This is a genomic window from Desulfoplanes sp. PS50, from assembly GCF_053851535.1.
This window is the reverse complement of record NZ_JBSPZA010000030.1, coordinates 1-52,611: the sequence shown is the minus strand read 5'-3', so window position 1 is coordinate 52,611 and position 52,611 is coordinate 1. Positions and strand designations below refer to the sequence as shown.

The window sequence follows — 52,611 nt, the reverse complement described above, 5'->3', positions numbered from 1 at the left end:
CCTAAGTGTTGCGAATAAACCGGTTTGGCCGTTGCGACACACGCGGGTCCCTTCCCCCGGTGCTCTTCACGGTGCTGCTAGATCTTCTTCAGGAGTTCTTCAGCAACAGAAGTTGGTACCTTTTCATAATGATCAAAGAGCATGGAATATGTGGCACGGCCCTGAGTCTTGGACCTGAGATCCGTGGCATATCCGAACATATTGCTCAATGGAATATAGGCACGAATGATCTGTGTCCCCATACGAGATTCCATATTGCTTACCTTGCCGCGACGTCCGTTCACATCGCCCATAACGTCTCCGAGGTAATCTTCGGGCGTAAGGATCTCAACGAACATGATCGGCTCCAGAATAACACCTCCGCCCTTCCTGCAGGCCTCCTTGATGGCCATGGAACCTGCGATGTAAAAAGCCTGTTCCGAGGAGTCCACATCATGGTAGGATCCGAAGACAAGACTGACCTTGACATCGACAACAGGAAATCCTGCGAGGACGCCGCTGGTCAATGCATTCCGGATACCCTTGTCAACAGCAGGGATATATTCCTTGGGAATGACACCACCGACAATCTTGTTCTCGAACTCGTACCCTGCACCTGGCTCCTGCGGCTCCACCTCGATGACGACGTGACCGTACTGGCCGCGTCCACCTGACTGCTTGGCGTATTTGAGATCTTCTTTGACCGCCTTGGTGATGGTTTCCCGGTAGGCAACCTGAGGCTGACCGACGTTGGCATCCACACCAAACTCGCGAGTGAGACGATCCACGATAATCTCAAGATGGAGTTCACCCATTCCGGCGATAAGGGTTTGACCGGTCTCTTCATTGGTCTTGACCCGAAACGAGGGATCTTCCTTGGTGAGCTTCTGAAGCGCCTGGCTCAGGGAATCGCGGTCGGACTTGGTTTTTGGTTCAATGGCTACTTCGATGACCGGATCGGGAAAATCGATGGACTCGAGCAGCACCGGACGCTCCTGTGCACACAAGGTCTCACCGGTCGCGGTATATTTCAATCCGACTGCAGCGACAATGTCCCCGGCAAAGGCTTCCTTGATCTCCTCACGCTTGTTTGCGTGCATCTTGAGAAGTCTACCGATGCGTTCCTTCTTCCCGGATGCGGCATTGAGCACGGTTGTGCCCGCAACAATATTTCCGGAATAAATCCGCAAAAAGGTCAGATGACCGATGAAAGGATCGGCCATAAGCTTGAAGGCCAGAGCCCCCAAGGGTTCATCGTCATCGCAGATACATTCGATCCGCTCTTCAGAATCGGGAGCATGACCGACCATGGCCGGGATGTCTACAGGCGAAGGAAGATAGGAAACAACGGCGTCAAGCAGGGGCTGAACCCCCTTATTCTTGAAAGCCGATCCACAGAGAACAGGACAGATGCTCAGGTTGACTGTCTCCTTGCGAACCGCTTCGGCAAGCTCTTCAGGACTGATCTCTTCACCTTCAAGGTAACGGTCGAGCAACGTTTCATCTTCCTCGGCCACGGCCTCGATAAGCGACTGCCGCCACTGATCCGCCTCAGCTTGCAAGGCCTCTGGGATGGGGCCAAATTCGTAGTTCTCTCCAATGGACTGCTCATCGAAAAACAAAGCCTTGCCGTGAACGAGGTCAATAACCCCCTCAAAGGCATCTTCACTTCCGATGGGAATCTGCAGGGGGACCGGTTTGGCCTTCAGACGAGAGGAAATCATGTCGACAACCCGGAAAAAATCGGCTCCCGATCGGTCCATTTTGTTGACAAAGGCAATACGGGGAACTTTGTATCGATCAGCCTGACGCCATACAGTCTCGGACTGAGGCTCGACCCCACCTACCGCGCAAAAAACAGCTACGGCCCCGTCAAGGACACGCAACGCGCGCTCGACTTCCACGGTAAAATCAACGTGCCCAGGCGTATCAATGATATTGATACGATGGTCTTTCCAGAAACAGGTAGTAGCAGCCGATGTAATCGTGATGCCACGCTCCTGTTCCTGCTCCATCCAATCCATGGTCGCCTGGCCATCATGAACCTCACCGATCTTATGCGATATACCCGTATAAAAAAGGATACGCTCAGTGGTTGTGGTCTTGCCCGCATCAATGTGGGCCATGATCCCAATATTTCTTTGCTTCTTGATAGGTACGACTCGTGCCACGCTAACTCCTAATTACCACCGGTAATGGGCAAAGGCCTTGTTGGCTTCGGCCATGCGATAAGTGTCGTCTTTTTTCTTGATCGCCCCACCCCGGTTATTGATGGCATCGTTGAATTCGGCAGCGAGCCGGGCAACCATGCCTTTTTCCCCTCTTGTTCGGGCGTATGTAACCAGCCAGCGGATCGCCAACGATTCCTGCCTGGCAGGGCGTACCTCCATGGGAACTTGATACGTCGCACCGCCGACGCGGCGAGACTTGACCTCCATCTGAGGCTTGACGCTCTCCAGAACCTTTTCAAAGACCTTGAGGGGCTCTTCATTGGTTTTCGTGGCGACATCCTCGATGGCGGTGTAAAAAATTTTCTCAGCTACACTCTTTTTTCCATCAACCATAAGCCGGTTGATAAACTTTGTGACAATGCGACTCCCGAATTTCGGATCAGGCAGTACTTCCCGTTTGGGAGCCGGTCCTTTTCTAGGCATTGCTTACTCCTTTTCCACTATTTAGGACGCTTAGTTCCGTACTTGGAGCGGCTTTGACGCCTGTCCTGAACCCCGGAAGTATCCAAGGTACCACGGATGATGTGAAACCGAACACCTGGAATATCCTTGACACGACCACCACGAATCATGACCACCGAATGCTCTTGCAGATTATGTCCTTCACCGGGAATATACGATGTGACTTCAATCCCATTGGTAAGCCGCACCCTTGCGACTTTGCGCAACGCGGAATTCGGTTTCTTCGGGGTAGTCGTATAGACTCGCACACAGACCCCGCGCTTTTGAGGACATCTCTCCAGGGCAGCGGTCTTCTTTGCCTTGACTTGTTTGGCCCGCACCTTGCGCACCAATTGATTTATCGTAGGCATACGACCTCCATATAGAATAACTTTTAGAAACGCCGTCAGTTATTGAAAGCGAATTGGCTTGTCAAGCCTTTGGTTTCATTCGCCCCACATTTCAGGCAACCTTAATCGATTTGGGACTCGTTGTTCCGTGATTGCTCCTGGAACACTTGCAGCTTGGAACCAGCCAGGGACCTTGCGGAACCATACATATTGTCCGTGTCGGCCAGAATCGGATCCCGAGCCAGCTCCTCAAGGAATTTGTCAGGACTTTCAGCCTGACCGGGCACGTCGATAGCATTTTCCACATAGGCTTTGTATCCCGTACCGGCAGACACAAGCCGTCCAACAATAACATTCTCCTTGAGCCCGAGCAGTGAATCCTCCTTGCCCTGGAGTGCAGCCTCGGTAAGCACCTTGGTCGTTTCCTGAAAGGAAGCCGCAGAAATGAACGACTCGGTAGAAAGCGACGCCTGGGTGATCCCGAGGACCAGAGGCTCTGCCGTTGCCGGCCGAAGTCCGTTGGCCACGCACTTGGAATTCTCATCGAAGAAGCGGCTCTTCTCGATATGCTCACCGATCAGAAATCCGGTGTCACCGGGATCGAGGATGTTAACCTTCTTGAGCATCTGCCGAACAATGATCTCGATATGCTTGTCGTTAATATAAACACCCTGGGAACGATAGACGTGCTGGACCTCTTCCACAAGATAGTTGGCCAGGAACTTCTCACCATGAACAGCCAGAAGATCGTGCAGATCCGGTATCCCTGCGGTCAACAATTCTCCGGCCTCGACGAAATCCCCTTCCTGTACGGTTATGTGACGGCCCTTGGGAATGAGGTATTCCCGGGTTTCTCCCACATCGGGAGTAATCACGATCCTGCGCTTACCCTTGGAATCAGCACCAAAAGAGGCTATGCCTTCAATATCCGAGATGATCCCCGGATCCTTGGGCTTGCGTACCTCAAAGAGCTCGGCAACCCTGGGAAGACCACCGACGATGTCCTTGGTCTTGGAGGTTTCACGCGGCTTACGGGCTATGAATTCACCGGCCTGAACCTCCTGCCCGTCCTGGACCATGAGCAGTGCACCCACAGGCAGCTGGAAAATAGCCTGGGATGAGCCTCCCGGACGGGTCAGAACATTTCCGTCGGCATCGCAGAGAGATACGGTGGGCCGCAGGTTGGTCGAACGGTACTCCATAATGCTGAGGGTCGTCCTGTTGGTTGTCAGATCCCTTTTTTCCTGCACGGTCCTTCCCTCGATCACATCGGCGAACTTTACGATCCCGTCCACGTCAGCAATAAAGGGTTCGTTAAACGGATCCCATTCAGCGAGCTTTGAACCCTTAGTGACCGTATCTCCCTGGTTGAAGAAAAGCGTCGCTCCGTTGGGAAGAGGATATCTTTCCCGCTCGAGCCCCTGATTATCGACGATCTTGAGCTGGCCGTTCTTACTGAGAACAAACATCTTCCCGTCGGCGTTCGTGACAACCCTGACACGAGAAAGCACAACCTGACCGTCATTCTGGGCCTTGTGTGAAGACTGCTCAATCTCACGGGAAGCCGTTCCGCCGATATGGAAGGTGCGCATGGTCAACTGGGTTCCGGGTTCCCCGATACTTTGAGCGGCAATGATCCCTACGGCCTCACCCACATTGATGAGATGCCCACGGGCAAGATCCCGGCCGTAACATTTGGCACATACACCGTGTACGCTGTTACAGGTCAATGCGGAACGAATCATGATGCTCGTTAGGTTGGAGGCATCAATCTTTTCCGCACAATCTTCGTCGATCATTGCGCCAACAGGAACGATGCACTCTCCGGTTTCGGGATTGACGACGTCGTGCATGGCTATTCTGCCGAGCACACGCTCGCCGAGTTTTTGACGAACCTCGCCTCCCTTGACCATAGCCGTGATCTCAAGCCCATCCACGGTCCCGCAGTCATCTTCACTGACAATGACATCCTGGGAAACGTCAACGAGACGACGGGTCAGATATCCGGAGTTGGCTGTCTTGAGTGCCGTATCCGCCAAGCCTTTCCGAGCTCCATGTGTGGAGGTGAAGAACTGCAGAACAGTCAACCCTTCCCGGAAATTAGCCGTGATGGGGGTCTCGATGATCTCACCCGAGGGTTTGGCCATGAGTCCGCGCATTCCGGCAAGCTGCCGCATCTGATCCTTGTTACCACGGGCCCCGGAAGTGGCCATCATGTAAATGGGGTTGAAGCTCTGATTCTCCTTCTTCTCCCCTGTCACAGGATGAACCAGGATTTCCGTGGAAAGTTTTTTCATCATCACCGTGGCAACTTCATTCGTGGTCTTGGTCCAGACATCAACGACCTTGTTGTATTTCTCCGTCTTGGTGATGATACCGTCATTATACTGCTGTTCGATCTGTTCGACCTCGGTCGTTGCGGATTCGAGCAACTCGGATTTTTCCTGAGGAATAGTCAGATCCTTGACTCCGACAGTCACTGCCGCCCGGGTCGAGTATTCGAAACCAAGGGCCTTGATCCGGTCGCAGACCAGAACCGTTGCCTTGGTTCCTGCATGTCTATAGGCCTCTCCCACCAGATTGGCGATGGACCGTTTGTCCATGATCTTGTTGACCAGATGAAACGGCACCCCTTTGGGAAGGATATCTCCGATGAGCACCCGGCCCGGGGTTGTTTCGACACGCTCACCGTCGATACGCACGGTGATCATGGCATGCAGTCCCAGACACCCTGCATCGTACGCTGCAATGACTTCCTGGGGTGACGAAAAGATCTTCCCCTCCCCGGGTTCAAAATACCTGGGGACTGTCAGATAATAGAGCCCAAGAACCATATCCTGGGTAGGCACAATGATTGGAGCTCCATTGGCCGGGGAAAGGATATTGTTCGTGGACATCATCAGCACACGGGCCTCGATCTGGGCCTCGACGGACAAGGGAACGTGGACCGCCATCTGGTCACCGTCGAAGTCGGCGTTAAAGGCCGTACAAACGAGGGGATGCAGACGGATGGCCTTCCCTTCGATCAGGATGGGTTCAAAAGCCTGAATCCCCAGCCGATGAAGGGTTGGAGCGCGGTTGAGAAGAATGGGGTATTCCTTGACCACGTTTTCCAGAATATCCCAGACCACGACCTCTTCCCGCTCGACCATTTTCTTGGCGCTCTTGATCGTGGATGCATAGCCACGGGCCTCGAGCTGGGAATAGATGAACGGCTTGAACAACTCCAGAGCCATCTTCTTGGGGAGACCACATTGATGCAATTTGAGATTGGGCCCCACGCAGATAACGGATCGACCGGAATAGTCGACGCGTTTCCCAAGAAGATTCTGCCTGAACCGTCCCTGCTTTCCCTTGATCATGTCGCTCAAGGACTTGAGGGGCCTTCCATTGGTCCCGGTGATGGCCCGGCCACGACGCCCGTTGTCAAAAAGGGCATCCACAGATTCCTGAAGCATCCGTTTTTCGTTACGGATAATGATATCCGGGGCTCCAAGTTCCAGAAGACGTTTCAGCCGGTTGTTCCGGTTGATCACCCGGCGGTAGAGATCGTTCAGGTCAGAGGTGGCGAACCGTCCCCCATCCAGAGGCACCAGCGGCCGGAGATCCGGGGGGATGATGGGAATGACCTCGAGAATCATCCATCCGGGCTTGTTATCGGATTCCAGAAATGCCTCAACGATATGCAGCCGCTTGGCCAGTTTCTTCTTCTTGGTCTGGGATCGGGTGGACCGGGATTCCTCGCGCAAAAACTCCTTGAGTTCGGCCAGATCGATCTCCTCGAGAAGCTCCTTGATCGCCTCGGCCCCCATGCCGACCTTGATAGCCGACTCTCCATAGTGCTCGACGATCTGGATATATTGATCCTCGGAAATGACCTGCATCTTCTGAAAACTGGTCTCCAGGGGATCCAGAATGATATAGGCGTCGAAATAGAGCACCTTTTCCAGATCGGCCATGGTCATGTCCAGGAGGGTGCCGATTTTGGAAGGCAGACTCTTGAGAAACCAGATGTGCGCTACAGGAGCGGCGAGTTCTATATGTCCCATCCTCTCCCGGCGAACTTTTGAAGCAATGACCTCGACACCGCATTTTTCACACACGATGCCGCGATGCTTCATTCGTTTATATTTGCCGCAATTACATTCATAATCCTTGACCGGACCGAAAATCTTCGCACAGAACAAACCGTCCCGCTCGGGTTTGAATGTCCGATAGTTAATGGTCTCCGGCTTCTTGACCTCCCCAAAGGACCACTCACGGATCTTTTCCGGAGAGGCAATCTGGATCTTGATCTTCTCAAGATCCTGTCCCTTGATGGTGGTTGCTGTATTTCCTCTCTGCGTGAACAGATCATCAAGACTCATATATTTTCTCCGCGGCGCTTACCAAAGAATTGCTGTAACATTGAAACCTGTTGGCCATGAACATGAGGGGATTTACCTGTGTCTTGCAGGACGAGTGCGTTCTTTAAGCCCCACGTCAAGACACAGCGACATCATCTCCTTGACCAACACGTTGAAGGATTCAGGCATGCCCGATTCAAGGAAGTTCTGCCCCTTGACGATCTTCTCATACATCTTGACACGTCCGGAAACATCATCGGATTTAACGGTCAAAAACTCCTGCAGAAGATGGGCGGCTCCATACGCCTCAATGGCCCAGACCTCCATTTCACCCAGCCGCTGGCCGCCGAATTGCGCCTTACCGCCGAGAGGCTGCTGGGTAACCAGCGAGTACGGGCCGGTTGACCGGGCATGAATCTTCTCGTCGACCAGATGATGGAGTTTGAGATAATACATATATCCGACAGTCACCCGGTGATCGAAGGGGTCACCGGTTCTTCCATCGAACAAGACGGATTTTCCGTCATCCGGGAGTCCTGCTCTCTTGAGCAGCCCCCATATTTCATCCTCATGCGCTCCGTCGAATACAGGAGTCTTCATGACAATTCCCTGGCGCAGCTTCCTGGCCGCGGCCACGAAATCATCGTCATCCATCCCGTCGATAAGCTCGCTGATCTGGGAAGACGCATAAATTTCCTTTATTTCCTTGCGTACAGGGGCCAGATCGGCTCCCTCTTCGATCATTGCGGCGACACGACGGCCGAGCTCCTTGGAGGCCCATCCGAGATGTGTCTCCATAATCTGCCCAATGTTCATTCGGGAAGGAACACCCAAGGGATTGAGTACGACATCCACTGGAGTGCCGTCGGTAAAAAAAGGCATGTCCTCTTCTGGAAGGATGTTGGAGACAACGCCTTTGTTGCCATGCCGCCCGGCCATTTTGTCACCGACCCGCAGTTTACGTTTGACCGCGACATAGACCTTGACCATCTTGATCACGCCCGGAGGCAGGTCATCCCCCTCGGCAACTTTTTCGCGCTTGAGTTCGTAAATGGCCTGGATAGCCTGTTTTTGATGTTCATACTGATCCAGGATATCCTGAACATTTTCGTTGACATCCTTGCTCTTGAAGAGCTTGGCAAGCTTTTTGACAGGAACCTGATCGATCATTTCCCGTGTCAGGGTTTGATTGGCCTCGACAAGAACCTCGCCCTTGCGTTTGCCCATCAAACTTCTCGCGATAATCTTGCCTTTGACACTTTCCCAGAGTTTCTCCGCCGTCGTGACAGTCAACGAGGTAATGTGCTGCTGTTCGCAGCGGTCTATACGGCTCAAGTCGAGATCTTCGATCTCCTTGGTCCTGGCATCCCTGTCTCCTGAACGTCGGTTGAACACCTTGACATCAAGAACGATCCCTTCAACTCCCGGGGGAACCTTGAGCGAGGTATTTTTGACATCCCTGGCCTTCTCACCGAAAATAGCCCGAAGAAGACGTTCTTCAGGTGTCAGCTGGGATTCACCCTTGGGAGTGATCTTTCCGACAAGAATATCATCCTGTCCCACGCGGGCTCCGATTCTGATGATTCCACTCTCATCGAGATTGCGAAGCATGTCTTCACCCACATTGGGGATGTCTCTGGTCACTTCCTCGGGTCCGAGTTTCGTGTCTCTGGCTACGAGATCAAATTCCTCGATGTGGATGGAGGTATAGACATCATCCTTGACCGTTCGTTCGGAGATGAGAATGGAATCTTCATAGTTGTACCCACACCAGGGCATGAACGCGACCAACAGGTTCTTACCCAAGGCGAGTTCCCCGTCCTGGATGCCGGCACCATCGGCGAGGATATCCCCCGTGCTGACACGCTGGCCAGGCAGCACGCGAGGTTTCTGACCAAAGCAACTGTTCTGGTTGGACTTGTGAAACTTCTGCAAAAGATAAAATGAGGTCCCGCCCGTCTCCGGATACAAGGTATCATAACACACAACAACACGTTCTGCATCCACAAACTGGACAACGCCTTCCCCCTCGGCCAAGAGGCAGGCGCCTGAATCCCGGGCAACCGGTCCTTCCATGCCCGTTCCAACCAAAGGCTTCTCGGCCCGGAGCAGGGGAACAGCCTGACGCTGCATATTACATCCCATAAGAGCACGGTTGGCATCATCATGCTCCAAAAAGGGAATCAGGGAAGCGGAAATCGAAACGATCTGGCTCGGTGAAATATCCATCAAGGTGACGTCGTTTTTGTCGACAATGGCAAACTCACCTTCAACGCGCGCCGAAATCTGGTCGTTAACAAAGTACCCATCGTCCCCGATGACCGCGTTGGCCTGGGCCACGATCTCTCCCTTTTCGCGGGAAGCATCGAAATAACGGACTTCCCCGGTCACCAGGCCGTCCTTGACCATTCGGTAGGGTGTCTCGATAAATCCGAAATCATTGACCTGGGCATAGGTTGTCAACGAGACAATCAACCCGATGTTTGGGCCTTCGGGTGTTTCAATAGGACAGATTCTTCCATAATGGCTGGGATGGACATCACGAACCTCGAACCCGGCCCGTTCTCTGGTAAGTCCACCAGGGCCCAAGGCTGAAAGTCGTCTCTTATGGGTCACCTCGGAGAGGGCATTGGTCTGATCCATAAACTGAGAAAGCTGTGAGGTCCCAAAAAATTCTTTGAGAACAGCGGTCACCGGCTTGGGATTGACCAGATCATGCGGCATGAGCGTGGCTACTTCCTGCAGGCTCATGCGCTCCTTGATGGCACGTTCCATGCGGACCAGACCGATGCGGTACTGATTTTCAACAAGTTCTCCGACCGGACGGACCCGCCGATTGCCTAGATGGTCGATATCATCGGCCGGACCATGGGAATCCTTGAGATAGAGCAAATGATCGACAGCCTTCAGGATGTCCTCGTTGCTCAGGGTTCTGGCGTCCAAGGGAAGATCGAGCTCAAGACGGGTGTTCAACTTGTATCTGCCCACAGGCGAAAGATCGTAATAGTCCCCGTTGCGGAACAGGTTCTCGAAGAAGGAGGCGGAAACCTCTGCTGTGGGTGGAGAACTCGGCCGCAAACGCTTGTAGATATCAACCTGAGCGCTCTCCATGTCCGTGGTCTTGTCCAAGGCGAGGGTGTCGCGGATGGACGAGGAGACTTCTGGACCGGAGGCAAACAAGGACTGCAGAGATTCGATACCCAGCTGGGAAAGCTGTTCGAGCAGATCGAGGGAAAGCGGGTCACCCGGTGAAGCAATGACTTCGCCGGTTTCCGGATGGATGATTTCGTGGGCCACAAACTCCGTGGCCAGATCCACGGGATTCATCTCGATCGTCTCTATACCCGCCTTGATCATCCGCTTCCACGCGCCCTTGGTGATCAGACTACCGGCAGCAACCAGCTGCTTGCCATCTTCACGGGTAATGGTGGTAACTGCGGTATCCTTGCGGTAAAACTCCGGTTTGACCTCACGATACACGTGACCAGCACCATCAAAATACAGGGTGTGAAAGGAATAATAGCGCTTGAGAATTTCGGCGGTACTCAGGCCCATGGCCTTGAGAAGAATAGTCACAGGCATTTTTCTGCGTCGATCGATACGAACATACAAGATGTCCTTGTGATCGAAATCGAAATCAAGCCATGATCCACGCATGGGGATGATGCGGGAACTATACAGAACCTTGCCGCTCGCATGGGTTTTCCCGGAATCATGTTCAAAAATGATACCTGGTGAGCGTTGCAGCTGATTGACGATTACCCGCTCGGTACCGTTGACCACAAAGGTCCCCTTAACGGTCATCAGGGGGATGGTTCCGAAGTATATGTCCTGTTCCTTGATATCATGAATAGTACGATTCTGGGTCTCCTCATCAACATCAAAGACGACCAATCGGACCTTGATACGCACCGGGGCTTCATAAGAAAGCCCCTTGGAAATACATTCCTCTACAGTAAACTTAGGCTCACCGATGTCATAGCTCACATATTCCAAAGTTGCTGTCTTGTTAAAATCATGAATTGGAAATACAGAGCGATATACACCTTCCAGCCCAATGTCTTCTCTGCTTGATGAAGGAACATCTGACTGTAAAAATTTTTTAAACGAATCGACTTGAAGTGTTAAAAGGTGAGGGATATCTACAACATCTCTAGTTGATCCAAATTTTTTTACAAATTGATTCATTTTCTCCCCTCAGGTAAAGAGCTCAAAGAGACATCACAGCTTTGAAAAGGCGTACAAAAATATTAACTAAACGAGAAATATGAAATAGAAAAATCAAGATATATATATAAAGTTCATATGCAAGAAGCGTACAAACAGTTTTGTTCAGGCAGGATATTATTAAAAATATATATAAAGATAGGATGAAATTCTATTCAAGGAAATGAAATTAAACGAAGAGATTACTACAGGACAAAGTGAAGATCTTACAGTAAACTTTGGAGCTTTTGGCATAAACATAATAAGGAGCACAGGACAATTAATGTCCCATGCTCCTTATGAATAAGCTTACAATATCGAACTACTTGAGTTCGACAACAGCGCCAGCACCTTCAAGCTGTGTCTTGGCGTCGTCTGCCTGTTCCTTGGTCACGGCTTCCTTGATCACGGAAGGAATTTCATCAACCTTGGCTTTGGCTTCCTTGAGACCCAGGTTGGTAAGAGCACGGACAACCTTGATGACGGCGATCTTGTTCCCACCAACTTCCTTGAGAACAACGTCGAACTCGGTCTTCTCTTCCTCGGCAGCGGCTTCGCCACCAGCAGGGGCTGCGGCGACTGCTGCTACAGGTGCAGCAGCGCTGACACCAAACTTTTCTTCAAGTTCCTTGATGAACTCGGCGAGTTCGAGGACAGTCATATTGGATATAAATTCAACAACCTGATCTTTGGTTATATCTGCCATTGTTTCCTCCTAAATAGAAATGAATGTACTGTGGCTCTTTGTTTGAGGGTTATTGTTCTTTCTGATCCTTGATCGCGGTAAGCGCATACAGCATATTGCGAACAAGATTGGCAAAAAGACAGACAAAATTCTGAGGAACAGCGTTCATGGTACCCAAGGCCTTGGCGAGCAATTCTTCCTTGCCTGGAAGGGTTGCCAGCTCTGCAAGGGCCTTGTCGTCAAGAAAATTTCCCTCGAGTGCGCCGAATTTGACAGAGAACTTGTCGTTCTTTTTGGCGAACTGTGTGAGAATCTTGGCGGCAACAACAGGATCGTCATAGCCAAAAGCAATAGCACAACAATCCTTGAATTCATCCTTGAGGGCGTCGCAGGGACCATCTGTGAAAGCGATCCGAGCCAGGGTGTTCTTGACAACCTGGTATTCGACACCGCTGTCGCGCAAGGACTTGCGCAATGGAGTGACCTGCTCTACCTTGAGTCCCTTGAAATCTGTAACAACTGCAATACTAGCCTTGTCTGCCTTTGCCTTCAGATCATCAATGATCTTCGCTTTATCAGCCCGGTTCACGTTGAAAATCCTCCGGTTAGACAAAAGAGCCAAATAGTCTCAGCAGGATATTAAGAGCGAAGCTCGCCTGCAGTCTTTGACTCTTCATTTCAAATGGATCGATCTGGTTGGTACACTACTCAGCCTTGATCGAGCTTGGTTCTATTTTGACCCCAGGGCCCATGGTCGTCGAGATGGCAATCGCTTTGACATATGTACCCTTGGACGAGGAAGGTTTGAGCTTCCCGACCATGGACATGAGCGAAGCAAAATTATCAAGAAGCTTCTGGGCTCCAAAGGAGGCCTTACCAATGGGAGCGTGGACGATTCCGGCCTTGTCGACCTTGAAGGAAACCTTACCGGCCTTGAGTTCGGTCACGGCCTGAACGATATCAAAGGTAACGGTTCCTGTCTTGGCATTGGGCATAAGTCCACGCGGACCGAGAATCTTACCGATCTTGCCGACATGAGCCATCATGTCCGGAGTGGCTACGGCCTTGTCAAATTCAAGCCAGCCGCCCTGAATCTTTTCAACCAACTCCTCGGCACCTACGGCATCGGCTCCTGCGTCAAGAGCAGCCTGCTCATTTTCTCCCTTGCAAAAAACAATGACCCGTACTTCCTTGCCCAGTCCATGAGGGAGAGTCACCGCACCACGAACCATCTGGTCCGCGTATTTTGGATTCACTCCCAGATTGACAGCAACATCAACAGTCTGGTCAAATTTCGCATAGGAAGCCTGCAACGCAAGGTCCATCGCATCCTTGGCGGGATATTTCCTAGCCCGATCTATATTATTACTTACCTCGCGGTAATTTTTTCCATGCTTAGGCATAGTCTTTGGTCCCTCGCTGCTAGTTTTGTATCTCCAGTCCCATACTGCGGGCTGTGCCTGCAATGGTATTGACTGCAGCGTCGATATCACTGGCGGTCAAGTCAGGCATCTTGATCTTGGCTATCTCCTCGAGTTGAGCTCTGGTAACTTTGCCAACTTTATTCTTGTTGGGTTCCCCAGAACCTTTGTCGAGTTTAGCAGTCTTGAGCAGCAAGACCGAAGCAGGAGGAGTCTTGGTGATGAATGTAAAAGAACGATCCTGAAAAACAGTGATCACGACAGGAGTAATCATCCCCTTGTCTTCCTGGGTCTTGGCATTGAAGGCCTTACAAAACTCCATGATGTTGACACCATGCTGACCCAATGCAGGCCCGACTGGGGGAGAAGGATTCGCTGCTCCCGCAGGAATCTGTAGCTTTATTTTCGCCAGTACTTTCTTGGCCATTCTATATCATCCTCTCTGGCAAGCACTTTTCGGCATCATCCTTTGTCGACCTGAACAAAATCCAGTTCAACAGGGGTTTGACGTCCGAAAATCGACACCGAAACCTTGAGCTTGCCCTTATCGTAGTTAACTTCTTCGACTACGGCATTGAAATTGGAAAATGGCCCGTCTATAACCCGAACCTCATCGCCCTTTTCAAAATAAAATTTTGGCCGAGGCTGTTGTTTTCTACTCTCTATAGTCGAGAGAATCTTCTCGGCATCCCGATCAGACAAAGGAGTTGGTCTGCTTTTGCCTCCGATGAAACCGGTAACCTTGGGGATGGACTGGATCAAATGCCACGACTCATCATTGAAAACCATTTTGACCAAGGCGTATCCAGGATAAAACTTGCGGGTCGAGGTCCGTTTTTGCCCCTTGACGAGTTCCACGACCTTTTCCGTAGGGACGATGACATCATGAATCAGACCTTCGGTCTGACCTGTCCGCATCATCTCCTTGATCGTCTGCTCGACCCTGTGCTCAAAACCAGAATAGGTATGAATGATATACCATCTGGCATTTGGGGATTCGACCGTTGTTTCTCGCTGTTCATCCATACAATAATAACTCCCTGACGTCATGTGGGGATCTCAAAAGGAGATCACCCTACGACAGGATCGCCTCGATAATCTTGGAAAGTCCGAGATCCATGATACCCAAAAAGAGGGAAATGACCACCACCAATATCGCAACTGCGCCGGTGGTTGACATGGTTTCCTTCTTATCCGGCCAGACAACCTTCTTGAGCTCCTTTTTCGATAACTCGAAAAAGACTTTCAGGTTGTTGATCCTGTCTCCAAGACCCTGATTTTCAGCAGGCTTGTTTGCCAATTTCTGCTTTTTTTTTGCCATAATCATAAAAGTGGCAGGCCAGGAGGGATTCGAACCCCCAGCCCTCGGATTTGGAGTCCGATGCTCTGCCGTTAGAGCTACTGGCCTGCACTGGGTATGAAAAACGCTCCCAAGAACTTATTTACTCTCTTTGTGCGGAGTATGTTTTTTACAAAAGGGACAATACTTGCTCAACTCGAGCTTCCCTGTTGTATTTTTTTTGTTCTTCTGGGTAGCGTAATTTCTTCGTTTACACTCGCCGCAAGCGAGCAGTATATTGATCCGCATGATTCACCTTACTCTATGATTTCGGATACAACGCCCGCGCCAACGGTTCTTCCACCTTCACGAATAGCAAAGCGCAGTCCCTTTTCCATGGCGATGGGAGCGATCAATTCAACTTCAAAGGTGGTATTGTCACCAGGCATGATCATTTCCACGCCTTCGGGAAGAGTAACGACACCGGTGATGTCAGTTGTCCGGAAATAAAACTGAGGACGATACCCTGCGAAGAAAGGAGTGTGACGACCACCCTCTTCCTTGTTCAGGACGTACACCTCACCCTTGAATTTCTTGTGCGGGGTGATGGACTTGGGTGCGGCAAGAACCTGACCGCGATCGACTTCGTCTCTCTTGACGCCGCGGAGAAGAACACCCACATTGTCACCGGCCTCACCGCGATCAAGAATCTTGCGGAACATTTCTACACCGGTACATACCGTCTTGACGGTATCCTTGATGCCTACGATCTCGACCTCGTCACTGACGTTGATCACGCCTCGTTCCACACGACCGGTAACAACAGTACCACGGCCGGAAATGGAAAAAACATCTTCAATGGGCATGAGAAAAGGCTTGTCGACATCGCGCTCTGGCTCCGGAATGTACGCGTCACAGGCATCCAAAAGTTCGAAGATACACTTGGCGTCGTCACTTTCGGGATCGTCGCTTTCCAGTGCCTTGAGAGCACTGCCCTTGATAACCGGAATATCGTCGCCGGGAAAACCATACTTGTCCAGAAGTTCGCGAACTTCCATTTCAACAAGCTCCAGGAGCTCTTCATCATCAACCAGATCGCACTTGTTCAAAAAGACGACCAGAGAAGGAACACCAACCTGACGGGCGAGCAGGATGTGCTCACGGGTCTGGGGCATGGGACCATCGGTGGCGGCGACAACGATGATACCACCATCCATCTGGGCGGCACCGGTGATCATGTTCTTGATGTAGTCGGCGTGACCGGGACAGTCCACGTGCGCATAGTGGCGATTGGCGGTCTCGTACTCGACATGGGCCGTGGCAATGGTGATGCCGCGTTCCTTTTCTTCAGGCGCCTTGTCGATCTCGTCAAAGGCCACAAATTTTCCGCTTTCAGCATTTTTCAGGCTGACCATCTTGGTGATGGCTGCGGTCAATGTGGTTTTCCCATGGTCAATGTGGCCGACAGTACCGATATTGACATGCGGTTTCGTTCTTACAAATTTTGCTTTAGCCATTACGAACCCCCTTTCAAAAATTTAGCGTGGCGTTTTTCCAACAGTTTGAATTTGCCGGGAGAGGGTTTGACTGGAGCCCACGACCGGACTTGAACCGGTGACCTCTTCCTTACCAAGGAAGTGCTCTACCTGCTGAGCTACGTGGGCACGGGAGGACGGGTGGAATGGAGCGGGAAACGGGACTCGAACCCGCAACCCCCAGCTTGGAAGGCTGATGCTCTAGCCAATTGAGCTATTCCCGCTCGATCCTGTTCCGTAGTCAAACAACAAGCTTCCCTGTCTCCTACAAAACATTCGGGTGAATGGTGGAGGGGGGAGGATTTGAACCTCCGAAGGCGTCCGCCGACAGATTTACAGTCTGTTCCCTTTGACCACTCGGGAACCCCTCCGACTCTGGAGCTGGCGATGGGACTTGAACCCGCAACCTGCTGATTACAAATCAGCTGCTCTACCAATTGAGCTACGCCAGCCAAAGAAGAGACGTCACTATAGACTTTCCTGGTCGATTGCAAGTTTTTTTTTGTTTTTTTTTCATCGCGTGCCACCCCTCCCAACCGGGATCACTGGATGCACGGCGTGATGTCTCCATAAAAAAAAATCCGCGCCCGGGAGCGCGGATCGAAATCATCTTGTCAGGTCGGGAGCGGTTGAGACATCAGGCCGGAACAGGCTGCAGGGTCGATGCGGACTCCCTGTGCTCCAAAGCATCAGCACCTTGGCTACCAAGGTGCATCATCTCAAGATAGTAGTCTTTGTGAGTCGAAAGATAGCGCAAAAAAGCATTGTTATGTTCATGGCCCGAACAGTGAACATGAAAATCACCATGCAGGGGATGTTCGAGAAGGTGCATATCACCGATAAAGTCAAGAACCTTGTGCCGAACCAGTTCATTCTTGAACCGCAACCCATCGGGATTGATCACCCCATATTCATCCAGGACAACGGCATTCTCAAGGGAACCACCAAGAGCTAGTCCGTTTTTCTGGAGCATCTCGACATCCTTCATGAACCCAAAGGTTCTTGCCTTGGAGACTTCACGCATGAACGCTTCAGGGGAGAGATCCAGGACAAAGGTCTGCTCGCCTACAAGGGGATGATCGAAATCTATTGTATAGGTCACCCTGAATCCATCGTAGGGGGCAGCTTCGATTTTTTTGCCGTCTTTTTCAAAACTCAAACTACGCGTGAGGCGGTAGACGCGTTTATCGGCCGCCTGTTTTCGGATTCCAGCGGACCGGAGCAAAAAAACGAAACTTGCGGCACTTCCATCCATGATCGGGATTTCATCGCCGTGAACCTCGATAACAATATTATCAATGCCCAGACCGCCGATAGCGGCCATGAGATGTTCGACCGTTGCGATCGTTCGATCACCAACGCCGAGCGTCGTGGCCAATCCGGTGGAGACGACCCGTTCAGGACGCGGATGCAATGTTTTCCTGCCGCTGCCTCCCATATGCTGAAAAACAACCCCTGTATCCTGATCTGCAGGGCGCATGACAAGCCGCAGCTTCTTGCCGCTATGCAATCCAATGCCTGAACACTCTACTGTTTTTTTGATCGTTCGCTGTCGCATGGAAATCAGCTATACACAAACTGTGCCAACAACACAAACAAGTGTATAATGCTAAAATATTTGGATATAAAATTCTGCGTTTCACCAAAGTATGACTTTTTGGTCACAATTCACGTGGCTTTGGAACAACACAACGCCCTGAAGTCGCAGCTGGAATGACAACCAATCATGTGAACCGTATGTGGGTGCATAAGAGGATCGTGAATCAACCGCCTCCTGGCGGTAATACCGTCAGGGCACATTTGTTCTCATGCAGGTACCTGAAATATGATGGCTGGCTCACCCCGGAACAAGGTGAGCCAGCCATGAGAGCGAATCGACCCTGGCAATACCGTTAGCAGGACTTGAATTTTTTTCTGGAATGGTCCACTAGCCCTAAACGGTAACGGACACTCGGCATGGCGCAAACACGATCTGCCCATTTGTCAGCCTCATCCATCAACGACCAGGTATCTACATGAAATATCTTCCCGCACACCCCCATACGGTCCATCCCCGTTTCGACCTGCAATCCTACATGTTTCTGGCACAGACCCAGGCGCTTTCTCCGCAACGGATCCTGGCCATGACCCAATTGTGGGAAAAGTGGTATCCCCTGCTCAATGTCTACACCTTTGGAGAAAAAAAAGGATACCTTCTTGTTTTCCTTGACCATGCAATCGAGTTGGAGATGGAGGAGCTGTGGAAAAAATCCCAGGAGCAGGCATTCCTTGACGAGGCGCTAGCCCAGACAATGATCATGAGTACCCTACGGCTGTTCATCCCGGAGCTGAGCACCACCAAGTGCGCCCCCCTGCCCGAGCCGAACAAGATGCTCAAACGATCCCTGGCCAAACTCGACATCACGCTGACCAACCAGGGCACCTTTGGATACAAATACGCCACCCTGACTTACTACCCGTCGAAATCCGGATGCGACAAGTGCTTCCTGCGCGCAACCTGTCCCAAAAAGCTCGGCCTCGGATCCCAGCACGTCTACACAATGCCCGGTGCATCGCCGATCTAAGCCCCGGCACGACACCACATCCACACGCTTTTAATCCCTCCAGACCGAACCTGGCCGGCTCTCGCCACCTCACCCGCCGGCCGGGTTGGCAAACCATTCTCTCACGACCCAAAGACCTTGCAACACGCTCAACCAAAGGCCCTTGCCATAAGATGATTCGACAACCCTCCAAGGTCCCTGACCGTGTATCCAAAAACCTCCTGCCAGACAGTATCCGACTCCATGCAGAAATACAGCTGTCTGTCCATGCCCTTGGCTCGCAGCAAGGATACTATATGCTGAAATTGTTCGACACGCAGGGACCTGAGCAATCGCTGCTTCCCATCTATTCCGGAAATAAACTCGTCGTAGATAAACGTGCTCTTGGGGAAGTCCTTCTCAATGACGGTTTTCAGCTCCGGCATGCACCGAAAGGACCCCAGACTCATATAGGCGATATCTTCCGGTCGGACATAGTCAAAAATCATGTCGATGATTTCGGCATATCCCTGTTTCCAACCCGAGAATCTGATAATCGGATCAAAATGCAGACAGACACGAAACCCGTTCTGCACGCAGGTTCGCGCAGCCTGAAGCCGCTCTTCAAGGGTAGCACTCTGCCCCAGCTCTTCATGCGAGGCGATATACGGAGCATTCAACGACCAGGCGGGCAGAACCCGATCGGTTCGTGAAACCGCGTCCATCCACGACAGATCAACCACCTTGGACTTGAGTTCGAGACAGACGTTGTCATAGTCCTTCAAAAAGGCGACCAGATCACGACTGTATCCGGTCAAGGGTTCAAGAACCAGTGAGTCGGTATACTCACCTGTCCCGACCCTGAATCGTTTTGAGCGGTCGCGGCCAAAGGCCATGTCCAGTTCCTGCCACAAGGCATCCTGATTGGCCCAGACCTTGAGAACCTGATCCTGAAAATAGGCCTGAAGGATGCAGTACGAACATTTAAGGGGACAATTTTCACCAATATGAACAATCCTGTAGCCACAACACCTGTAGTACCTTGTTCCGGGGCAAAATCGCAGAAACGTGCCTTTATACTCCTTGAGGTACAGGGAATCGCCCTGCCCCACGACAGTGTCGAGGGGTTCATCGGGGGCGAGCACCTTCCACGGGACACCGGGCAGGGCCTCACGGACACGACGGGCCATAGGGGTATGAGTGACCGACTCATCCACATAAACCTGGCTGATGGAGCTCAGGTACGCAGGGAGCGTCTGGGTGTTGGTGGTCTTCTCTGCAAACACGTTCATTCCCCCTTCCGCATGGAATCGAGACTGCCCCATACTCTATCCCGGGCAATATCCGCCAATTCGTGGACCCGAGCATCAAATTCCTGGGGCGAGGAAACCTTGGTCGCAAACTCCACACTGCGGGTTTCGAATTGATCGGGTTGGACAAGACGCCACCCGGAGCCGGCCACAACGTCCTGGGAGCGTCTACGAAATTCCCTTTCCTGATGGCACAGCCGTGGATAGCGGGCCGCCCGCAGGATATCGAGAATGCGGGTCATGGTATCCTTGGGCGAGAGGTCAAGGTCGCAAATGGCCTTGAAATCAAGCTCATGCATCAGTGTTGCAGGCGAACACCCTCGCAATCGGCTCACCTCCCATATCCAGGTCACCAAATGCACAGCATTGTTTCTGGACCAGGACATGTCTCTAAAATATTCCTGAAAATCGTGCAGGTCTTCTGGGGCGAATCGTGTCAATAGGTTCGCAAGGACCAGAGGCACATGCCCCTTGATCAAGCATTCATCCCAGGAAGGGGGCAGATCCAACCAATTGACGAGAAGATTCCATTGCCTGGAATGACGAGAGAGCCCCAGAAGCCGGGCAATAGATGTCAGGTCCTGGGTGCAGGTGGAGAAGTACCGCAAAGCCCTGATCAGGGCACCGTCATCAAGCTGTTCGTTGCTGTTGCTTTCCAGATAGATGATCCCCCGTTGCAAGGGGGAATCTTCGCTGCAAAGCAGAGTCAGTACGGGCTGCCCCAGTTTTCCCAAAGCCTTGACCCGTCTCTGCCCGGCAAGCAGACAGAGGCGATCTCCCTCATGAGTGGCCAGAACCGGGACAAGCTGACCAAACATTTCAAGCGAATGAAGAAGGCGATCATCAAAGGTTCTCGACCAGAAAAGACTGGGAGATTCCATATCGAAACGGTCGGCATGTATTTTCATGACCGGGGATGATGCAAGTGGCATACATATTGTCCTTGTTATCGTGGATGAACGGGTCAGACCCGAGCTTTTTTCCGCCTTGACAAGCTTGTTTGCATCTACCTAATAGAGCTCGAATAATAAGAGGTTTAGAGGTATGAGCATTGAAGAGATCCGCATGCTCGTTGTTGATGCCAGCATATGTCAATACAAAGGATGCGAACCTGATCAAAATTCCATTTTTTATCAAGTGCGTTTTTCAGGCATAGGATAGGGATTGGCCGACCAGGAACCATCCTCTGTTTTTCTAACATAATCGCAGCATAAGGACAGGGAGACTTTGATGGTAGAGAAACTCAAAAAACAAAGGACCTACGCCCTTGCCGGACATAGCGGCACGGGCAAGACCTCGGTGGCTGAAATGATCCTGCTCAACACAGGAAAAATCAACAGACTCGGCAAAATTGAAGAAGGAACCACGAGTCTGGATTATGAGGCCGAAGAGATCAAAAGATGCGGCAGCATCCAACCAGCGGTGGCTTCCTATTCCTGGAACAAAAACGATCATTTTCTCCTCGACACCCCCGGAGACAACAATTTTATAGGTGATCTTCCCTACCAGCTCATGGCTGTTGACGGCACGGTCTTTGTTATCGATGCCATCGACGGAGTCAAACCTCTGACCAAAAAATTGTGGCTTGAAGTTGGCAAGGCCGAACTTCCAGCCATTGTTTTTATCAATAAAATCGATCGTGAACGAGCTAATTTCGATCAGGCATTTGACGGACTCTCCACGATACTCGGGATCAAACCGGTTCTGCTGTACATGCCCATCGGAGCTGAAGCGGATTTCCAGGGACTGATAGATGTCCTGAATGAAAAGGCGTTCTTCTTTCAGGAGGATGGATCACTCAAGGAAGGAGATATCCCTGCGGACATGCAGGACACCATCGGCACCATCAGGGAGACAACCATCGAGAACATCGCTGAGAGCGATGAAGAGCTGATGGAAAAATACCTCGAAGAAGGATCGCTTACCGGAGAAGAGATTCTTTCCGGTCTTCGCACGGGAACCCTTTCCCGAGAAATCGTTCCCGTTTGCGCCGGTTCTGCCTTGACCAACCGGGGCTGCACACAACTTCTTGACGCCATCCAGGAATTTTTGCCTTCTCCTTTGGAGCATCCCGAATGGAAAGGGGAGAACGAGCAGACACGACCCAGTGATCCCAATGCTCCGTTTGCCGGTTTTGTCTTCAAGACCATTGCCGACCCGTTTGCCGGACAACTCAATATCGTTCGAGTCCTTTCGGGCACAGCCACCGCGGACATGACCGTTATCAACGCCACCCGAGAGAGTAAGGAAAAATTCGGTCAGATTCTCCTTTTGGAAGGCAAAAAACAGACACCGTGCAAAGTAGAGCTTGGCCCAGGAGCAATCTTTGCCCTGGCCAAACTCAAGAACACCGGCACAGGTGACTGTTTGTGCGACGAAAAAAATCCTTTTTTGCTCTCCCTGCCCAAACTTCCCCCGACCATCATCTCCTACGCTTTGAGCGCTGTGGAAAAAGGAGACGAAGACAAGGTCTTTGCGGCTGTTCAGCGTCTGCTGGACGAAGACATTGTCCTTTCCCTTTCCCGCAACGAGGAAACCGGTGACATGCTTCTTTCCGGTATGGGGCAGCTGCACATCGAATTGTCCGTGGAGAAGATCAAGCGACGCTACAAGGTCGACATCCTCCTCAAAACGCCCAAAATTCCCTACAGGGAAACCATCAAGGGGTCTGCAGAAGTCCAGGGGCGCCATAAAAAGCAATCGGGTGGAAGGGGTCAATTCGGTGACTGCTGGATCAAGATGGAATCCAACCCGAGAGGCCAGGGCTATGAATTTGTCAACGCCATTGTCGGTGGCGTGATTCCCAAACAATATATTCCCGCTGTGGACAAGGGCATCCAAGAGGCCTCCACGCGGGGTGTTCTGGCGGGATATCCTCTGATCGATTTCAAGGTCACCCTGTATGACGGTTCCTATCATGCAGTGGACTCTTCGGAAATGGCCTTCAAGGTTGCCGGTTCTTTGGCTTTCAAAAAGGCTGCCGAAAAATGCAAGCCCGTTCTTCTCGAACCGATCATGCACACGTCAGTGTTCGTCCCTGACGAATACATGGGTGATGTCATCGGGGATCTTTCCGGCCGCCGGGGCAAGGTTCTGGGTTCCGACTCAAACAGCGGCATAACCGAAATCCAGGCCCATGTCCCTCTTTCCGAGGTTCTCAAATATGCGCCGGATCTTCGTTCCATGACCGGAGGCCAGGGAACCTTCACCATGGAGTTTGACCATTACGAGGAATGCCCTTCCCAGGTCACGGAAAAAGTGATCGAAGAAAGCAAAAAAGAAGACTGATAACGACACAAAGGGGCCGTTGTACAACGGCCCCTTTGTGTTTCATCCTTGTACTTTGCCAGCCTTTTGGCTATCTTGTTTTATTCTTTTGACGTATCTCACGCATCATATAGCAAAGGCTGTTCATGCTCCGATCCATTTTCGCCTACACATCGATCACCCTCTACATCGTTATCGGTGGCACGGTGCTCATCCTTTTCGCCTATATCGATCCTTCCGGCAGAGCAGCATACCGGATTGCCGCCGCCTGGGCCCGCTTTTGCGTACGCGTCTGCGGAATCACCATTGAAAGCGACATAAAGGAACTCGATCCTTCCAAACGATACATTTTTGTTGCCAACCACCAAAGCCAGGTCGATATTCCTATCCTGATGGCCCTTTTCGCTCGATTCAGAATATCCTTTCTGGCCAAGCATACCCTTTTTTCCATCCCCGTACTCGGTAAGGTCATGGGCAGCCTGGGATGCATACCCATCGACCGGTCCAATCCGCGTAAGGCGCTCAAGACCTTGAGCCGGGCCATGAACAAAGGAGAAGCCACGCACTCCTTTCTCGTCTTTCCCGAAGGAACCCGCAACACGCGACTGGGAGCCTTCAAGCCCGGTGCGATCATCATGGCCCTCAAGAGCGGACTGCCCATTGTTCCCGTGGTCATTGACGGATCAGGACAGATTCTTCCCAAGGCATCATGGCGGATCACCCCGGGCAGAGTCAGGGTATCGGGACTTACGCCCATCGAATTTCAAGGGAGCTCTGCCCTTAAACAGAGAGAAGCACTGACACAGGATCTATGGAACCTTATAAACAACAAACTTTTGGAGTCATCCAATGAATGAACCGCGAGTTACCCTGACTCCCCTCGGCGGCCTGGGCGAAATTGGAATGAATTGCATGGCATTGGAAACACCGGAATCCCTGGTGCTGATCGATTGCGGACTCATGTTCCCTGATGACTATCTCCTGGGTGTTGACGTGGTCATCCCCTGCCTTGATTTCATTATCGAGCGCCAGGACAAACTCAAGGGTATTATTCTGACCCACGGCCATGAAGATCATATCGGAGCCCTGCCCTGGCTCATGAAACAGGTCCAGGCCCCCTTGTTCAGCTCGGAATTCACCCTGGCCCTGATCCACAGAAAACTCGATGAACACGGCCTTGCCGACACTCTCGACCTGCGACCTGTCAAGGGCCGGGACAGCGTCACTCTGGGCGAATTCACCTTTCATTTTTTCAGGGTCTGCCATTCGATCATTGAAGGCTTCGGCCTGGGCATCGAAACCCCGGTTGGCAGATTCGTGCATACGGGTGATTTCAAAATCGATCGCAATCCTCTTGACGGACATGCCACGGATATGGAGGGCATCGAGGCGTTTTCACGTGACGGGATCAAGCTCCTCTTTTCAGACTCCACCAATGTGGAGCGCGAGGGATATGCCCTGACGGAACGGGAGATCAAGGCATCTTTAGGTGATATCTTCAAGACATCCCAGGGCAGGATTCTGGTCACCCTGTTTTCCAGTCATATCCAGCGAATCCAGGAGATTTTCGATCTGGCCAGGGAGCATGGCCGCAAAGTGGCTATCAGCGGCAAATCCATCGCCTCGAATTCCGAAATTGCCCGCGACCTCGGCTATCTGAATTTTTCCAAGGACAATTCCTGCGAACTCGAAGATCTCCCTGGTCTCAAGGATTCCGAGGTCGTACTCATTCTCACGGGCTCACAGGGCGAACCCCTTTCGGCATTGAGTCGACTTTCCAGAGGGGAACACCGTCAGCTCAATGTGCACAAGGGAGATACAGTTCTTTTGTCCTCCCGGTTCATCCCCGGAAACACCAAGGCGATCACCAAGGTTATCAACGATCTCTACCGATTGGGTGCCGAAGTTCTCTATAAAAGGGTCCAGGAGATCCACGCATCGGGTCATGCCCACAAGGAAGAGTTGCGGATCATGCTTCAGACTGTGGCCCCAAAATTTTTCATCCCGGTACACGGGGAATACCGTCATCTTCTCAAGCACGCCGCCCTGGCCCAGGACTGCGGGGTGGCTCCGGAACGGGCCCTCATTCTCGAGGACGGCCATCCCGTAACCTTTTTCCAGAACTCCATCCGCCTGGAAGAGGCCATCAGAGTCGAATCGCTGATGGTGGACGGCAAGGGCGTGGGGGATGTTGGCCAGACAGTCATCAAGGAACGCCAGATCCTCGGGGGCGAAGGGCTGGTCATTGTCGTTTTGGTTGTTGATCCCGGAAGGCGGGGAATCATCCTTGGCCCGCAGATTCTTTCCAAAGGATTTATTTTCGAGCAGCATCTGTCCCATATTCTGGAAGATGCCAAGGAAATCGTCCTGGATGTGTATGAAAATATCGACCCCAGAGACACCAAAAAACTCAAGGAGCGTATCCGGTCCTCCCTCAGACGATTCTTCAAGAAACTTCTGGGCCGTGATCCCGTTGTCGTTCCCCTGGTCATCGACATCTCCAGAAATGAAAAATAAATCGCAGCAATGATTTATTCTTACCCATTGACATTGTTGATTTTTGTCTCATTTTTCAAAAAGCTTGCGCTCGGTAATATTTTTATATAATTGTCACCGACTCAAAATTCGCACGTCCGGCAAAAGCCTGGGTGCCCCATGGTGGGGTGAGGACTTTTGCAACCGGACGGAGGAACAACCCAGGAGGAACAAAATGGCATACGTAAGCATGAAACAGATGCTGGAAACCGGCGTCCATTTCGGACACCAGACCAAGCGATGGAATCCCAAGATGCGCCCGTATATTTTCGGAGCACGCAAGGGTATCCACATCATGGATCTCCAGCAGACAGTCAAGCTCTTCAGAACCGCCCACGACTTCATTTCCAATCTGGTCGCCAACGGGGAAAAAATCATCTTCGTCGGCACCAAGCGGCAGGCTCAGGACGTCGTCAAGGCCGAGGCCGAACGGTCCGGCATGTACTTTGTCACCAATAGATGGCTGGGCGGTACACTGACCAATTTTCAAACCATCAAGCGCAGCATCGAACGGATGAAGAATCTCGAAGCCATGTTCGAGGACGGAAGCATCAACCGCTTCCTGAAAAAGGAAGTCGTCCGCATGCAGCGTGAATTGAACAAGCTGGAGCAGAATCTCGGCGGGATCAAGGATATGGACAAGCTTCCTGCTGCAGCATTCATCATCGATCCCAAACGCGAAGATATCGCTGTCAAGGAATGCCGCACCCTGGGCATCCCCATCGTCGCCGTTGTCGACTCCAACTGTGATCCCGATGTGATCGATTATCTCATTCCAGGAAATGATGATGCCATCAGGGCCATCAAGCTGTTTGCATCCGCCATTGCTGATGCCTGCCTCGAGGGGCAGGAACACTATGCCGCGAATATGGACAAGGATGCCGAGGTCGAACTGGCCAAGGCCGCTCAGGAAGAGGCGGCCCAGGAAGCTGACAAGGAGGATAAATAGCCATGAGTATCACCGCCCAGCAGGTCAAAGAACTGCGCGATAAAACCGGTGTCGGAATGATGGACTGCAAAAAGGCATTGGTGGAATGCGACGGCAACGAAGAGGCCGCTGTCGCCTATCTCCGGGAAAGAGGTCTTGCCAAAGCCCAGAAAAAAGCCGGTAGAGCCACTTCCGAAGGATGGATCGGGTACGCTGCTGCAGATGATCTTTCCGCCGCTACATTGGTTGAGCTCAAATGCGAAACTGATTTCGTGGCCAAAAACGAAAAATTCCAGGAAACCCTGGGCAGCATTGCACAGACCTTGAATGCCGAACAGGTCGTGACCCCCTCTCCCATTCAGCTCAACGATGATCAGATCGCTCCCTTTACCGAAGGCGTCAACGAATTGATCACCGTTCTTGGTGAGAATACCCAGCTCGGTCGTTTCTGCAAGATGCAGGTCGAAGGTTCCGGCATGGTCGGTCACTACATCCACGCCAACGGCAAGATCGGTGTCCTTGTAGCTATCGAGACAGGTACCAGTGAAAGTGCCGCCAAGGAAGATATCAAGATCCTGGCCAAGGATATCGCCATGCAGGTGGCAGCGGTCAATCCCACATGCTGCACACCGGACCAACTGCCCCAGGACATCGTTGCCCAGGAAAAGGAAATCTACCTCAATCAGGCCAAGGAAGAAGGCAAGCCCGAGAATATTGCCGAAAAGATCGTCATTGGCCGTTTGAACAAATACTATAAAGAAGTCTGTTTGTTGGAGCAGCCGTTCATCAAGGATGACTCCAAAGCCATCAAGGATCTGGTCAAGGAAACGGCCAAGACCCTGGGTGACACGGTCAAGGTTGCCGGTTTCTGCCGGATGGCCCTTGGCGAAGAGTAACAACGCATTGAGCACAAAAAAGGGAGCTTCGGCTCCCTTTTTTGTGCTGTCTTTTTTTTTGCCTCTTGGACAGCTTTCCTGTAAACACCCTTGAACACGTTCGCGTAAGGAGACCACATGTCGACATTCCACTACCCCCGTGTGCTTCTGAAACTCAGTGGCGAGGCCCTGGCCGGTGAACGCCGTTTTGGAATCGATCCTGAGATTGTTCACTCCATAAGCCGGGAACTCGCCGAGATCGCCTCTATGGGAGTTCAGATGGCCATAGTCATCGGTGGCGGAAATATCTTCAGGGGAATATCCTCGTCGGCAAAGGGAATGGACCGGTCGTCGGCCGATTACATGGGTATGCTGGCAACCGTGATGAACGCGTTGGCGTTACAGGATGGCCTGGAAAAAGAGGATATTCCCACCCGAGTCCTGTCGGCCATCACCATGCAAGAGGTTGCCGAACCCTATATCCGTCGACGCGCCATCAGACATCTGGAAAAGGGAAGGGTGGTCATCTGCGCGGCAGGCACAGGCATTCCCTATTTTACGACGGACACTGCCGCAGTCATTCGGGCCCTGGAACTGAAAACCAATGCCATCTTCAAGGCTACCCGGGTCAATGGGGTGTACGACAGTGATCCGGAAAAGGATGCAAACGCCACCATGTACAAGACCCTCAGCTATATCGAGGTGCTGCAGAAGAAACTCAAGGTCATGGATTCTGCAGCCATTTCTCTGTGCATGGACAACCGGCTGCCCATTGAAGTTTTCAATCTTTTTTGCGAGGGCAACATTAAACGAGTCGTTATGGGTGAAACCGTTGGAACACGAGTGCAAGGAGAATAGTATGGAAGCTCTGTACGAAGAATGCAAAACCCGCATGCAAAAAGCATTGGACAATCTGGCGCGGGAGTTTGGAAGGTTGCGCACAGGAAGAGCATCCACCTCCCTGGTGGAGAATATCAAGGTCGATTATTATGGTACGCTCACGCCTATCAATCAGCTTGCATCCATTTCCATTCCCGACAGCCGGACCATCGCCATACAGCCATGGGATCGCAACGGGTTCAGCAGTGTGGAAAAGGCCATTCTCAAATCCGATCTCGGTCTCAATCCCGTCAATGACGGCTCGACCATTCGCATAGCTATTCCCGCCCTCACGGAAGAGCGGCGTAAAGATCTGGTCAAAATGGCCAAAAAATATACCGAAGAGGCCCGGGTTGCCATGCGAAACGTCCGCAGGGAGATGAACGACCTCCTGAAAAATCAAAAAAACGACAAGGAAATCAACGAGGACGAAATGCATCGGGGACAGGATGAAGTGCAGAAAATCACCGATGATTTCGTCAAGTTGGCAGACGATCTCCTGGAAACCAAGGAAAAAGAGATAATGGAGATCTAAACTGGATACCTCACGTTTACCCGAACATGTAGCCATTATCATGGACGGCAACGGACGGTGGGCGAAACAGCAAGGTCTGGATCGAAGCGCCGGCCATCGAGCCGGCGCGAACACAGCGCACGACATCGTCACAGAAGCCCGGACCATCGGCATCCGTCACCTGACCCTGTACACATTTTCCAGGGAAAACTGGTCACGCCCCAAGCAAGAAGTCGGCTTTCTCTTCGACCTCCTTGCAGACTATCTGACCAAAAACACCCCAAGCCTTCTCGATCAGTCGATCCGCCTCACGATTCTGGGGGATATTGGCGATCTTCCCTTGATGGCCCGGCAGATTGTCAAGAGAACCTGCGAAAAAACCAGGAATTGCAGGGAGATGATTCTCAATCTCGCCCTGAATTACTCGGGCCGGGAAGAAATCCTGCGCGCGACCCGCGCACTGATCGCTTCGAACACCCCGATTGAAAAAATTACCGAGTCCTGTTTCAAGGATCATTTGTACACGGCCGGTCAGCCAGATCCTGATCTGATCATCAGAACGAGTGGGGAATTACGCCTGAGTAATTATCTTCTCTTCCAGGCTGCCTACAGCGAACTCTATTTCACGGATATTCTCTGGCCCGATTTCAAACCACAGCATTTTCGCCACGCCTTGGAAGAATTTGCCAACCGAAACCGTCGATTCGGGGCTACTGGCGAGGGAGATCACAGGACATGACCCTCTCCTCCCATCAACAACGCATTGCCACTGCGCTTGTTCTCGTCCCATTCATTGTCTGGATTGTCTTTCAAAGCGACATCATCATGGCCACCGGTCTCTTCGTAGTCAGCGGATTAGGGCTTTTTGAATATTGCTCGATGTTCTGGCACAACCGTCAAAAGAACGCGTATTTCATTCAGGGACTGCTTTTCACCGGGATGGTGAGTATCGCCTTCACTCCCACACTTGTCCGATTTGCCCCTCTGGCAGTGGCCGGAATCTTTCTCATCCTTTCGGGATCCTTTTTACGATCCTATGATAAAAACCCTTCACAGGCATCCTTTGCAGACCTGTCCCTGTTACTGGCCGGAATTGTTTACCTGCCTGTCATGCTCCAATTCTTCCGTTTTCTTGCTCCTGTTGAAATCATGCTTGTCCTGGTATGCACCTTTGCCACTGACACCGGAGGATTCTACAGTGGACGACTGTGGGGTAGTGCCAAAATTTGGCCGACGATAAGCCCCAAGAAGACATGGGCCGGGAGTTTCGGGGGAATGGGATTGACCACCCTCTGCTGCCTGCTTATAGGAATCGTTTGGGGAACATCGCCCTGGTGGAGCTTCATTTTCCTGGGCCTCCTGCTCAATGTTGCAGCCCAATTCGGTGATTTCTTCGAATCCGCCCTCAAACGCTCGTCCGGCGTCAAGGATTCAGGGCATATCCTGCCCGGCCACGGAGGCATCATGGATCGCATCGATAGTCTCTTGTTCGCCCTGCCCGTCTACATGCTGACCCGAGAAGCAATCACCTTTTTCTGATTCCTTTCCAGGCATTCACTTCACTGCCCGTTTCCGAGGCAGCGTAACCGTATCGAGTCACTATGGCCTATATCTCATCCCTCTCTCTTCCTGCCCATCTCGTTTCAGGACCACGCAAGGTAACCATCCTGGGCAGCACAGGATCCATAGGAACCAACGCCATCACGGTCATTGAACGTCATCCCGAGCGCTTTCAGGTCACTGGCCTTGCCGGGGCCAGAAATGCGTCGCTTCTGGCCAAACAGGCCCTCCTCATGTTCCGTCCGCCCGTGCTCGGGGTTCTCACCACAGAGGTGGCCGAGGAGCTCAACGCATTACTCCCTAAGGATTATTCCCCTGATATCGTCGTGGGGCAGCAGGGGTATGTGGCCATGGCCCAGGATCCGAATGCGGACATGATTCTGTCCGCTCAGGTCGGAGCCGCTGGCCTGGCAGCCACCCTCGCGGCCGCCGAGTCCGGCAAGGTGCTCTGCCTGGCAAACAAGGAATCTCTTGTTCTCGGAGGCCACCTGATCAGAACGGCCTGCCTGAAAAATGGAGGCGTCATCCTTCCGGTTGATTCGGAACACAATGCCATCTTTCAGGCCCTTGCCGGTCATGAACCCACACAAACACGTCGCATCCTGCTCACGGCCTCAGGCGGACCCTTCAGGACCAGGTCTGCGGATTTTTTGCACAAAGTCACTCCCGAACAGGCCCTGGATCACCCCAACTGGTCCATGGGCGCCAAGATCAGCATTGATTCGGCCACACTGATGAACAAGGGCCTGGAGGTCATCGAGGCCTTCCATCTTTTCGGAACCGGACTCGAAACCATCGAAGTCGTTGTCCATCCCCAGAGCATCATCCACTCAATGGTCGAGTATAAGGATGGCTCCATCCTGGCCCATCTGGGGGTTCCGGACATGAAAATACCCATCGGGTATTGTCTGACCTATCCCGAGCGGGTCAAGCACGACCTCGAGCCTCTGGATTTTGCCTCCATAGGAACCCTTGATTTTGAAAAACCCCGCCGGGACATGTTCCCCTGTCTCGATCTCGCCTTTCAGTCTTTGACAGCGGGTCCAAGCTATCCCGTGGTTCTCAACGCAGCCAATGAAGTAGCGGTCCAGGCATTTTTGGACCGCCGGATACCCTTCTTGGGCATTCCAGCATTGGTGGAAGCTGCTCTTGATCAGCACAAACCCCAATCCGTTGAATCGATGGACGAAATCCTTGACCTGGATACGGCGACCAGGGCCTTTGCCCAGATCTGTATCACCACCACCTCCGGTTTTTCCGGTTAAACCCTTCATTCATCCAACACCGGAACCATTCATATGATCCTGAGTACCTTAGCCATTATTCTTGTCCTTGGGGCCCTGATCTTCTTCCACGAACTCGGCCACTTTTTGACAGCCCGGTCCATGGATATCGGGGTCAAGGCCTTTTCCCTGGGATTTGGTCCCAGGCTATGGAAAAGAACCTGGGGGCAGACCGAGTATCGACTTTCTGCCATCCCTCTGGGTGGATATGTCCAATTAGTCGGAGAAAACCGGGATGACGAGGTGCCGGAAGGCTTCGCTCCTGAACAAAGTTTTGCCCAGCGTCCCCCCTGGCAGCGCATGCTCGTGGTCGCAGCCGGTCCTGTCTTTAATTTTCTCTTGGCCTGGTTCATCTACTGGGGCATTTTCCTGGCCCAGGGACAGACCGAGTTGCTTCCCCGTATCGGCGAAGTCCAGGATGAGAGTCCTGCCCAGACTGCCGGAATCAGGGCCGGAGACGTGGTCACTGCCGTGAACGGTATCCCCACGACCTATTGGCAGGATCTTTCCGAGGCCATTCGTACGAGTGAGGGGGCAACCCTTCTGCTTTCAATTGATCGCGACAATGAGCTGCTTTCACTCCGGGTCACCCCGCATCTTCAGGAACGAAAAAATATCTTTGGAGAAACCAAACAGGTTCCCATGGTCGGGATCATTGCCGAGGGTGAGACAACGACCATCGATCTTTCCCTTTTCGAGGCTGCTCTCGCCGGAGCGACCCAGACCTGGGCCTTGTCCAAACTGACCTTTCAGGGAATCGTCAAACTGATCGAACGGGTCGTTCCCCTGGACAACATCGGCGGTCCGATCATGATCGCCCAGATGGTCGGCCAGCAGGCCCATGAAGGAGTGGTCAACCTTTTGGCCATTACCGCCTTGATCAGCATCAATCTGGGCTTACTCAATCTTTTGCCCATTCCGGTTCTGGATGGAGGGCACATTCTTTTTTGCGCCATCGAATGGATCCGCAAGCGCCCCCTGGATGAAAAACTGCAAAATATCACTACCCGCCTGGGGCTCGCCTTTCTTCTGGCCTTGATGGGCCTTGCCATTTTCAACGACATCTGGCGCTCTTTTAATTGACATGCAAACCCAACCCATTCTGGCCATAAACGGTACCGAAGAACTTCTTCAGGTTGTCATCGGTGACGAAACAGGTGTGTTGTTCCACTCGGGAATCAAAGGCCCGGGCAGAACCATGAGATTTCTCCTTGTGCTGATCGACGAAGGACTCACCCGATTGAACATGACACTGAACGATTGCCGGGGGATCGCCTGTACGCGGGGTCCGGGGAGCTTTACCGGGATACGTGTGGTCCTGGCGACCATGGAAGGTCTGTCCCAGGCATCGGGTATCCCCTTGGCCGGTCTCGACTATCTGCCGCTTCTGGCCCAGGACCTCATGGCCCAGTGGCACGATGAAGCCTGGATCATGACCTATGCCCGCAAGAACCAGGTGTACATGCAGGGTTTCTCCATGCCCGACACAAACCCTCTGGGCCCTCCCAGGGTTTGTCATCACGACTGCGCAGCTGAAATACTGTGCGCAAGACCAGGAGAGGTACTGGTTGGCGGAAGCGGAATCACCAAAAACCACAGTTTTTTTAGCTCCAGGCTTTCCTCCTCCACCGTCAAGGTGACCAAACGCGGCATGTTGTGTCCCGAAGCACTTCTTCAGGCAGCGCTGAAAGCCGGCTTTGCCCACGCCCCCGTGCACCCGCTTTACATCAGGGCCTCAGACGCTGAAGACAATTTGGCGGCCATTGCCAAAAAACGGGGCATCTCACTTGAAGAAGCCCTGGAGCGCATTCCTTCTCCAGAATAGATGTCTCTGCTGCTCCTTTTGTATTCCGATCATCTTGTAACACCCCCGCTCTTCCTGCCCATCTATCTGAAATGTTTTCATTCATCATTTCTGATGCATGTCATACAAATCCGACACCCCTCTGCCAAGACGTCCTGATTCTTCCCCACGTCTCGCCTCCCTTGAGGTAATTTTTGTCATACAGGCAAATCCATCTTTTTTTCGTTTTCCCCTAAAGTTTATCCCCTGACAGACGATTAAGTAAGTACAACAAAAAATATCAAGGCAAGGATGCCGCTAACCCTTCAAGGAGGAAACTATGGCCCTTTACATCAATCACAACAGCATGGCTAACACCACGATGCGGAACCTGGGAAATGCGTACAACGCCCTGGGAACATCCACCAACCGTCTTTCGTCCGGTCTGCGTATCAACTCCGCTGCCGACGATGCCGCAGGTCTGGCCATTCGAGAACTCATGCGCTCGGACATCTCCACCCTGAACCAGGGAGTTCGAAACGCCAACGATGCCATCTCCATGATCCAGACGGCTGACGGCGCCCTCGGGGTTATCGATGAAAAGCTCATCCGCATGAAGGAACTCGCCGAGCAGGCCGCCACCGGTACCTATACCTCTTCCCAGCGTGCCATCATCAACTCGGAATACCAGGCCATGGCCTCGGAGATCACCCGAATCGCCAACGCTACCGACTTCAACGGGATCTATCTGCTTAACGGCAACCTTTCCGCTGACACCGATATTTCGGCGGGCACGGGTGCGTTGCGGGTCCATTTTGGAACAGGTAACGATTCCGCCGAAGATTATTACAGCATCAAGATCGGGACGGCCACGGCGTCTGCCCTGGGACTTGGCAGTGGAGCCGCTACGGGCGCTGCCGGACGGACCATCTCCACCCAGGACGCGGCTGCCAAGGCTTTGGAAGCCCTGAACGCAGCCATTACCTCCAAGGATAACATCCGGGCGAACCTCGGTTCTCTGCAGAACCGGCTCAGCGCCACGGTTGCCAACCTGACCATCCAGGCCGAAAATGTCCAGGCAGCCGAATCCCGCGTCTCGGATGTGGACGTTGCCTCTGAAATGACCGAGTTCACCAGGCAGCAGATCAAGACCCAGTCGGCAGTGGCCATGCTCTCTCAGGCCAACTCCCTGCCCAGAATGGCTCTGCAGCTCATCCAGGGTTAATCCACTACGCAACAATGAGCCTAAGGAGGCCGGGCCTAAACGGCCGGGCCTCCTTTTTTATTTGAAACGGCCTGGATCTTGCTTTTAAGTCAGTACATTTTCAGGACGAAATGGAGTTCCTTGAGTAGTCTGCTCTGCCCAGGCAAATCCAAACAGTAAGGGCTGAATCGTAGCAATTGCAGATGTGCATTCTAACGGCTCGAACTATATAATCTATCTAAACTTTTTGCTTCTGAGTCTATTTAAAACTCACTTGAATAATTGCCTGCTTTATTGATCAACGATCAGCCCCTGTCATTGCCTTACTCACCAATCCGGGGTAAACATGGTTGCAGACGAAAACTCAGGATGAGGTTCGTTCCGGGCACCTTCGTGGTGGTTGCAACCTGCGCACATGGCACTTTTGTGCATCCCAATGATACATTTCACAACAAGCGAGCTCGCAAACCCCTTCTTCGCTCCGACATTTTTTTGGCACCCATTGAACCAAGGACTACGTCATGGCCGATGATTATACCAATCTGATCAGTTCATCCTACTCATCGGGATCGATCCATTTTACCGGACTTGGCTCAGGCACGGATTTCGACTCCATGATCACCCAGCTCATGGAGGTGGAAACCAAATCCCTGAGCAATATGGCCGATAATTACAAGGCCTGGGAGACCAAGATCTCGGCTGTCCAGGAGCTCAATACCACAGCCCTTTCCCTGAACACGACCCTGGCGGGCATGGACACTCCGACAGAATTCATGGTCAAAAGCTCGACATCGTCGGATCCAGCATCGCTCACGGCAACGGCCGGGGTGGATGCGGAATCGGGTTCCCATGCCATTGAGATCAACCAGCTTGCCCAGAACAACATCCTCATGAGTGCGCAGGGATTTGCTTCGGAAAGTGCCAGTGTCAACGAGACCGGATCTGACGAAACCTTCGAGTACACATACAACGGGAAAACGATCTCCCAAACGATTTCGTCGGGCACATCCCTCAATGCCCTGGTCAAGATGATCAACGACGATCCCGACAATCCGGGCATCAAGGCAGCCATCATCAATGACGGCACGACCGATGGCTATCATCTCCAACTTCGGGGCATGGATCAGGGAGCGGACTACGGTGTGGCGGTATCCACGACCACGACATTGACATCCCTGACCGGCGGATTCGACGAGACTCAGGTGGCTCAGAATGCCCGGATCAAGGTGGATGGATGGCCGCTCGATGGTACATATATCGAACGCAGCTCCAATGCCATCGATGACGTGATCACCGGACTGACCCTGAACCTGAAGCAGACAACCGGTTCCGGAGAAACGATTACCGTATCCACCGACACGGACACTACGGCCATCAAGGAAAAAATCACGGGATTTGTCGATCAGGTCAATGAGGTCCTGGCCAAAATCCAGTCTCTGACAAAAATCGACACAAGCGACAATTCCAGCTCTCTGTTCACAGGCAGCTATACCATCGAGTCCATGGCAAGCAACATCAAGAGCGTGTTGACGTCGAGAGGAATCGGTTTTGATCCCAACGATGATCCCATCAGTACCCTGGTGGGAAATCAGATTTTCGGCAGTGATGCCCTGTCCATAGGGCTGACCACCGACACCACCGAGGGTTCGGCGACATTTGGTCTTCTTGTACTGGACGAGGCATCCCTGGACAAGGCGTTGGAAGAAGACCCCGAGGCGGTCATGGAAATCTTCAGTGCGAATCAGATTCCTGAAGTGAATACCTCGGCCTTCAGCTACCTGTCTTCCATTTCCGGGACAACCCAGTCCGGAATCTATGACATTTCCTATACGGTCACCGGTGGGGAGATTACCTCGGCAACCATTGACGGAACCACCTATGATTACGCAGGGGGTTCCTCGGGTAAATCCGAAAACACCCTGACCTCATTGAAGGGGCCGTCCAAAGGTCTGGCCATCACCGTCAACGACCTGACAGACGGAACCCATGAAGGCACGCTGCGGATCAAGGAAGGCAAGACATCCGAGCTTTCCACTCTGCTCGACCAGATCACCAATTCTTCGTCAGGTTCCCTGTCCATCCTTGAGGACAGTTATCAGGAAACCATTGAAAGCCTTGAAGACAAAATGACCAAGGAGCAGGAACGTCTCCAGGAATACGAACGGGACCTGCGCGACCGATTCGCACGTCTCGAGTCGACCCTTGGCTACTACAGCAATATTCAGGAAATGCTCACCACGCAGCTCAAGCAACTGAGCTCGTCTGATTAAGGAGTAACTTATGCACCACAATGCAGCACAGGCCTATCTCAAGACCCAGGTTACCACGACCTCGCAGGAAGAATTGGTCATCATGCTCTATGATGCAGCCATCAAGTTTCTGAACCGGGCCAAAATCAAAATCAAAGAACAGGACATGGCCCAAAAGGGAATCCTTATCTCCAAGTCCCTCGATATCATAGCGGAATTGGATAGTTCCCTGAACGCCAAACAGGGAGGCGAACTGGCCAAGAATCTCCACACCATGTATGCGTATTGCAATGCACGATTACTCAAGGCCAATATCAAGCTCGATATAGAGCTCATTGATGAGGTCATTCACATTCTTTCTGAATTCCGCACGGCATTCGCCGAAATCCTTCCGGGTTTCAAGCCCGGTCAGCAATCTGCCCCGTCCAGTCAGGCCATGGCGTACTGATCCGCATCACCCCATCCCTGTCCGACACGGCATGCACTGCATGCCGTGTCGGACAGGGGCCCGCTGAATTACCTCTTTTCAATCTCCCTTTCTATGATTATGGTCAGGAAGTCGACATCGACCATTATTTATCAAGGCACAGATGAAATGTATAAAACAGTTCCTCTCGCTTGACTCCTGATGATCCATTCGATCAACAAGCGAACCACGACTGTACGAGGTAACCCATGAAGATTGTTTGTCCGGCATGCTCTTTTTCCCGCGAAGTGCCTGAAGAAAAAATCCCCCCAAAGACCAAGATAGCCACCTGCCCCAAATGTGGACACCGTTTCCAGTTCAGAAACATTCCCGAGCTAAATGACCCGGTGGATACGACAACTCCGTCGGACCATTCCGCGGATTCCCGCCAGGAAGACATATGGGATTCCCTTTCGGCCATGAATTCTTCCAAAGAGGCCGCCCCCCTGCCTGGATCCACTGAAGAACACAATCAGCGCGAACAATCGGCGCCAAACGAACAGGGCCCCCAAGGGGCCCCCTGGGAACACCTGGATGAGGTTGGTTTCTTCCCGGGATTCATAGAAACCCTCAAGCAGGTCATGCTCCATCCGATCCGTTTTTTTCGGGATACGGCTTTTACACCGGGGATCGGGAAGACCCTTGTCTTTTACCTGCTCATCGCCGAGGTTCAGGCCCTGGCCCAATTTTTCTGGCAGATGACAGGGGTGATCCCCATGATGGGAGAAAGTGCCGGAGAGGCGGCCCTGGGACTGGGCATGATAGGGATGGGTTCGGCGCTTATCCTGATTTTTTATCCCATCCTGCTGACAATGATGCTTTTCTTTGTCGTCGGTCTCAATCACCTCTGTCTGCATATCTTTCGAGCCGCCAGCCAGGGTTTTGTCGGCACATTCAAGGCGGTCACCTATGGGAGCGCCCCCATGGTTCTGGCCGTGTTTCCCCTTGTCGGCCCCCTTGTCGGAGCGCTTTGGACCATGGTCACCACCTTTTTCGGATACAAATACATCCACAAGACAACTACGACCAAAGTTGTCCTGGCCATGCTCCTTCCGGTCATGGTCATGGCACTTCTGATCCTGGCCGTGCTTATTGTCGGATCAATGTCCACAGGCACAACAGGCTAGTATTTCCGTCGCGACTGTCGACATACGGTTTGAGCGAGGAATCCATGCTCAACTATCTCCGAAACAAATGGGCTCAACTATCGGCCCTTCGGGCCAAAAGACGGGAAATCGCCCCTGAATCCTTTACCGTGCTCACAACGGAAATCCTTGAGCTCGCCCAACTGGTAGAAAAAATTCGCCCCGGAGATCACGACCTCGGGGTCAAGCTCTCCAGATTGGAACAGGAGATCAAACACCTCCAGGTTCTTGTGGAGAAACGATCGTTTAAAAAACTCTCTTGTGAAAAACGGATGGAGCTCAAAAAAAATTTGATCTTTTCGCGACAACAACTTCTGGAGGCTATGGGTGCTGCATCGCCACCCACAGAAAGAATTCAGTGAAACAAAAAAACGTTAACCACTGAAAAAATTTATTTTTTTATTTTTTCCTCAAAGGGTTTCAATTTGACGCACGCCCTATTAGAAGACTATGCATTCTTTTTTTCTCAAACCACATTACAAAGCGGGCCACACGTCGGGTAACAGACATCTTGGCCTCGATAACATCATCCCCAGCGTTTTAACCACGAGGCATTCATGATCGGTATATCAAAACTTTATTGCGAAAACATCGAACCCTCCGACGCATTGCGCTACGGACGGGATTCCAAACAACTTCCCTCAAATCTGCTCCAATTCTCCAAAGACAAGAAGCCCGTTGTGGTCTGGAACATGACCCAGCGATGCAATCTCAAATGCGAGCATTGTTACGCCCAGGCCATCGATCCAAACGGCGCAGACCCTATTGATACGACTCAGGCCAAGGTGATCATTGACGATCTGGCGCAATTCGGCTCTCCGGTCATCCTGTTTTCAGGGGGAGAACCGACCATCCGTAAAGATCTTCCCGAGCTTGCCAACTACGCGGTTTCCAAGGGCATGCGGGCTGTCATCTCCACCAACGGCACCCTGATCACCAAGAGGATGGCCAAGGAACTCAAAGATGTCGGACTTTCCTATGTGGGCATTTCTTTGGACGGCGGCGAGGATGTGCATGACAGATTTCGGGGCGTCCCCGGAGCCTACAAGAAGGCCTTGCAGGGTGTCGAGAACTGCCAGGCCGAAGGACTCAAGGTCGGCCTGCGGTTCACCATCTTCGGCAAGAACGCCCAGGAAGTGCCCAAGGTTTTCCAGGTTCTCAAGGAGATGGAGGTTCCCCGCCTCTGCCTCTATCATCTGGTCTATTCGGGCCGCGGTTCAGCCATGATCGAAGAGGATCAGAATCACGAACAGACCCGGGCCACCGTGCATCAGATCATGGACCTGACCAGGGATCTTTTCGAGGCCGGCCATCCCAAGGAAGTCCTGACCGTTGACAACCATGCTGACGGTCCCCTGGTTTATCTGCGCCTGCTCAAGGAGAATCCCAAGCGAGCCGCAGAGGTTCTGGAACTGTTGCAGTTCAACGAAGGCAACAACTCCGGACGGGGGATCGGATGTATCTCCTGGGACGGCCGTGTCCATGCCGATCAGTTCTGGCGCAACCACACCTTTGGCAACGTTCTGGAACGTCCCTTTTCCGAGGTCTGGACCGATCCGAACATTGAATTGCTGCACAAACTCAAAGACAAAAAAAACCATGTCACCGGGCGATGCAGCAAGTGCAGGTACCTGCCCATCTGCGGGGGCAATTTTCGGGCCCGTGCCGAGGCCTTTTACGGCGATGTCTGGGCACCCGATCCGGCCTGCTACCTCACGGATGAAGAAATAGGACTGTAAATTTTTCGGTCACCTACCCAAAGGATATCTCTCATGAACCCTCCATTCTATAGGGGTCGACGTCTCCGCCGGACACAGGCCCTTCGGGACCTGATCCGGGAGACCGAAATCAGACCCCAGGACCTCATCCAACCGTATTTTGTTGTTGAAACCGAGGATACCGCCTTTTCCCAGCCTATCGCATCCATGCCGGGACAATACCAGTACAGCCTGCACCGATTGGAAGAACGCGTGGCTCAGGCCGTGGACTGCGGACTGCGTGCCCTGATTCTTTTCGGTATCCCTGCAGAAAAGGATCCCATGGGCAGCCAGGCCTATGCGGACACAGGCATTGTCCAGGAAGCGGTACGAAGGCTCAAAACTAGGTTTCCCGATCTTGTGGTCATCACCGACGTGTGCATGTGTGAGTTCACCTCCCACGGCCATTGCGGGATCCTCAAGGACCAGTATGTCCAAAACGACATCACCCTGGACTATCTGACCCTAACCGCCCTGTCGCATGCCCGAGCCGGTGCGGACATGGTTGCGCCGTCAGACATGATGGACGGACGGATTCAGGCCATCCGACAGGCTCTTGACGATGCTGCCTACCAGGAACTCCCCATCATGTCCTATGCCGTGAAATCCGCCTCTGCCTTTTACGGACCCTTCCGGGAGGCTGCGGAATCCGCTCCGGCATTTGGCGACCGCAAGTCCTACCAGATGGACCCGGCCAATCTTCGTCAGGCCATGTGCGAGGCCCAGGCGGACATCGAGGAAGGGGCAGACATCATCATGGTCAAACCGGCCCTGCCCTATCTGGATGTTCTCCGCCGGATACGGGATGGTTTCGATGTCCCCACGGCCGCCTATCAGGTCAGTGGCGAGTACAGCATGATCAAGGCCGGGGCCCAGATGGGGTGGATCGACGAACAAAAGATCGTCATGGAAACCCTTACGTCCATCAAACGTGCCGGAGCCGACCTGATCCTGACCTACTTCACCGAGGACGTTCTCAATTGGCTTAAATAGCTCGATTATCGACCGTCACCGTGATCCTTGCGTCAAACATCGGTCTATTCACCTTTTTTACCCAGAAAATTCATGCATCCATCACACCACGCCCCCCATGACGCCGAAACCCCTCCCCTGCGCCTCATTGCCTGGGAGATCACCCGATCCTGCAATCTTGCCTGCCAGCATTGTCGGGCCGAGGCCCATGAAGAGCCCTATCCCGGCGAGCTTACTACCGACGAGGCCAAGGCCCTGATCGACACCTTTCCGGAAACCGGCAACCCGGTCATCATTTTCACCGGGGGAGAGCCTTTGATGCGCAAGGACATCTTTGAGCTCATCCCCTATGCCAGGTCCAAGGGACTCCGCTGTGTCATGGGCACCAATGGGACACGTATCGATGCGACCATGGCTGCCAAGATCAAGGAATCCGGGATTCAACGGTGCAGCATTTCCATTGATGGCCCGGATGCCGCATCCCACGACGATTTCCGCGGGGTTCCAGGGGCCTTTGATGCCTCTCTTGCAGGGATCGAAGAGCTCAAGAAGGCTGGTGTGGAATTTCAGATCAACACCACGGTTACCAAACACAATATGCCCTTCTTCAAGGAGGTCTTTCATCTGGCCGAAGACATCGGGGCCGCTGCCTGGCATATCTTTCTCCTTGTGCCCACGGGCAGGGGCGACGAAATCAGAAATGAGATAATCAACGCGGAAGAATACGAGGAAGTCCTCAATTGGTTCTATGATTTCCGCAAGACCACAGCCATGCATCTCAAGGCCACCTGTGCCCCCCATTATTACCGGATCATGCGTCAACGGGCCAGGGAAGAAGGGATCAAGGTCAATATGGATAACTTCGGACTGGACGCCATGACCCGGGGCTGTCTGGGCGGAACCGGGTTTTGTTTTATCTCCCACACCGGTCAGGTCCAGCCGTGTGGATTTCTTGAACTTGATTGCGGTCAGATCAAAACGGCCCGGTTCCCCGAGATCTGGGCACAGTCCCCCCAGTTTGTGGCCCTTAGGGATCAATCCCAATATGAAGGAAAATGCGGCGTCTGCGAGTATCACAAGGTTTGCGGTGGCTGTCGGGCCAGGGCCCATACCATGAAGGGCAATTATCTTGATGAAGAACCTTTGTGCACCTATGTTCCTCAAGCTCTTCGCACAGCAGATCAATAGGAGAATGCCCTTGGACACCACAGACAAAGCCATTCTCGGCATCATTCAGTCGAATTTCCCGATATCCAGCCATCCGTACGCCGACATCGGCACCCAGGTTGGACTTGATGAAAACGAGGTACTCGCCCGAGTGCAGGCACTTGAAGAGCAGGGGGTCATCCGGAGGATCGGTGCCAATTTCCAGTCCAAACGACTGGGCTGGCACTCCACCCTGTGTGCGGCCAAGGTTCCTGAAACAGCCATGGACACCTTCGTTGAAAAAGTGAATGCCCATCCTGGGGTGACCCATCACTATCTGCGCGATCATGACCTGAATCTCTGGTTTACCATGATTGGTCCCTCCAGGGACGAGGTCGCCCGGACCCTTGCCGCGATTACCGAGCAAACAGGCATTCCGATTTTGAACCTGCCTGCGGAAAAACTGTTTAAAATCAAGGTCGATTTTGCCATGACCGATGAGAACAAATCATGACCCACACCACGCCCATTCTCTCTCCGTCACTGCTGTCCTCGGATTTCGGCAATCTTCAAGGCGAGCTCGCGCTTCTTGAAGAGGCCGGTCTCAAATGGGTCCATTGGGATGTCATGGACGGTCTTTTCGTCCCCAATATCACCTTTGGCCCGCCGGTCATCAAGGCACTGAGGAGCACGTCCAAACTGTTTTTCGACGTTCATTTGATGATCGAACGTCCCGAGCGATATATCGATGCATTTGTCGATGCCGGAGCAGATCTTATCTGTGTTCACGCAGAGGCCACGGTTCACCTGGAACGGACCGTGAGCGAAATACGCAGGTTGGGATGCCAATGCGGAGTCGCTCTCAACCCGGCCACTCCCCTTGATGCAGTATCCTACCTTCTTCCTCAGCTTGACATGGTCCTTGTCATGTCGGTGAATCCGGGGTTTGGAGGACAATCGTTCATCCCGTTTTCACGGACCAAAATCAGGGAATTGTCCGCCATGATCAAGCAGTCCGGCGCAGAGACCCTCATCCAGGTCGATGGCGGAGTGAATCTCGACAACGCCGGGGACCTGATCGCTCTGGGTGCGGACATTCTGGTTTCCGGTTCAGCCTTTTTCAACCATCCTCCGTATGCAAAGCGGCATGCAGACTACATCCAGGCCATGACCGGCAAGGGTTGATCGCATACGATCACTCTTGGTGCTCTCCTGTAGGCAATACGATGATTGCATCTGCCCGGTCTTGACGTTTCCTCACCAATCTGTCGACCTGCGATTCATCCGGGCAAACCTCCTTTTTCTCTCCCCTTACCCCCAGGAATATACCCATGACACGCCATGAGCACGACTGCATCGGAGATATCGATGTCCCTGACGACGTCCTATACGGCGCCCAAACTCACCGAGCCCTTCAGAATTTTCGCATCTCCCGCATTCCCATTTCTCACTACCCCATGCTCATCCGTGCCCTGGCCTTTATCAAAAAAGCAGCAGCCCAGACCAATCACGAGCTCGGACTTCTGGAAACAGAGCCCATGCAAGGGATTGTCAGTGCGTGCGATGAAATTCTTGCCGGAAAGCATCTGCAACACTTCGTGGTCGATGCCATCCAGGGGGGGGCGGGTACCTCCACAAACATGAACGCCAACGAGGTCATTGCCAACCGAGGACTTGAGATCGTGGGCAGATGCAAGGGTGAATATGCATGCATCCATCCCAATACCCATGTGAACATGTCCCAGTCGACCAACGACGTCTATCCTACGGCCATCCGCATAGCCCTCATCTTCAAGATCAGGGATCTGATGAAGTCCATGAAATACCTCAAAACCGCCTTCAATGCCAAGGCAGAGGTATTTTCCGAAATCATCAAGATGGGTCGAACCCAGCTTCAGGATGCGGTTCCCATGACGCTGGGACAGGAATTCGCCTCTTATGCCACCATGATTGGTGAGGATATCCACCGGCTCGACGAGGCCCAATCCCTGGTCAGAGAGGTCAATCTCGGAGGGACGGCCATTGGTACCGGTTTGAACGCCCACCCCGCCTACGCACGGAAAGCTGTCGAACGATTGACCGTGATGACCGGACTGCCCCTGATCGTTGCCCCCAACCTGGTCGAGGCCACCCAGGACACCGGTGCCTATGTCCAGCTTTCCGGCGTTCTCAAGCGCGTTGCCGTCAAGCTCTCCAAGATATGTAACGATTTGAGGCTGCTCTCTTCCGGTCCGCGATGTGGTTTCAATGAAATCAATCTGCCCCGAATGGCTCCGGGATCCTCTATCATGCCCGGCAAGGTCAATCCGATCATCCCGGAAGTGGTCAATCAGATCGCCTTTCAGGTCATTGGAAGTGATGTCACCATAAGCATGGCCTGTGAAGCGGGGCAGCTCGAGCTCAATGTCATGGAACCGGTTGTTGCCTTCAACCTTTTCAACTCCCTGGACATGCTTCGACGCGGGTGCATGACCCTGGCCGATAAATGTATTCGGGGCATCACTGCGAACCAGGATGTCTGTCGATCCATGGTTGAAAAAAGCATCGGTGTCGTCACGGCCCTCAATCCCTACATCGGGTATGAAAAGTCCACGGAAATCGCGCATGAGGCAATGCTGACCCACAAAACCGTCTACGACATCGTTCTGGAAAAAGGATACCTGACCAAGACCCAACTCGACGACATCCTCTCTCCTGCAAACATGATCGCTCCCCGGTATGTCCCCCATGATTGTGCCTGATGATACAAACCACGGTTTGTCCCTGCAGAACATGCCTGATACATCCAACCCCTGTCCCGGTACATTCGAATTATGCCCCTTATCAGCCTTAAGTCTGTTTCACTTTCCTATAGCAGTCACCCGCTTTTCAACGCCATCGATCTCGTTGTCCATTCAAGTGATCGTATCGGTCTGCTTGGCCGGAACGGGGTTGGCAAGTCGACATTGATGCAAATCCTTCAGGGTGAGCTGCCGCCGGATCAAGGTGACATCTTTCGCCAAAAGGGGATTGCGATCGCCTATCTGCCCCAGGACGTTCCCCAGGATATCACAGGAAGCACCTTCGAGGTTGTTGCCAGGGGACTCCAGGAGACGGGCGAAGCTCTGGCCGAGTACATGCATCTGACTTCCACCATGAACAGGCTCGAGCCATCAGATGCTTCTCTGCGCAGATTGACCCTTCTTCAAGAACGCATCGATGCCGGTGATGGCTGGATCCTGGATCAAAAAATCAGACTGATTCTCTCCAAACTCAAACTCGATCCAAACGCTCCTTTCGAATCGCTTTCAGGCGGTCTCAAGCGTCAGGTGCTTCTCGCCCTGGCCCTGGTCAGCGAGCCCGATCTCCTGCTTCTTGACGAACCCACCAACCACCTCGATCTCGAGAGCATCGCCTGGCTCGAAGAGTTTCTGGCCTCCTATCCCCATGCCCTGTTGTTCATCACCCATGACCGCTACCTGCTTTCCAACGTAGCCAACCGGATCATCGAACTCGACCGAGGCAATCTCTACGACTGGTCCTGCGACTATCCCACCTTTCTCCGACGCAAAGAAGAACTCCTTCACAGCGAGACAAAGGACTGGGAACGGTTTGACAAGAAACTGGCCCAGGAGGAACAATGGATACGTCAAGGGATCAAGGCACGACGAACCCGAAACGAAGGCAGGGTTCGAGCCCTCAAGGAATTGCGGGCCCAACGGGCCAACCGTCGAGAACGCCTTGGTACGGTCAATATGGTTGCCCAGGAATCAGAAAAATCCGGCAAACTCGTTGCCCAGGTGGAAGATCTCTGCTTCAGCCATGATGATTCGCCCCTTATCGATAATTTCTCGACCATCATTACCCGTGGCGACAAAATAGGCATTCTCGGACCCAACGGATCCGGCAAGACAACACTTTTGAAACTGCTTCTCGGTACATTGCAACCCTCATCCGGAAAGGTACGTCTCGGGACACGCCTGGACATTCTCTATTCAGACCAATTACGCCTCGGCATTAACGACAACCTGACCGTACGTGACAATGTTTCCGAGGGAAACGACGTGGTCACCATCAATGGCCAGACCAAACACGTCATCGGATATCTCAAGGATTTCCTGTTCACCCCGGAACGGGCCAATACCCAGGCGTCACTGCTTTCCGGCGGTGAACGAAACAGGCTTCTTCTGGCCAAATTGTTCACCAAACCCTCCAATGTCCTGGTCCTTGACGAACCGACCAACGACCTGGACATGGAAACCCTGGAACTGCTGGAATCCCTTCTGGTCAGCTATGCGGGCACCGTACTCATTGTCAGTCACGACAGGTCCTTCTTGAACAATGTCGCCACGTCCCTGATCGTTTTTGAAGGACAGGGACGGCTTCAGGAGTATGTGGGCGGCTATGATGACTGGCTGACCCAGACAGCATCCCGGCGTGAGCAACCCGCTTCGCACCAACCTGTCAAAAAGTCCCAGCCCAAACCGGTACGCACCCAAACGTCTCGGCCCAGGTTGAGTTTCAAACAGAAGCACGAACTCGCTGAACTCCCGAGTGCGATACATACCCTTGAGGAAGACAAGGCGGCCATTGAAACCCTTCTCGCCAATCCTGATCCCCAAAAAGGAATTGACCCAGCTCAGTATGCCGAACTGGGTAAAAAGCTGGCAGCCACCGACGAAGAGCTCCAAGTGTTATATGAACGATGGCTCGAACTCTCTGCCATTGAAGACGATTGAGATCTCTTTTTACAGGCTGTCACCTTTTTTGATCCACAATCGCTGCTCATGGTTGCCCTGCTTGTCCATATTTCAAACAGCAAGCTGGAAGAGCTTCTATCTGCTTAGGCACGGCAAAAAATAAACAAAATCACAATCTCCGCCACAAGCCATTCGCACAAAAAAAGCCTGGAGGTAATCCCCCAGGCTTTTTTTGTGTGCGTTAGACGCAAGACGAAATCGGTCTACCAGTCTTCATCATCAAAGCTGGAACCACCGAAATCAAACGAGTCTTCATCAACTTTCTGTTCGGCAGGGGCTGCAGCACCTGGACCAGCGGCAACGCCGGCAACGACCACACCGTTTTTCTTGACCTCGTCCACTTCCTTGAGAAGCTCTTCGAGTTTTTTGGTGTACTCTTCGATGCGCTTTTCAGAGGTGATGAACAGCTCTTCGGCCTGACCCTTTTTCTCATCTTCATAGGCCTTGATCTGTTTCTGCAAGTCAGCGATTTTACTATCCTTGGATTCGAGATCACCCTGCAGTTCTTCAATGGTGGCATCCTTGGAAGCGATGGTCGATCTGTACTCGGCAAGCTGTTCGAAAATGCCCGAGGCCTCTGCAGCGGCCAATGCAGGCAGAGGGGTCACGGAAACGTTCTCGCCCAGAGCGGCCAGGCCGGAAGCGCTCAGGTTGGTCAGTTCGGGGTGCTGCTCGTAGATCCATGCCTTGGTCAAGGCAATGGCAAATGGTTCGAATTCGGAATCAACATCCTTTCCGGTCATATAGTTGAGCATATCGTGCAGGGATTCCTTGTTGGCTTCCTTGCCCTCACCTTTAAGACAAGCGACGAATGTATTTATGGGAAAAATTTTGCGTGCTTCAGACATGGTCTCCTCCTTTATGATTAGACGATAAAAACGTTATCTTTTTTGACGAGTTCTTCATCGATGGGCAACCGACCGACATAACGGGCATAAATCAGAGCTGCTGTTCTGTACACCAGATGCCCGAGCTTGGACCAGGGCAGATAGGCGATCATCATGAACACAGCCACGAGGTGAAAATAATAGGTGAAGTAGCACAGAAACGCGGGAGCTCCTGCCAACCTGAGGACCTCGGCTCCGATACCGGTCAGGGTAATAGCCCAGATAACGCCGAGGAGATACCAGTCATAGTAGGACGAATTGGATGTCTTGGGATCAAGATTCATCCGACGACGAGTGAGCAGGGTCAGACCGATCACCAGGAGAATCGCCCCCACGTTGGCCAGCACTTTGACCGGGCTCCACAGGGGCATGGGCGTATGACCGATAGGAGCGATAAAGTGGATCAGCTTCCCGCCCCAATGTCCGGCGGCAACAATACTGGTGACAATGGCACAGCAGACAAATCCATAAAACAGGGTCAGATGCCCCTTGAACTTGTCCTCGTCAGCTGGCTCATCACCACATTTCTTCCATTTGGCATGATTGAGAATCTCGTTCTTGACCACATCAATGATCGCCTGAGTGATGGTCGGCTTCTTGTAACCGATCACAAAGGTCTTCTTGACGGTCTTGTTCCACCCCTGCACCAGGTTCGTGATCCCCACGGCAAAGGTGATAATCACCATTAAGGCGGTCAGGCCAAAGAGCGGATCAATGGTAAAATCGCCGGGAAACAGCGCACCATAAACGACCTTGCCGTCGACCAGGGGAAAGAAGGTCCCGAGCTGGGCGGCGCGGATCAGCCAGATGATACCGAAGATCAAGGCAGGGAAGGCAAGCAGAAGGGGCAAATAGATCCCCTTGCTCATCCAGCGGCCAATAGCAGCCGGCTTGACCAGGGTACGGTAGGTCATATTCCTGAGAGCGGCCAGAATATCGCCCGGCTTGGCTCCACGGGGACACTGTTCGGAACAGGTTCCACACTGGTGGCAGAGCCAGATATCGATATCGTTGACCAGCAGATCCTTCATTCCCCACTGGGCCCAAATCATCTCTTTTCGGGGGTAGGGATTGTCGGCCGGAGAAAGAGGACAGACAACGCTACATGTTGCGCACTGGTAGCATTTTTTGACGTCCTCTCCGCCCACGTCCTGCAGATCCTTAACAAACTGCAGATCGGGCTGTACCTTTAACGCATTGGACATAGTAGCATTCCTCCTAGTATCCCTTGAATGGGTTGGGTCCAAGCTTGAGCATCCTTTCCACAAAATTATCGATCATTTCGGGAATTCTATCATATTCATCGATGGCAACCTGGGCCTGCTCCACACGTTCGGGTTCGATACCAAGGCTTTTAAGTGTCTCGGAAACGTTATCCATACGCCGGTTACACAATTCCGAGCCCTTCATGAAATGACACTGGTAGTTCTCACCGTATTTGCAGCCCAACAGGAGACACCCGTCATTCCCCTTGGACATGGCATCGGCAATCCAGATGGTGTTCACGGAACCGAGACAGCGAACAGGAATGACACGGATATACGGGCTCCACTTCTTGCCGCGCATGGCAGCCATATCCATGGCCGGATAGGCATCGTTTTCACAGGCGAGAACGATGAAGCGGGGTCCGCCCTCTTCGATTTTGTCAGGCACCTTGATCTGCTTGATCATGGAACCGATCTGGTCGATGTTGTAATCATCGAAAGAGATGACACGCTCGGGACATGCACCCATGCAGGTACCGCAGCGACGACACCTGGCAACATTGGGCATGGGATTGCCCTTGGCATCCTCATCCAACGCCCCAAAAGGACATTCTTCAGTACACCGTTTACACTGGGTACAACGGAGCATGTTGAATTTGGGATAGCTCATGTCACCGGAACGGGGATGAACGGCCATGCCGCGGTTGGATGATTCGAGACATTGGATGGCCTTGAGAGCGGCACCCGATGCATCGACTTCGGCCGTAGCCAGGGTCATGGGCTGACGCACACAACCGGCTGTATAGATCCCTGTTCGTCGTGTTTCATAGGGGAAACAGATGTAGTTGGAATCAGAGTACCCATCAAAGAGATCCAGATCCGGAAACGCCTGGCCCTGCCTGTACTGCAGCTTGATAACCGAATCCATGGCCGTTGTGGGGACCATGGCGGTCGGCAGGACGACCATATCGGCCCGGATTTCGATCTTTTCGCCCAGAATGGTATCCTTGATCAGGACAATGACAGAGCCATCTCCGGGATCAGTGACACTGGTAACCGTTCCCTTGGCAAGCATGATTCCGGGATCGTTCTGTGCGGCCTTGTAATAAAGCTCGTTGATCCCAGGTACCATCATGTTCTCGTAAAACACATAGGAGACCGCGGTCGGGGCGAATTCACGGACATAATTGGCCTGTTTAAGGGCTGTCAGCGAGGTGATCTCCGAGGAATAGGGCAGATGCTTGCAGGTTTCGTTTTTGATGAAGTTGCGTCCCTCGGGGCTGACTTCCTCTTCGTCTTCTCCTGCCTCCAGAGCGGCGAGCCGAGCCTGCCTGGCAGCCTCTTCGTCGGCCTCAAAGGGTTCAAGCTTGTCACCAAAACCGAGCAGAAAAACAACACTCTCAGGGGTCTTGCCACTTGCCGGACAGACAATCTTCCCTTGCTTGGCCATCTCCTCGAATTCCATGGAGGTGATGATATTCTTGGAGGCCTTGTATCCAAAGGGTTCAAGATATTTCGTGTCCTGGGGGAGCCATCCGGTAGCGGTGACTACCGAACCAACAGGAATTTCCTGTTCGTCTTTCCCCGTCTTGAGGGTCGCGGTATACTGACCGGGCATTCCCGCCAATTTAGTCAGAGTTGTTCCGGTAAGGACCGTGATCTTGGCGTTTTCCTCGACAGCCGCAATCTTGGCATCGACGGAGGTTGCTTCGGAAGCGGTGTAGGGAAAACTCATGGGAATGGTTTTATACATCTTCTTGGCATACCCACCGAGTTCGCTCTGTTTTTCAACCAGAACGACATCGTAACCTGATGAAGCGATGTCAAGGGCCGCGGTCAGACCGGTCCACCCGCCACCGAGAACAAGCACCTTCTTGGTAATCTCGAGGTTTTGGGCTTCAGGAATGCCGGCCTTCTGAAGGTTCACCACCCCCATGTTCACATAGTCGCTGGCCACGACCATCAACTCTTCAGGCACATCACCGCCAGGGACAAGTGTCTTGCCGGTAGGGTCTTCATAGGACAACACGCATTGTTCACGCAGATTGACGCGGTTGACCAGAATCGATGGGCCAAAATTGAAAAAATCCCCATCTACGCGAGGCGATGTTCCGCATGCGCAGACTGCATCAATAAGGCCTTCGTCGATATCTGATTGAATCAGCGCCTTGCCTTCGTTACCAACCAAGTGCGGGACAACCTTCACCACAGGGCAAAGATTTCCCCACGCAGCGCGAACGCCTTCGGCCAGAGCCTCTAGATCAAGGTACTGCCCGATGCTTGCGCCATCAAAATATACACCGATTTTCTCGGCCATCTGACTACCTCCCTCTCACCGTCTGAATGGCTTTCATGGCCGCAGCTGTACCGGACTGTGCCGATTTCATGACATCCAGGGGACGTCCGGCGCATCCTGCGACAAAAATGCCTTTTTCTACATCACTGACCAGAAATCCTTCATCATTCTGGGGAAGATCCAGTGGGAGCGACTGACCTGCTACGCTGGGTTGCATGCCCGTAGCAAGAACTACGAGGTCAAAACCTTCGGTAGATTTGCTCCCGGCAACAGCGTCTTCAACCGTCAGCCAGACCTTGCCAGCATCTTCCTTGACCTCGGCAACCTTACCCTTGACCGCGTGGACCCTTTCGTGTGCAAGGACCTTTCTGGAAAAATTCTCGTAACGTCCAGGTGTCCGTAGGTCGATGTAAAAAATGCTGATTTCGGCATCGGGGTACTGCTCGAGAACGTATTCGGCCTGCTTGAGAGAGGCCATACAACAAATATAGGAACAATAGGAAAGATGATTTTCATCCCGCGAACCAGCGCACTGGACAAACGCGATCCTGTTGGGCCGTGTCTGGTCGGAAGGACGAAGAATCTTTCCATTGGTCGGTCCGCTGGGCGAGGCAAG

At 52.6% G+C, this 52,611-nt stretch carries 44 protein-coding genes, 5 tRNA genes and 1 pseudogene; 25 read left to right on the top strand and 25 right to left on the bottom strand.

Annotation, left to right across the window (positions count from 1 at the left end):
• Nucleotides 1-77: 77 nt before the first annotated feature.
• From fusA (ACTVJH_RS12850) to lpxC, 19 genes are all read right to left on the bottom strand, one after another.
• Complete coding sequence (fusA, locus tag ACTVJH_RS12850) at nucleotides 78-2,150, bottom strand: elongation factor G (protein WP_455991392.1); 2,073 nt, start codon at nucleotides 2,148-2,150, stop codon at nucleotides 78-80.
• Between the two features lie 12 nt (nucleotides 2,151-2,162).
• Complete coding sequence (gene rpsG, locus ACTVJH_RS12845; protein WP_455991390.1) at nucleotides 2,163-2,633, bottom strand: 30S ribosomal protein S7; 471 nt, start codon at nucleotides 2,631-2,633, stop codon at nucleotides 2,163-2,165.
• Nucleotides 2,634-2,650: 17 nt separating this feature from the next.
• Entirely contained in the window at nucleotides 2,651-3,022 is a 372-nt protein-coding gene (gene rpsL, locus ACTVJH_RS12840) for a 30S ribosomal protein S12 (protein ID WP_455991388.1), read from the bottom strand.
• A gap of 101 nt (nucleotides 3,023-3,123) precedes the next feature.
• Nucleotides 3,124-7,368, bottom strand: coding sequence for a DNA-directed RNA polymerase subunit beta' (rpoC, locus tag ACTVJH_RS12835; protein WP_455991386.1), 4,245 nt, complete (start codon nucleotides 7,366-7,368; stop codon nucleotides 3,124-3,126).
• 72 nt (nucleotides 7,369-7,440) lie between these two features.
• Nucleotides 7,441-11,535 carry a DNA-directed RNA polymerase subunit beta gene (gene rpoB / locus ACTVJH_RS12830; RefSeq protein WP_455991384.1) on the bottom strand — a complete coding sequence of 1,365 codons (4,095 nt, stop codon included), beginning with the start codon at nucleotides 11,533-11,535 and terminating at the stop codon, nucleotides 7,441-7,443.
• Between the two features lie 340 nt (nucleotides 11,536-11,875).
• Nucleotides 11,876-12,259 (bottom strand): 50S ribosomal protein L7/L12, encoded by a 384-nt coding sequence (rplL, locus tag ACTVJH_RS12825; protein WP_455991382.1) that lies wholly within the window; start codon nucleotides 12,257-12,259, stop codon nucleotides 11,876-11,878.
• A 49-nt stretch (nucleotides 12,260-12,308) separates the two neighbouring features.
• Nucleotides 12,309-12,827: a 50S ribosomal protein L10 gene (gene rplJ, locus ACTVJH_RS12820; protein ID WP_455991380.1), complete on the bottom strand. Its 519-nt coding sequence runs from the start codon at nucleotides 12,825-12,827 to the stop codon at nucleotides 12,309-12,311.
• 115 nt (nucleotides 12,828-12,942) lie between these two features.
• On the bottom strand, nucleotides 12,943-13,641 hold the full coding sequence (gene rplA / locus ACTVJH_RS12815; RefSeq protein ID WP_455991378.1) for a 50S ribosomal protein L1: 699 nt from the start codon (nucleotides 13,639-13,641) through the stop codon (nucleotides 12,943-12,945).
• A gap of 19 nt (nucleotides 13,642-13,660) precedes the next feature.
• The gene (gene rplK / locus ACTVJH_RS12810) at nucleotides 13,661-14,086 is read right to left on the bottom strand and encodes a 50S ribosomal protein L11 (RefSeq protein WP_455991376.1); all 426 of its coding nucleotides are present in this window, start codon (nucleotides 14,084-14,086) and stop codon (nucleotides 13,661-13,663) included.
• A 35-nt stretch (nucleotides 14,087-14,121) separates the two neighbouring features.
• A complete protein-coding gene (gene nusG / locus ACTVJH_RS12805; protein WP_455991374.1) occupies nucleotides 14,122-14,685 on the bottom strand; it encodes a transcription termination/antitermination protein NusG in 564 nt (187 codons plus the stop codon).
• Between the two features lie 49 nt (nucleotides 14,686-14,734).
• Nucleotides 14,735-14,980 carry a preprotein translocase subunit SecE gene (gene secE / locus ACTVJH_RS12800; protein ID WP_455991372.1) on the bottom strand — a complete coding sequence of 82 codons (246 nt, stop codon included), beginning with the start codon at nucleotides 14,978-14,980 and terminating at the stop codon, nucleotides 14,735-14,737.
• 11 nt (nucleotides 14,981-14,991) lie between these two features.
• Nucleotides 14,992-15,067, bottom strand: a tRNA-Trp gene (locus ACTVJH_RS12795).
• 30 nt (nucleotides 15,068-15,097) lie between these two features.
• Complete coding sequence (rpmG, locus tag ACTVJH_RS12790; protein ID WP_455991370.1) at nucleotides 15,098-15,247, bottom strand: 50S ribosomal protein L33; 150 nt, start codon at nucleotides 15,245-15,247, stop codon at nucleotides 15,098-15,100.
• 8 nt (nucleotides 15,248-15,255) lie between these two features.
• On the bottom strand, nucleotides 15,256-16,455 hold the full coding sequence (gene tuf / locus ACTVJH_RS12785; protein WP_455991368.1) for an elongation factor Tu: 1,200 nt from the start codon (nucleotides 16,453-16,455) through the stop codon (nucleotides 15,256-15,258).
• Nucleotides 16,456-16,526: 71 nt separating this feature from the next.
• A tRNA-Thr gene (locus ACTVJH_RS12780) sits at nucleotides 16,527-16,602 on the bottom strand.
• An 18-nt stretch (nucleotides 16,603-16,620) separates the two neighbouring features.
• Nucleotides 16,621-16,697: transfer RNA gene (locus tag ACTVJH_RS12775), tRNA-Gly, on the bottom strand.
• Nucleotides 16,698-16,758: 61 nt separating this feature from the next.
• A tRNA-Tyr gene (locus ACTVJH_RS12770) sits at nucleotides 16,759-16,844 on the bottom strand.
• A gap of 5 nt (nucleotides 16,845-16,849) precedes the next feature.
• Nucleotides 16,850-16,925: transfer RNA gene (locus ACTVJH_RS12765), tRNA-Thr, on the bottom strand.
• A gap of 185 nt (nucleotides 16,926-17,110) precedes the next feature.
• Nucleotides 17,111-18,031 carry a UDP-3-O-acyl-N-acetylglucosamine deacetylase gene (gene lpxC / locus ACTVJH_RS12760; protein WP_455991366.1) on the bottom strand — a complete coding sequence of 307 codons (921 nt, stop codon included), beginning with the start codon at nucleotides 18,029-18,031 and terminating at the stop codon, nucleotides 17,111-17,113.
• Nucleotides 18,032-18,488: 457 nt separating this feature from the next.
• Between lpxC and ACTVJH_RS12755 the strand changes: the two genes are divergently transcribed.
• Nucleotides 18,489-19,037: a hypothetical protein gene (locus ACTVJH_RS12755; protein WP_455991364.1), complete on the top strand. Its 549-nt coding sequence runs from the start codon at nucleotides 18,489-18,491 to the stop codon at nucleotides 19,035-19,037.
• A 128-nt stretch (nucleotides 19,038-19,165) separates the two neighbouring features.
• Here the strand turns inward: ACTVJH_RS12755 and ACTVJH_RS12750 are convergent, their stop codons facing one another.
• Together ACTVJH_RS12750 and ACTVJH_RS12745 are read right to left on the bottom strand one after the other, a co-directional pair.
• The gene (locus ACTVJH_RS12750; RefSeq protein WP_455991362.1) at nucleotides 19,166-20,287 is read right to left on the bottom strand and encodes a spore photoproduct lyase family protein; all 1,122 of its coding nucleotides are present in this window, start codon (nucleotides 20,285-20,287) and stop codon (nucleotides 19,166-19,168) included.
• Nucleotides 20,284-21,237: a hypothetical protein gene (locus ACTVJH_RS12745; RefSeq protein ID WP_455991360.1), complete on the bottom strand. Its 954-nt coding sequence runs from the start codon at nucleotides 21,235-21,237 to the stop codon at nucleotides 20,284-20,286. The genes ACTVJH_RS12750 and ACTVJH_RS12745 overlap by 4 nt, the downstream gene beginning before the upstream one ends.
• Nucleotides 21,238-21,535: 298 nt before the next feature.
• Between ACTVJH_RS12745 and fusA (ACTVJH_RS12740) the strand changes: the two genes are divergently transcribed.
• The 24 genes from fusA (ACTVJH_RS12740) (at nucleotide 21,536) to ACTVJH_RS12625 (ending at nucleotide 47,586) form a co-directional block, all read left to right on the top strand.
• Complete coding sequence (gene fusA / locus ACTVJH_RS12740; RefSeq protein ID WP_455991358.1) at nucleotides 21,536-23,593, top strand: elongation factor G; 2,058 nt, start codon at nucleotides 21,536-21,538, stop codon at nucleotides 23,591-23,593.
• 125 nt (nucleotides 23,594-23,718) lie between these two features.
• Complete coding sequence (locus ACTVJH_RS12735) at nucleotides 23,719-24,429, top strand: lysophospholipid acyltransferase family protein (protein ID WP_455991356.1); 711 nt, start codon at nucleotides 23,719-23,721, stop codon at nucleotides 24,427-24,429.
• Nucleotides 24,422-26,089, top strand: coding sequence for a ribonuclease J (locus tag ACTVJH_RS12730; protein ID WP_455991354.1), 1,668 nt, complete (start codon nucleotides 24,422-24,424; stop codon nucleotides 26,087-26,089). The genes ACTVJH_RS12735 and ACTVJH_RS12730 overlap by 8 nt, the downstream gene beginning before the upstream one ends.
• Before the next feature lie 193 nt (nucleotides 26,090-26,282).
• Nucleotides 26,283-27,056, top strand: coding sequence for a 30S ribosomal protein S2 (rpsB, locus tag ACTVJH_RS12725; protein ID WP_455991352.1), 774 nt, complete (start codon nucleotides 26,283-26,285; stop codon nucleotides 27,054-27,056).
• A 2-nt stretch (nucleotides 27,057-27,058) separates the two neighbouring features.
• On the top strand, nucleotides 27,059-27,931 hold the full coding sequence (gene tsf / locus ACTVJH_RS12720) for a translation elongation factor Ts (protein WP_455991350.1): 873 nt from the start codon (nucleotides 27,059-27,061) through the stop codon (nucleotides 27,929-27,931).
• A gap of 117 nt (nucleotides 27,932-28,048) precedes the next feature.
• Nucleotides 28,049-28,768, top strand: a complete 720-nt coding sequence (pyrH, locus tag ACTVJH_RS12715) for a UMP kinase (protein ID WP_455991348.1) — start codon at nucleotides 28,049-28,051, stop codon at nucleotides 28,766-28,768.
• 1 nt (nucleotide 28,769) lies between these two features.
• Nucleotides 28,770-29,324 carry a ribosome recycling factor gene (gene frr / locus ACTVJH_RS12710; protein WP_455991346.1) on the top strand — a complete coding sequence of 185 codons (555 nt, stop codon included), beginning with the start codon at nucleotides 28,770-28,772 and terminating at the stop codon, nucleotides 29,322-29,324.
• Nucleotide 29,325: 1 nt separating this feature from the next.
• The gene (gene uppS / locus ACTVJH_RS12705; protein WP_455991394.1) at nucleotides 29,326-30,042 is read left to right on the top strand and encodes a polyprenyl diphosphate synthase; all 717 of its coding nucleotides are present in this window, start codon (nucleotides 29,326-29,328) and stop codon (nucleotides 30,040-30,042) included.
• The gene (locus tag ACTVJH_RS12700) at nucleotides 30,039-30,842 is read left to right on the top strand and encodes a phosphatidate cytidylyltransferase (protein ID WP_455991344.1); all 804 of its coding nucleotides are present in this window, start codon (nucleotides 30,039-30,041) and stop codon (nucleotides 30,840-30,842) included. The genes uppS and ACTVJH_RS12700 overlap by 4 nt, the downstream gene beginning before the upstream one ends.
• Before the next feature lie 62 nt (nucleotides 30,843-30,904).
• A complete protein-coding gene (locus tag ACTVJH_RS12695) occupies nucleotides 30,905-32,128 on the top strand; it encodes a 1-deoxy-D-xylulose-5-phosphate reductoisomerase (protein WP_455991342.1) in 1,224 nt (407 codons plus the stop codon).
• A 33-nt stretch (nucleotides 32,129-32,161) separates the two neighbouring features.
• Nucleotides 32,162-33,229: an RIP metalloprotease RseP gene (gene rseP / locus ACTVJH_RS12690; protein WP_455991340.1), complete on the top strand. Its 1,068-nt coding sequence runs from the start codon at nucleotides 32,162-32,164 to the stop codon at nucleotides 33,227-33,229.
• A 1-nt stretch (nucleotide 33,230) separates the two neighbouring features.
• The gene (gene tsaB, locus ACTVJH_RS12685; RefSeq protein WP_455991338.1) at nucleotides 33,231-33,971 is read left to right on the top strand and encodes a tRNA (adenosine(37)-N6)-threonylcarbamoyltransferase complex dimerization subunit type 1 TsaB; all 741 of its coding nucleotides are present in this window, start codon (nucleotides 33,231-33,233) and stop codon (nucleotides 33,969-33,971) included.
• A 298-nt stretch (nucleotides 33,972-34,269) separates the two neighbouring features.
• Nucleotides 34,270-35,154, top strand: a complete 885-nt coding sequence (locus ACTVJH_RS12680; protein ID WP_455991336.1) for a flagellin N-terminal helical domain-containing protein — start codon at nucleotides 34,270-34,272, stop codon at nucleotides 35,152-35,154.
• A 500-nt stretch (nucleotides 35,155-35,654) separates the two neighbouring features.
• Nucleotides 35,655-37,403: a flagellar filament capping protein FliD gene (fliD, locus tag ACTVJH_RS12675; RefSeq protein WP_455991334.1), complete on the top strand. Its 1,749-nt coding sequence runs from the start codon at nucleotides 35,655-35,657 to the stop codon at nucleotides 37,401-37,403.
• 10 nt (nucleotides 37,404-37,413) lie between these two features.
• On the top strand, nucleotides 37,414-37,830 hold the full coding sequence (gene fliS, locus ACTVJH_RS12670) for a flagellar export chaperone FliS (protein WP_455991332.1): 417 nt from the start codon (nucleotides 37,414-37,416) through the stop codon (nucleotides 37,828-37,830).
• A gap of 227 nt (nucleotides 37,831-38,057) precedes the next feature.
• A complete protein-coding gene (locus ACTVJH_RS12665; protein ID WP_455991330.1) occupies nucleotides 38,058-38,975 on the top strand; it encodes a zinc-ribbon domain-containing protein in 918 nt (305 codons plus the stop codon).
• Between the two features lie 44 nt (nucleotides 38,976-39,019).
• Nucleotides 39,020-39,355: a hypothetical protein gene (locus ACTVJH_RS12660; protein ID WP_455991328.1), complete on the top strand. Its 336-nt coding sequence runs from the start codon at nucleotides 39,020-39,022 to the stop codon at nucleotides 39,353-39,355.
• Between the two features lie 195 nt (nucleotides 39,356-39,550).
• The gene (gene ahbC / locus ACTVJH_RS12655; protein WP_455991326.1) at nucleotides 39,551-40,732 is read left to right on the top strand and encodes a 12,18-didecarboxysiroheme deacetylase; all 1,182 of its coding nucleotides are present in this window, start codon (nucleotides 39,551-39,553) and stop codon (nucleotides 40,730-40,732) included.
• A gap of 33 nt (nucleotides 40,733-40,765) precedes the next feature.
• Nucleotides 40,766-41,743, top strand: coding sequence for a porphobilinogen synthase (hemB, locus tag ACTVJH_RS12650; protein ID WP_455991324.1), 978 nt, complete (start codon nucleotides 40,766-40,768; stop codon nucleotides 41,741-41,743).
• Between the two features lie 72 nt (nucleotides 41,744-41,815).
• The gene (gene ahbD, locus ACTVJH_RS12645) at nucleotides 41,816-42,910 is read left to right on the top strand and encodes a heme b synthase (RefSeq protein WP_455991322.1); all 1,095 of its coding nucleotides are present in this window, start codon (nucleotides 41,816-41,818) and stop codon (nucleotides 42,908-42,910) included.
• A gap of 10 nt (nucleotides 42,911-42,920) precedes the next feature.
• Complete coding sequence (gene ahbA, locus ACTVJH_RS12640; RefSeq protein WP_455991320.1) at nucleotides 42,921-43,382, top strand: siroheme decarboxylase subunit alpha; 462 nt, start codon at nucleotides 42,921-42,923, stop codon at nucleotides 43,380-43,382.
• Nucleotides 43,379-44,053, top strand: a complete 675-nt coding sequence (rpe, locus tag ACTVJH_RS12635; RefSeq protein WP_455991318.1) for a ribulose-phosphate 3-epimerase — start codon at nucleotides 43,379-43,381, stop codon at nucleotides 44,051-44,053. Before ahbA ends, rpe begins: the two co-directional genes overlap by 4 nt.
• 146 nt (nucleotides 44,054-44,199) lie before the next feature.
• Entirely contained in the window at nucleotides 44,200-45,609 is a 1,410-nt protein-coding gene (aspA, locus tag ACTVJH_RS12630) for an aspartate ammonia-lyase (RefSeq protein WP_455991316.1), read from the top strand.
• 72 nt (nucleotides 45,610-45,681) lie between these two features.
• Nucleotides 45,682-47,586 (top strand): ATP-binding cassette domain-containing protein, encoded by a 1,905-nt coding sequence (locus ACTVJH_RS12625; RefSeq protein WP_455991314.1) that lies wholly within the window; start codon nucleotides 45,682-45,684, stop codon nucleotides 47,584-47,586.
• Nucleotides 47,587-47,810: 224 nt separating this feature from the next.
• Here the strand turns inward: ACTVJH_RS12625 and ACTVJH_RS12620 are convergent, their stop codons facing one another.
• The 4 genes and pseudogenes from ACTVJH_RS12620 to ACTVJH_RS12605 all read right to left on the bottom strand — a co-directional run.
• Complete coding sequence (locus ACTVJH_RS12620; RefSeq protein WP_455991312.1) at nucleotides 47,811-48,455, bottom strand: hypothetical protein; 645 nt, start codon at nucleotides 48,453-48,455, stop codon at nucleotides 47,811-47,813.
• A gap of 17 nt (nucleotides 48,456-48,472) precedes the next feature.
• Nucleotides 48,473-49,699, bottom strand: coding sequence for a quinone-interacting membrane-bound oxidoreductase complex subunit QmoC (qmoC, locus tag ACTVJH_RS12615; RefSeq protein ID WP_455991310.1), 1,227 nt, complete (start codon nucleotides 49,697-49,699; stop codon nucleotides 48,473-48,475).
• A gap of 13 nt (nucleotides 49,700-49,712) precedes the next feature.
• Nucleotides 49,713-52,016 carry a hydrogenase iron-sulfur subunit gene (locus ACTVJH_RS12610; protein ID WP_455991308.1) on the bottom strand — a complete coding sequence of 768 codons (2,304 nt, stop codon included), beginning with the start codon at nucleotides 52,014-52,016 and terminating at the stop codon, nucleotides 49,713-49,715.
• A gap of 4 nt (nucleotides 52,017-52,020) precedes the next feature.
• Nucleotides 52,021-52,611 (bottom strand): annotated as a pseudogene (locus ACTVJH_RS12605) (heterodisulfide reductase subunit A); the annotation flags it as partial.

Coding starts and splice junctions, on each gene's coding strand:
- rpsG (WP_455991390.1), bottom strand. CDS start 2,633: ATGCCTAGAAAAGGACCGGCTCCCAAACGGGAAGTACTGCCTGATCCG.
- rpsL (WP_455991388.1), bottom strand. CDS start 3,022: ATGCCTACGATAAATCAATTGGTGCGCAAGGTGCGGGCCAAACAAGTC.
- rpoC (WP_455991386.1), bottom strand. CDS start 7,368: ATGAGTCTTGATGATCTGTTCACGCAGAGAGGAAATACAGCAACCACC.
- rpoB (WP_455991384.1), bottom strand. CDS start 11,535: ATGAATCAATTTGTAAAAAAATTTGGATCAACTAGAGATGTTGTAGAT.
- rplL (WP_455991382.1), bottom strand. CDS start 12,259: ATGGCAGATATAACCAAAGATCAGGTTGTTGAATTTATATCCAATATG.
- rplA (WP_455991378.1), bottom strand. CDS start 13,641: ATGCCTAAGCATGGAAAAAATTACCGCGAGGTAAGTAATAATATAGAT.
- rplK (WP_455991376.1), bottom strand. CDS start 14,086: ATGGCCAAGAAAGTACTGGCGAAAATAAAGCTACAGATTCCTGCGGGA.
- nusG (WP_455991374.1), bottom strand. CDS start 14,685: ATGGATGAACAGCGAGAAACAACGGTCGAATCCCCAAATGCCAGATGG.
- secE (WP_455991372.1), bottom strand. CDS start 14,980: ATGGCAAAAAAAAAGCAGAAATTGGCAAACAAGCCTGCTGAAAATCAG.
- rpmG (WP_455991370.1), bottom strand. CDS start 15,247: ATGCGGATCAATATACTGCTCGCTTGCGGCGAGTGTAAACGAAGAAAT.
- tuf (WP_455991368.1), bottom strand. CDS start 16,455: ATGGCTAAAGCAAAATTTGTAAGAACGAAACCGCATGTCAATATCGGT.
- lpxC (WP_455991366.1), bottom strand. CDS start 18,031: ATGCGACAGCGAACGATCAAAAAAACAGTAGAGTGTTCAGGCATTGGA.
- ACTVJH_RS12755 (WP_455991364.1), top strand. CDS start 18,489: ATGAAATATCTTCCCGCACACCCCCATACGGTCCATCCCCGTTTCGAC.
- ACTVJH_RS12750 (WP_455991362.1), bottom strand. CDS start 20,287: ATGAACGTGTTTGCAGAGAAGACCACCAACACCCAGACGCTCCCTGCG.
- ACTVJH_RS12745 (WP_455991360.1), bottom strand. CDS start 21,237: ATGCCACTTGCATCATCCCCGGTCATGAAAATACATGCCGACCGTTTC.
- fusA (WP_455991358.1), top strand. CDS start 21,536: ATGGTAGAGAAACTCAAAAAACAAAGGACCTACGCCCTTGCCGGACAT.
- ACTVJH_RS12735 (WP_455991356.1), top strand. CDS start 23,719: ATGCTCCGATCCATTTTCGCCTACACATCGATCACCCTCTACATCGTT.
- ACTVJH_RS12730 (WP_455991354.1), top strand. CDS start 24,422: ATGAATGAACCGCGAGTTACCCTGACTCCCCTCGGCGGCCTGGGCGAA.
- rpsB (WP_455991352.1), top strand. CDS start 26,283: ATGGCATACGTAAGCATGAAACAGATGCTGGAAACCGGCGTCCATTTC.
- tsf (WP_455991350.1), top strand. CDS start 27,059: ATGAGTATCACCGCCCAGCAGGTCAAAGAACTGCGCGATAAAACCGGT.
- pyrH (WP_455991348.1), top strand. CDS start 28,049: ATGTCGACATTCCACTACCCCCGTGTGCTTCTGAAACTCAGTGGCGAG.
- frr (WP_455991346.1), top strand. CDS start 28,770: ATGGAAGCTCTGTACGAAGAATGCAAAACCCGCATGCAAAAAGCATTG.
- ACTVJH_RS12700 (WP_455991344.1), top strand. CDS start 30,039: ATGACCCTCTCCTCCCATCAACAACGCATTGCCACTGCGCTTGTTCTC.
- ACTVJH_RS12695 (WP_455991342.1), top strand. CDS start 30,905: ATGGCCTATATCTCATCCCTCTCTCTTCCTGCCCATCTCGTTTCAGGA.
- rseP (WP_455991340.1), top strand. CDS start 32,162: ATGATCCTGAGTACCTTAGCCATTATTCTTGTCCTTGGGGCCCTGATC.
- tsaB (WP_455991338.1), top strand. CDS start 33,231: ATGCAAACCCAACCCATTCTGGCCATAAACGGTACCGAAGAACTTCTT.
- ACTVJH_RS12680 (WP_455991336.1), top strand. CDS start 34,270: ATGGCCCTTTACATCAATCACAACAGCATGGCTAACACCACGATGCGG.
- fliD (WP_455991334.1), top strand. CDS start 35,655: ATGGCCGATGATTATACCAATCTGATCAGTTCATCCTACTCATCGGGA.
- fliS (WP_455991332.1), top strand. CDS start 37,414: ATGCACCACAATGCAGCACAGGCCTATCTCAAGACCCAGGTTACCACG.
- ACTVJH_RS12665 (WP_455991330.1), top strand. CDS start 38,058: ATGAAGATTGTTTGTCCGGCATGCTCTTTTTCCCGCGAAGTGCCTGAA.
- ACTVJH_RS12660 (WP_455991328.1), top strand. CDS start 39,020: ATGCTCAACTATCTCCGAAACAAATGGGCTCAACTATCGGCCCTTCGG.
- ahbC (WP_455991326.1), top strand. CDS start 39,551: ATGATCGGTATATCAAAACTTTATTGCGAAAACATCGAACCCTCCGAC.
- hemB (WP_455991324.1), top strand. CDS start 40,766: ATGAACCCTCCATTCTATAGGGGTCGACGTCTCCGCCGGACACAGGCC.
- ahbD (WP_455991322.1), top strand. CDS start 41,816: ATGCATCCATCACACCACGCCCCCCATGACGCCGAAACCCCTCCCCTG.
- rpe (WP_455991318.1), top strand. CDS start 43,379: ATGACCCACACCACGCCCATTCTCTCTCCGTCACTGCTGTCCTCGGAT.
- aspA (WP_455991316.1), top strand. CDS start 44,200: ATGACACGCCATGAGCACGACTGCATCGGAGATATCGATGTCCCTGAC.
- ACTVJH_RS12625 (WP_455991314.1), top strand. CDS start 45,682: ATGCCCCTTATCAGCCTTAAGTCTGTTTCACTTTCCTATAGCAGTCAC.
- ACTVJH_RS12620 (WP_455991312.1), bottom strand. CDS start 48,455: ATGTCTGAAGCACGCAAAATTTTTCCCATAAATACATTCGTCGCTTGT.
- qmoC (WP_455991310.1), bottom strand. CDS start 49,699: ATGTCCAATGCGTTAAAGGTACAGCCCGATCTGCAGTTTGTTAAGGAT.
- ACTVJH_RS12610 (WP_455991308.1), bottom strand. CDS start 52,016: ATGGCCGAGAAAATCGGTGTATATTTTGATGGCGCAAGCATCGGGCAG.